The 56,167-nt window shown below is 30.2% G+C and carries 67 protein-coding genes, 4 tRNA genes and 1 pseudogene (1 of these 72 cut by a window edge); 11 read left to right on the top strand and 61 right to left on the bottom strand.

Annotated features, from left to right (window positions below):
* On the top strand, positions 1–285 hold the 3' portion of the coding sequence (locus tag ACTT9D_RS00960; RefSeq protein WP_440930019.1) for a RidA family protein. It extends 177 nt beyond the left edge of the window; the window shows 285 of its 462 coding nt (coding positions 178–462); its start codon lies off the left edge, out of view; its stop codon occupies positions 283–285.
* Here the strand turns inward: ACTT9D_RS00960 and ACTT9D_RS00955 are convergent.
* Together ACTT9D_RS00955 and ACTT9D_RS00950 are read right to left on the bottom strand one after the other, a co-directional pair.
* Positions 282–1,580 carry a UDP-glucose dehydrogenase family protein gene (locus ACTT9D_RS00955; RefSeq protein WP_440930018.1) on the bottom strand — a complete coding sequence of 433 codons (1,299 nt, stop codon included), beginning with the start codon at positions 1,578–1,580 and terminating at the stop codon, positions 282–284. The two genes, ACTT9D_RS00960 and ACTT9D_RS00955, sit on opposite strands and share 4 nt — an antisense overlap.
* Complete coding sequence (locus tag ACTT9D_RS00950) at positions 1,577–2,392, bottom strand: sugar phosphate nucleotidyltransferase (protein ID WP_440930017.1); 816 nt, start codon at positions 2,390–2,392, stop codon at positions 1,577–1,579. The genes ACTT9D_RS00955 and ACTT9D_RS00950 overlap by 4 nt, the downstream gene beginning before the upstream one ends.
* Before the next feature lie 34 nt (positions 2,393–2,426).
* Here ACTT9D_RS00950 and panC point away from each other — a divergent pair.
* Positions 2,427–3,239, top strand: a pseudogene (gene panC / locus ACTT9D_RS00945) (pantoate--beta-alanine ligase).
* 4 nt (positions 3,240–3,243) lie between these two features.
* Here the strand turns inward: panC and mgtE are convergent.
* The gene (gene mgtE, locus ACTT9D_RS00940; protein WP_014953333.1) at positions 3,244–4,617 is read right to left on the bottom strand and encodes a magnesium transporter; all 1,374 of its coding nucleotides are present in this window, start codon (positions 4,615–4,617) and stop codon (positions 3,244–3,246) included.
* Between the two features lie 61 nt (positions 4,618–4,678).
* Between mgtE and lipB the strand changes: the two genes are divergently transcribed.
* Positions 4,679–5,308, top strand: coding sequence for a lipoyl(octanoyl) transferase LipB (gene lipB / locus ACTT9D_RS00935; protein WP_440930016.1), 630 nt, complete (start codon positions 4,679–4,681; stop codon positions 5,306–5,308).
* Here lipB and ACTT9D_RS00930 read toward each other — a convergent pair.
* The 42 genes from ACTT9D_RS00930 to ACTT9D_RS00725 form a co-directional block, all read right to left on the bottom strand.
* Positions 5,283–6,194 (bottom strand): RluA family pseudouridine synthase, encoded by a 912-nt coding sequence (locus ACTT9D_RS00930; RefSeq protein ID WP_440930015.1) that lies wholly within the window; start codon positions 6,192–6,194, stop codon positions 5,283–5,285. The two genes, lipB and ACTT9D_RS00930, sit on opposite strands and share 26 nt — an antisense overlap.
* 21 nt (positions 6,195–6,215) lie before the next feature.
* A complete protein-coding gene (gene rplQ, locus ACTT9D_RS00925) occupies positions 6,216–6,659 on the bottom strand; it encodes a 50S ribosomal protein L17 (RefSeq protein WP_440930014.1) in 444 nt (147 codons plus the stop codon).
* Positions 6,660–6,661: 2 nt separating this feature from the next.
* Positions 6,662–7,690, bottom strand: a complete 1,029-nt coding sequence (locus ACTT9D_RS00920; RefSeq protein WP_440930013.1) for a DNA-directed RNA polymerase subunit alpha — start codon at positions 7,688–7,690, stop codon at positions 6,662–6,664.
* The gene (gene rpsK, locus ACTT9D_RS00915) at positions 7,690–8,139 is read right to left on the bottom strand and encodes a 30S ribosomal protein S11 (RefSeq protein WP_014953338.1); all 450 of its coding nucleotides are present in this window, start codon (positions 8,137–8,139) and stop codon (positions 7,690–7,692) included. Before rpsK ends, ACTT9D_RS00920 begins: the two co-directional genes overlap by 1 nt.
* A 2-nt stretch (positions 8,140–8,141) precedes the next feature.
* On the bottom strand, positions 8,142–8,525 hold the full coding sequence (gene rpsM / locus ACTT9D_RS00910) for a 30S ribosomal protein S13 (protein WP_440930012.1): 384 nt from the start codon (positions 8,523–8,525) through the stop codon (positions 8,142–8,144).
* 54 nt (positions 8,526–8,579) lie between these two features.
* Positions 8,580–9,221: an adenylate kinase gene (locus ACTT9D_RS00905; protein ID WP_440930011.1), complete on the bottom strand. Its 642-nt coding sequence runs from the start codon at positions 9,219–9,221 to the stop codon at positions 8,580–8,582.
* An 11-nt stretch (positions 9,222–9,232) separates the two neighbouring features.
* Positions 9,233–10,516, bottom strand: coding sequence for a preprotein translocase subunit SecY (secY, locus tag ACTT9D_RS00900; protein ID WP_440930010.1), 1,284 nt, complete (start codon positions 10,514–10,516; stop codon positions 9,233–9,235).
* 10 nt (positions 10,517–10,526) lie between these two features.
* Entirely contained in the window at positions 10,527–10,979 is a 453-nt protein-coding gene (gene rplO / locus ACTT9D_RS00895; protein WP_440930009.1) for a 50S ribosomal protein L15, read from the bottom strand.
* The gene (rpsE, locus tag ACTT9D_RS00890) at positions 10,979–11,494 is read right to left on the bottom strand and encodes a 30S ribosomal protein S5 (RefSeq protein ID WP_014953343.1); all 516 of its coding nucleotides are present in this window, start codon (positions 11,492–11,494) and stop codon (positions 10,979–10,981) included. The genes rplO and rpsE overlap by 1 nt, the downstream gene beginning before the upstream one ends.
* Positions 11,495–11,496: 2 nt before the next feature.
* Positions 11,497–11,853 (bottom strand): 50S ribosomal protein L18, encoded by a 357-nt coding sequence (rplR, locus tag ACTT9D_RS00885; protein WP_440930008.1) that lies wholly within the window; start codon positions 11,851–11,853, stop codon positions 11,497–11,499.
* On the bottom strand, positions 11,853–12,392 hold the full coding sequence (gene rplF / locus ACTT9D_RS00880; protein WP_014953345.1) for a 50S ribosomal protein L6: 540 nt from the start codon (positions 12,390–12,392) through the stop codon (positions 11,853–11,855). Before rplF ends, rplR begins: the two co-directional genes overlap by 1 nt.
* Positions 12,392–12,787, bottom strand: coding sequence for a 30S ribosomal protein S8 (rpsH, locus tag ACTT9D_RS00875; protein WP_014953346.1), 396 nt, complete (start codon positions 12,785–12,787; stop codon positions 12,392–12,394). Before rpsH ends, rplF begins: the two co-directional genes overlap by 1 nt.
* Before the next feature lie 10 nt (positions 12,788–12,797).
* Positions 12,798–13,103 (bottom strand): 30S ribosomal protein S14, encoded by a 306-nt coding sequence (rpsN, locus tag ACTT9D_RS00870; RefSeq protein WP_014953347.1) that lies wholly within the window; start codon positions 13,101–13,103, stop codon positions 12,798–12,800.
* 1 nt (position 13,104) lies between these two features.
* Positions 13,105–13,659 carry a 50S ribosomal protein L5 gene (gene rplE, locus ACTT9D_RS00865; RefSeq protein ID WP_440930007.1) on the bottom strand — a complete coding sequence of 185 codons (555 nt, stop codon included), beginning with the start codon at positions 13,657–13,659 and terminating at the stop codon, positions 13,105–13,107.
* Positions 13,660–13,661: 2 nt separating this feature from the next.
* Positions 13,662–13,910: a 50S ribosomal protein L24 gene (gene rplX / locus ACTT9D_RS00860; RefSeq protein WP_440930006.1), complete on the bottom strand. Its 249-nt coding sequence runs from the start codon at positions 13,908–13,910 to the stop codon at positions 13,662–13,664.
* Positions 13,911–13,912: 2 nt separating this feature from the next.
* Positions 13,913–14,281 carry a 50S ribosomal protein L14 gene (gene rplN / locus ACTT9D_RS00855; protein ID WP_014953350.1) on the bottom strand — a complete coding sequence of 123 codons (369 nt, stop codon included), beginning with the start codon at positions 14,279–14,281 and terminating at the stop codon, positions 13,913–13,915.
* Positions 14,281–14,517 (bottom strand): 30S ribosomal protein S17, encoded by a 237-nt coding sequence (gene rpsQ, locus ACTT9D_RS00850; RefSeq protein WP_014953351.1) that lies wholly within the window; start codon positions 14,515–14,517, stop codon positions 14,281–14,283. Before rpsQ ends, rplN begins: the two co-directional genes overlap by 1 nt.
* On the bottom strand, positions 14,510–14,701 hold the full coding sequence (rpmC, locus tag ACTT9D_RS00845) for a 50S ribosomal protein L29 (protein WP_014953352.1): 192 nt from the start codon (positions 14,699–14,701) through the stop codon (positions 14,510–14,512). Before rpmC ends, rpsQ begins: the two co-directional genes overlap by 8 nt.
* Entirely contained in the window at positions 14,702–15,112 is a 411-nt protein-coding gene (rplP, locus tag ACTT9D_RS00840) for a 50S ribosomal protein L16 (protein ID WP_440930005.1), read from the bottom strand. It lies immediately after the preceding gene.
* Entirely contained in the window at positions 15,112–15,792 is a 681-nt protein-coding gene (gene rpsC / locus ACTT9D_RS00835; RefSeq protein WP_440930004.1) for a 30S ribosomal protein S3, read from the bottom strand. The genes rplP and rpsC overlap by 1 nt, the downstream gene beginning before the upstream one ends.
* Positions 15,776–16,174 carry a 50S ribosomal protein L22 gene (gene rplV, locus ACTT9D_RS00830; RefSeq protein WP_440930003.1) on the bottom strand — a complete coding sequence of 133 codons (399 nt, stop codon included), beginning with the start codon at positions 16,172–16,174 and terminating at the stop codon, positions 15,776–15,778. Before rplV ends, rpsC begins: the two co-directional genes overlap by 17 nt.
* 2 nt (positions 16,175–16,176) lie before the next feature.
* Positions 16,177–16,470, bottom strand: a complete 294-nt coding sequence (gene rpsS / locus ACTT9D_RS00825) for a 30S ribosomal protein S19 (RefSeq protein ID WP_440909628.1) — start codon at positions 16,468–16,470, stop codon at positions 16,177–16,179.
* Positions 16,471–16,476: 6 nt separating this feature from the next.
* Positions 16,477–17,310 (bottom strand): 50S ribosomal protein L2, encoded by an 834-nt coding sequence (gene rplB / locus ACTT9D_RS00820; RefSeq protein WP_440930002.1) that lies wholly within the window; start codon positions 17,308–17,310, stop codon positions 16,477–16,479.
* A gap of 1 nt (position 17,311) precedes the next feature.
* Complete coding sequence (gene rplW / locus ACTT9D_RS00815; RefSeq protein ID WP_014953358.1) at positions 17,312–17,605, bottom strand: 50S ribosomal protein L23; 294 nt, start codon at positions 17,603–17,605, stop codon at positions 17,312–17,314.
* Complete coding sequence (gene rplD, locus ACTT9D_RS00810) at positions 17,605–18,228, bottom strand: 50S ribosomal protein L4 (protein WP_440930001.1); 624 nt, start codon at positions 18,226–18,228, stop codon at positions 17,605–17,607. Before rplD ends, rplW begins: the two co-directional genes overlap by 1 nt.
* Positions 18,228–18,938, bottom strand: coding sequence for a 50S ribosomal protein L3 (gene rplC / locus ACTT9D_RS00805; protein ID WP_440930000.1), 711 nt, complete (start codon positions 18,936–18,938; stop codon positions 18,228–18,230). Before rplC ends, rplD begins: the two co-directional genes overlap by 1 nt.
* Positions 18,938–19,246, bottom strand: a complete 309-nt coding sequence (rpsJ, locus tag ACTT9D_RS00800; RefSeq protein ID WP_008546080.1) for a 30S ribosomal protein S10 — start codon at positions 19,244–19,246, stop codon at positions 18,938–18,940. Before rpsJ ends, rplC begins: the two co-directional genes overlap by 1 nt.
* Before the next feature lies 1 nt (position 19,247).
* Positions 19,248–21,326, bottom strand: a complete 2,079-nt coding sequence (gene fusA, locus ACTT9D_RS00795; RefSeq protein ID WP_440929999.1) for an elongation factor G — start codon at positions 21,324–21,326, stop codon at positions 19,248–19,250.
* A gap of 4 nt (positions 21,327–21,330) precedes the next feature.
* The gene (gene rpsG, locus ACTT9D_RS00790) at positions 21,331–21,801 is read right to left on the bottom strand and encodes a 30S ribosomal protein S7 (protein WP_440929998.1); all 471 of its coding nucleotides are present in this window, start codon (positions 21,799–21,801) and stop codon (positions 21,331–21,333) included.
* A 2-nt stretch (positions 21,802–21,803) separates the two neighbouring features.
* Positions 21,804–22,175, bottom strand: a complete 372-nt coding sequence (rpsL, locus tag ACTT9D_RS00785) for a 30S ribosomal protein S12 (protein ID WP_014953363.1) — start codon at positions 22,173–22,175, stop codon at positions 21,804–21,806.
* Between the two features lie 158 nt (positions 22,176–22,333).
* Positions 22,334–26,506, bottom strand: a complete 4,173-nt coding sequence (rpoC, locus tag ACTT9D_RS00780) for a DNA-directed RNA polymerase subunit beta' (RefSeq protein WP_440929997.1) — start codon at positions 26,504–26,506, stop codon at positions 22,334–22,336.
* A complete protein-coding gene (gene rpoB / locus ACTT9D_RS00775; protein WP_440929996.1) occupies positions 26,507–30,595 on the bottom strand; it encodes a DNA-directed RNA polymerase subunit beta in 4,089 nt (1,362 codons plus the stop codon). It lies immediately after the preceding gene.
* A 56-nt stretch (positions 30,596–30,651) separates the two neighbouring features.
* A complete protein-coding gene (gene rplL / locus ACTT9D_RS00770; protein WP_014953366.1) occupies positions 30,652–31,017 on the bottom strand; it encodes a 50S ribosomal protein L7/L12 in 366 nt (121 codons plus the stop codon).
* 14 nt (positions 31,018–31,031) lie between these two features.
* On the bottom strand, positions 31,032–31,538 hold the full coding sequence (gene rplJ / locus ACTT9D_RS00765; protein ID WP_440929995.1) for a 50S ribosomal protein L10: 507 nt from the start codon (positions 31,536–31,538) through the stop codon (positions 31,032–31,034).
* 7 nt (positions 31,539–31,545) lie between these two features.
* A complete protein-coding gene (gene rplA / locus ACTT9D_RS00760; protein ID WP_440929994.1) occupies positions 31,546–32,235 on the bottom strand; it encodes a 50S ribosomal protein L1 in 690 nt (229 codons plus the stop codon).
* Positions 32,235–32,660 (bottom strand): 50S ribosomal protein L11, encoded by a 426-nt coding sequence (rplK, locus tag ACTT9D_RS00755; protein ID WP_440929993.1) that lies wholly within the window; start codon positions 32,658–32,660, stop codon positions 32,235–32,237. The genes rplA and rplK overlap by 1 nt, the downstream gene beginning before the upstream one ends.
* Positions 32,660–33,190 carry a transcription termination/antitermination protein NusG gene (gene nusG, locus ACTT9D_RS00750; protein ID WP_440929992.1) on the bottom strand — a complete coding sequence of 177 codons (531 nt, stop codon included), beginning with the start codon at positions 33,188–33,190 and terminating at the stop codon, positions 32,660–32,662. The genes rplK and nusG overlap by 1 nt, the downstream gene beginning before the upstream one ends.
* Positions 33,190–33,381: a preprotein translocase subunit SecE gene (secE, locus tag ACTT9D_RS00745; protein ID WP_440929991.1), complete on the bottom strand. Its 192-nt coding sequence runs from the start codon at positions 33,379–33,381 to the stop codon at positions 33,190–33,192. The genes nusG and secE overlap by 1 nt, the downstream gene beginning before the upstream one ends.
* An 18-nt stretch (positions 33,382–33,399) precedes the next feature.
* Positions 33,400–33,475, bottom strand: a tRNA-Trp gene (locus tag ACTT9D_RS00740).
* Positions 33,476–33,486: 11 nt separating this feature from the next.
* Positions 33,487–34,677, bottom strand: coding sequence for an elongation factor Tu (gene tuf / locus ACTT9D_RS00735; protein ID WP_014953371.1), 1,191 nt, complete (start codon positions 34,675–34,677; stop codon positions 33,487–33,489).
* A 45-nt stretch (positions 34,678–34,722) separates the two neighbouring features.
* Positions 34,723–34,796, bottom strand: a tRNA-Gly gene (locus ACTT9D_RS00730).
* Positions 34,797–34,841: 45 nt separating this feature from the next.
* Positions 34,842–34,927 (bottom strand) — tRNA-Tyr (locus tag ACTT9D_RS00725).
* 132 nt (positions 34,928–35,059) lie between these two features.
* Here ACTT9D_RS00725 and rlmB point away from each other — a divergent pair.
* On the top strand, positions 35,060–35,806 hold the full coding sequence (gene rlmB, locus ACTT9D_RS00720) for a 23S rRNA (guanosine(2251)-2'-O)-methyltransferase RlmB (RefSeq protein ID WP_440929990.1): 747 nt from the start codon (positions 35,060–35,062) through the stop codon (positions 35,804–35,806).
* A 28-nt stretch (positions 35,807–35,834) separates the two neighbouring features.
* Positions 35,835–35,910, top strand: a tRNA-Thr gene (locus ACTT9D_RS00715).
* A 19-nt stretch (positions 35,911–35,929) separates the two neighbouring features.
* Here the strand turns inward: ACTT9D_RS00715 and ACTT9D_RS00710 are convergent.
* Genes ACTT9D_RS00710 through xsc form a run of 3 tightly spaced genes read right to left on the bottom strand, consistent with a single transcriptional unit; the run spans position 35,930 to position 40,358 of the window.
* Positions 35,930–37,210 (bottom strand): tetratricopeptide repeat protein, encoded by a 1,281-nt coding sequence (locus tag ACTT9D_RS00710; RefSeq protein ID WP_440929989.1) that lies wholly within the window; start codon positions 37,208–37,210, stop codon positions 35,930–35,932.
* Between the two features lie 20 nt (positions 37,211–37,230).
* Positions 37,231–38,535 carry an NAD(P)/FAD-dependent oxidoreductase gene (locus tag ACTT9D_RS00705; protein WP_440929988.1) on the bottom strand — a complete coding sequence of 435 codons (1,305 nt, stop codon included), beginning with the start codon at positions 38,533–38,535 and terminating at the stop codon, positions 37,231–37,233.
* Positions 38,536–38,573: 38 nt separating this feature from the next.
* Positions 38,574–40,358, bottom strand: a complete 1,785-nt coding sequence (gene xsc, locus ACTT9D_RS00700) for a sulfoacetaldehyde acetyltransferase (RefSeq protein WP_440929987.1) — start codon at positions 40,356–40,358, stop codon at positions 38,574–38,576.
* Between the two features lie 116 nt (positions 40,359–40,474).
* On the opposite strand from xsc, the gene ACTT9D_RS00695 reads away from it, so the two are divergent.
* From ACTT9D_RS00695 to ACTT9D_RS00685, 3 genes are read left to right on the top strand one after another with little or no spacing between them, the layout of a single operon-like run.
* Positions 40,475–40,759, top strand: coding sequence for a UxaA family hydrolase (locus tag ACTT9D_RS00695; protein WP_440929986.1), 285 nt, complete (start codon positions 40,475–40,477; stop codon positions 40,757–40,759).
* Positions 40,760–40,763: 4 nt separating this feature from the next.
* Positions 40,764–41,930 (top strand): UxaA family hydrolase, encoded by a 1,167-nt coding sequence (locus ACTT9D_RS00690; RefSeq protein WP_014953103.1) that lies wholly within the window; start codon positions 40,764–40,766, stop codon positions 41,928–41,930.
* A gap of 16 nt (positions 41,931–41,946) precedes the next feature.
* Positions 41,947–43,023 carry a YeiH family protein gene (locus ACTT9D_RS00685; protein ID WP_440929985.1) on the top strand — a complete coding sequence of 359 codons (1,077 nt, stop codon included), beginning with the start codon at positions 41,947–41,949 and terminating at the stop codon, positions 43,021–43,023.
* On the opposite strand, the gene ACTT9D_RS00680 is transcribed toward ACTT9D_RS00685, so the two are convergent.
* The 12 genes from ACTT9D_RS00680 to ACTT9D_RS00625 form a co-directional block, all read right to left on the bottom strand.
* Entirely contained in the window at positions 43,013–44,098 is a 1,086-nt protein-coding gene (locus tag ACTT9D_RS00680; protein WP_440929984.1) for a sulfite exporter TauE/SafE family protein, read from the bottom strand. The two genes, ACTT9D_RS00685 and ACTT9D_RS00680, sit on opposite strands and share 11 nt — an antisense overlap.
* 222 nt (positions 44,099–44,320) lie before the next feature.
* Positions 44,321–44,674 carry a hypothetical protein gene (locus ACTT9D_RS00675; protein WP_440929983.1) on the bottom strand — a complete coding sequence of 118 codons (354 nt, stop codon included), beginning with the start codon at positions 44,672–44,674 and terminating at the stop codon, positions 44,321–44,323.
* A 22-nt stretch (positions 44,675–44,696) separates the two neighbouring features.
* Complete coding sequence (gene aprA, locus ACTT9D_RS00670) at positions 44,697–46,556, bottom strand: adenylyl-sulfate reductase subunit alpha (RefSeq protein WP_440929982.1); 1,860 nt, start codon at positions 46,554–46,556, stop codon at positions 44,697–44,699.
* The gene (gene aprB / locus ACTT9D_RS00665) at positions 46,556–47,026 is read right to left on the bottom strand and encodes an adenylyl-sulfate reductase subunit beta (protein ID WP_440929981.1); all 471 of its coding nucleotides are present in this window, start codon (positions 47,024–47,026) and stop codon (positions 46,556–46,558) included. The genes aprA and aprB overlap by 1 nt, the downstream gene beginning before the upstream one ends.
* Before the next feature lie 32 nt (positions 47,027–47,058).
* Entirely contained in the window at positions 47,059–47,850 is a 792-nt protein-coding gene (locus ACTT9D_RS00660; RefSeq protein ID WP_440929980.1) for an adenylyl-sulfate reductase, read from the bottom strand.
* A gap of 94 nt (positions 47,851–47,944) precedes the next feature.
* Positions 47,945–48,346, bottom strand: coding sequence for an HIT family protein (locus tag ACTT9D_RS00655; protein ID WP_440929979.1), 402 nt, complete (start codon positions 48,344–48,346; stop codon positions 47,945–47,947).
* Positions 48,346–48,504 carry a hypothetical protein gene (locus ACTT9D_RS00650; protein ID WP_440929978.1) on the bottom strand — a complete coding sequence of 53 codons (159 nt, stop codon included), beginning with the start codon at positions 48,502–48,504 and terminating at the stop codon, positions 48,346–48,348. Before ACTT9D_RS00650 ends, ACTT9D_RS00655 begins: the two co-directional genes overlap by 1 nt.
* 75 nt (positions 48,505–48,579) lie before the next feature.
* Positions 48,580–49,113, bottom strand: a complete 534-nt coding sequence (locus ACTT9D_RS00645; RefSeq protein WP_440929977.1) for an aminotransferase class IV — start codon at positions 49,111–49,113, stop codon at positions 48,580–48,582.
* Positions 49,076–49,633, bottom strand: coding sequence for an aminodeoxychorismate/anthranilate synthase component II (locus tag ACTT9D_RS00640; RefSeq protein ID WP_440929976.1), 558 nt, complete (start codon positions 49,631–49,633; stop codon positions 49,076–49,078). The genes ACTT9D_RS00645 and ACTT9D_RS00640 overlap by 38 nt, the downstream gene beginning before the upstream one ends.
* Entirely contained in the window at positions 49,630–50,781 is a 1,152-nt protein-coding gene (locus ACTT9D_RS00635; RefSeq protein ID WP_440929975.1) for a chorismate-binding protein, read from the bottom strand. The genes ACTT9D_RS00640 and ACTT9D_RS00635 overlap by 4 nt, the downstream gene beginning before the upstream one ends.
* A gap of 1 nt (position 50,782) precedes the next feature.
* Positions 50,783–52,003, bottom strand: a complete 1,221-nt coding sequence (locus ACTT9D_RS00630; RefSeq protein ID WP_440929974.1) for an MFS transporter — start codon at positions 52,001–52,003, stop codon at positions 50,783–50,785.
* Positions 52,000–53,175 carry a trans-sulfuration enzyme family protein gene (locus ACTT9D_RS00625; protein ID WP_440929973.1) on the bottom strand — a complete coding sequence of 392 codons (1,176 nt, stop codon included), beginning with the start codon at positions 53,173–53,175 and terminating at the stop codon, positions 52,000–52,002. The genes ACTT9D_RS00630 and ACTT9D_RS00625 overlap by 4 nt, the downstream gene beginning before the upstream one ends.
* Positions 53,176–53,346: 171 nt before the next feature.
* On the opposite strand from ACTT9D_RS00625, the gene ACTT9D_RS00620 reads away from it, so the two are divergent.
* On the top strand, positions 53,347–54,033 hold the full coding sequence (locus ACTT9D_RS00620; protein WP_440929972.1) for a hypothetical protein: 687 nt from the start codon (positions 53,347–53,349) through the stop codon (positions 54,031–54,033).
* Here ACTT9D_RS00620 and mnmA read toward each other — a convergent pair.
* A complete protein-coding gene (gene mnmA / locus ACTT9D_RS00615; protein ID WP_440929971.1) occupies positions 54,026–55,141 on the bottom strand; it encodes a tRNA 2-thiouridine(34) synthase MnmA in 1,116 nt (371 codons plus the stop codon). The genes ACTT9D_RS00620 and mnmA overlap by 8 nt on opposite strands.
* A gap of 43 nt (positions 55,142–55,184) precedes the next feature.
* Here mnmA and ACTT9D_RS00610 point away from each other — a divergent pair, with 43 nt between their 5' ends.
* Positions 55,185–55,355: a DUF3553 domain-containing protein gene (locus ACTT9D_RS00610; RefSeq protein ID WP_014953086.1), complete on the top strand. Its 171-nt coding sequence runs from the start codon at positions 55,185–55,187 to the stop codon at positions 55,353–55,355.
* The gene (locus tag ACTT9D_RS00605) at positions 55,352–56,128 is read left to right on the top strand and encodes a 3'(2'),5'-bisphosphate nucleotidase CysQ family protein (RefSeq protein WP_440929970.1); all 777 of its coding nucleotides are present in this window, start codon (positions 55,352–55,354) and stop codon (positions 56,126–56,128) included. The genes ACTT9D_RS00610 and ACTT9D_RS00605 overlap by 4 nt, the downstream gene beginning before the upstream one ends.
* Positions 56,129–56,167 lie beyond the last annotated feature (39 nt).

The raw sequence follows: 56,167 nt of genomic DNA, 5'->3' as shown, positions 1-56,167 counted from the left end.
GACGATGGTTATAAAGCTGCAGAGAGATGTGCTTTAAGTATAATCGCACAAGCCAAAAAAGCATGCAATGATGACTTATCTAAAATCAAATCTTGTGTAAAGCTCACAGGATTTGTTAATTCAACGGACGATTTTACTGATCAACCTAAGGTTATTAACGGTGCTTCTGATTTAATTGCTAAAGTTTTTGGTGAATCAAGTATGCATACTAGAGCTGCAGTTAGCACAAATAGTTTGCCTTTAGGTGTAGCTGTAGAAGTAGATGCTATATTTGAACTAAACTAACGACCGATACCATAGTATCTAATATTTATTTTTTTCATTAAACTTGGTGAATACAAATTTCTAAGATCAAATACTTTCAAATTTTTATTTTTATTTAATTTTCTAAAGTTGATTTGTTTAAATTCATTCCATTCTGTGTGAATAATTATTAAATCAGCTCCATTACATGCATCTTTAATATTTGGTGAAAACTTTACATTTTTATTAATAAAAAAATTAGTTTTTTCACCTGATGGATCATAATATTTTATTGTAGAACCTTTTTTTAATAAAAAAGGTATCATATCTAAACAAGGTGACTCTCTCATATCATCAGTACCTGCTTTAAACGTAACTCCTAAAAAAGTAATAATTTTATTATTTATTTTATTGTTTAATAATTTCAAAATTCTTTTGTTTAATAGATTATTTCTATTTTGATTTGAATTTATAACAGTTTTTACAATTGAAAGATCTGTATTAAAACTTTTGGCGGTTGTAACGAGAGCTCTAGTGTCTTTAGGAAAACATGATCCACCATAAGCTGGACCTGCTCTTAAAAACCTATCACCAATTCTTTCGTCTAAACCCATTCCAATAGAAATATCTTTAACATCTATATTAGATTTTTCACATAAATTTGCCATTTCATTTATAAAAGTAATTTTTGTTGCTAAAAATGCATTTGAAGCATATTTGATAAGTTCAGCTGCTCTTCTAGAGCAATTGAAATATCTACTTCTTTTTTTTAAAATTGGTAAATAAAGATTTTTCATAACTGAATTAGCTTTTTTACTATTAGAACCTATTACAACTCTATCAGGATACATAAAGTCCCTTATTGCTTCGCCTTCTCTTAAGAATTCCGGATTTGAAATAACATCAAATTTATTTTTATTTTTTTTGGTATTAAGAATTTTTTCTATTTTGTCCCCTGTTGTAACTGGAACTGTAGATTTGTTTACAATAATTTTATATTTGTTTAAATTATTCTTTATTAATTTAGCTACCTTAAATACTTGTTTTAAATCTGCTTGATTTGATTTTTTATTTGTAGGTGTTCCAACACAAATAAAAACTATATCAGAGCTTTTAATATTATCTTCAATTTTTGAGGAAAAGTTTAATCTTTTATGCTTAACGTTACGTTTTATGAGTTCTTCTAGACCTGGTTCAAATATTGGCACAAAACCATTATTTAATTTATCAATTTTTTTTTTATCTATGTCTACACAGGCAACATTATTTCCAATTTCTGAAAAACAAGTACCGCTAACTAAACCTACATATCCTGTTCCAATTACACAAATTTTCATAATTTCGAGATTTCTAATGTTGAATTTATATATCCATGCATTGTACCACAATCAAGATATTTGCCTTTGAAATTGTGCGCAATAAATAAATTTTTTTTATTAATTAAATTTTGTATTGCATCTGTAATATGTATCTCACCACCTTTTCCTGGTTTTAATTTTTTTATCTCACTGAAAATTTTTTTAGGAAGTATGTATCTACCTATAACTGCTTTGTTTGAAGGAGCATCATTTATTTTTGGTTTTTCTATAACATCATTAATAAAATAATTATTATTTGATATTTTTTTTGATAAACTAAAAATTCCCCATCTTGATACTGTTTTTTTGTTAACACGCATACTTGCCATCACTGAAGATTTGTATTTTCTATGAATATCAATCATTGATTTTGAACAATTATCTTGAATAATTAAATCATCAGGTAATAACATCAAAAAATAATTACTTTTAATATATTTTTTTGTTTTCATGACAGCATCACCTGTCCCAAGAGGTTTATTTTGATATACAAATTTAATCATTTTTTTATATCTTAAAATTTTTTGATATTCTCTTTTGATTCTTGGATCTTTCTTTTTCTTTAAGATTTTTTTATAAAAACTATCTTGAAAAAAATAATCTTTAATCATTTTTTTTTTATCTGATATAATTAAAATTATTTCTTTAATACCTGCCTCAATGCATTCATCTAAAATATACTCGACAGCCGGTCTGCCATTTATTGGTAAAAGTTCTTTAGCAAAGACACTTGTTAAAGGAAGAAGTCTAGTACCCAAACCAGCTAATGGAATAATTGCTTGTTTAATCATTTAAATGTTTTACTTATAAAATATTCTATTAAAAATGAAAGTTTTATTAAATAATACTCAACTTAAAAACAATCTTTTAAGATATAAAAACATAGGTTTTGTTCCTACCATGGGTAGTCTACACAAAGGTCATGAATCGTTGATTAGAGAGTGCAAGAAAAGATCAAATATAACTATAGTAAGTATTTTTGTAAATCCAAAACAATTTAATGATAAGAAGGATTTTAAAAACTATCCAAGAAATATTAAAAAAGACATCAATATATTAAAAAAACTAAAAGTTGATTTGCTCTATGTCCCAAGTGTCAAGGAAATTTTTCCTAAATCAATTAATCTTTTAAAAAAAATTAATATAAAAGATAAAATTTTATGTGCAAGATATAGAAAAGGTCATTTTGAAGGTGTACTAAATGTTATGAACAGATTAACCGACTTAATCAGACCAAAAAAAATATTTATGGGAGAAAAAGATTATCAACAATATCATTTGGTAAAAAAATTTTTAAAAAAAAAATTTAAAACAAATATTATTTTATGTAAAACAATTAGAAACACAAAAGGTTTTGCGTTATCAAGCAGAAATAAGCTCTTAAAAAATACTCAAATTAAAAAAGCAGAAATGATTACTAAAATTGTAAAGCAACTTAAAAAAGATATTAAAAAATTTCCTGAGATTAAAAAAATATTAGATATTTAAAAAAAAAAATTAGAAAAAGAATTTAAAATTAAAATTCAATATTTAGAACTAAGAAATAAAACAAATTTAAACTTAACAAACAAAATATATAATTCTAAATTATTTATTGCGTATCATCTTGGTAAAATTCGATTGATTGATAATTTCTAATAAATCACAAAAAATAAGCTCCAACACCCAAAAAGGAAACAAATCCAATTACATCTGTAATTGTTGTAACAAATACACTTGAAGCGATAGCTGGATCAATATTCATTCTTTTAAGAGTAACTGGAATTAAAATTCCGAATAAACCAGCTATTATCATTGTTAAAACCATAGATATAGAAATTATAAGAGATAATTGATTGTCCTGAAACCACAATTGAACAATTAATGAACTGATTATTGCAAAAATTATTCCATTTAACACACCAATATTAAATTCTTTAAGAATATTTTGAGTAAAATTATTTTTTGTAAGATCATTTGTTGCTAACGATCTGACAGTGACAGCTAGCGTTTGCATTCCAGCATTTCCACCCATAGAAGCAACTATGGGCATTAAAAAAGCTAAAACTACCATTTGTTCAATTGTTGCTCCAAAAAGACTTATGCACCAAGTAGCTAAAAAAGCAGTAAATAAATTTAACAACAGCCAATTAAATCTTCGTTTAGTTTTAGTTATTACTCCATCTGTTATTTCTTCATCACCAACACCAGCTAATCTTAATGCATCTTCCTCAGCTTCTTCTTTTAAAACTGTAAGCACGTCATCTGAAGTTATCATTCCAACAAGTTTATCTGTCTTATCAACTACGCATGCGGAATTTAAACTGTAGTTTTCAAATAAATTACCCACCTCTTCTCTATCCATATCAACTGGAACTAAAAAAGGAGAATCAATCATTATAGATGACATTTTAGTATCTCTAGGTGTTCTCAATACTTTTGAAGATGGAACTGTTCCAATTGGTTTAAAATTTTCGTCTACAATAAATATTTCTAAAAATTCTTCTGGTAAATCTTTATTTTCTCTTAAATAGTCAATAGTTTGTCCTACAGACCAATTACTTGGTATTGCAGTAAATTCTCTTTGCATTATTCTTGCAGCACTATCTTCTGGATAACTTAAGCCTTCTAGCAACGCAAAACGATCTTTAGGAGGTAGAGCAGATAAAATTGTGTTTTTATCTTTTTCATCAACATTCTCTAAAACCATGATTGCATCATCAGAATCAAGATTTTTTAAGATACTTACAATTGAGTCTGAAGATAAATATTTAATTATTTCAGATTGGACAGACTCATTTAGTTCAATAAATACATCAGGATCAATCTTGAAATTGTTGAGTTTAATTAAGCTTTCTCTATCATTAAGACTTAAATGTTCAATTATATCTGCAGCATCTGCAGGGTGCATTTCTTTGAATGAATTTGTAATAAATAAAGCATCATTATTAACAATTTTGTCAGTAACAACTTTTATATATTCTTTGTTAAACTCAAAATTGACTTTTTTATCTTTTATTTTCTTATTCAAAGTCATAATTAAACCTTTTATATTGCATCGATCTTTTAATATAAATTAGGAAGATTACAATTTATAAATGAAAATTGAGATTAAAAAGTCAATAAAACCAATAGATTACAATTTTGCTTTGTCAGAATTGGAGAAAAGATTAAGCAATGTGATTAATAATAAATCTAATGAATTGATTTGGATATTAGAGCATAATGAAGTTTATACTGCGGGAACTAGCTCTAAAAATGAAGAAATACTAAACAAAGACATAAAAATTATTAATACAAATCGAGGTGGAAAAATTACATATCATGGCCCAGGTCAGTTAATGTTTTATTTTGTGATAAATTTAAATAGAAGAAAAAAAGATATTAGAAAATTTATTTCTATAATTGAAAATACAATTATAGAAACTTTAAACGAATATGAAATCAATGTTTTTGCTGATAAAGAGAATATTGGCATTTGGTTTAATCAAAATAATGAAATAACTAAAATAGCTGCAATCGGAGTAAGAGTTAGTAAATGGATTGCATATCATGGTTTTTCACTGAATATTAATTGCGATTTAAAAAATTATAATAATATTATTCCATGTGGAATTTCTGATCGAGGTGTTACAAATTTAGTTAAAATTAAAGATATTAATTATAAAGGTATTGAAGAAAAATTAATAAAGAATTTTATTACTAATTTAGAAATTTTAAGCGCTTAACTTTTAGTAATTCATTGAAATAATTTGGTAAAGAAGCTCTATAAGTATATTTTTTATTATTAATCATAAATTTTATTTGATAAGAATGTAACATCAAATTTTTATTTTTAGATTGTTTAAAAAGTTTATTTGAATATTTACTGTCCCCATAAATAGAATTACCAATTGCATAAAGTTGTTTTCTAAGCTGATGCTTTCTTCCAGTTATTGGTTTAAGCTCAACTAAAGAGCAAATTGAATTTTTATCAAGAACTTTATATGTTGTTTTTGCTTCCTCTATAATTTTTTTTCCATTGTCGTATCGAATAAGTTGATCATTAAATTGGCCAGAGTTTTTTTCTATTTCACCATGACATATAGCTAAATAAGTTTTGTGAACTTTACGCATTCTAAATAATGATGTTAAGAGTTGTGCTGTTTCTCTATTTTTAGCAATTATAAATACTCCTGAAGTTTCTTTATCTAATCTATGAACTGAAAATGGTTTTGTGTCTTGAAAAATTTCACTTTTAGAAAATATATCTATTAAATTTTTTTTAGATTTTGTTCCACCTTGTACAGAAATACCTGCACTTTTATTCATAACTACAAAGTTTTCGTTATTATCTATAATTAAATTTTCATTTTCTTTAATTACCTTGTTTGATGGTTTAAATTTAATTTTTTTTTCTAAAAGATTTTCTTTAAATTCAAAATTGTGCAAATCGATCTTGTCACCTAGGTTTAATTTAAAATTACTTTTAACTTTTTTATTATTGACTTTAACTTTTCCATTTCTTAAAGATTTCTCAATTAATGATTGGGGAAACTTGCCAATATTAAATCTCAAATATTTATCAATACGCATACTAGCATACGTTTTATCAACGATAAAAGATTTGATCATTAAGTGTATTTTATATTAAAATTAGCTTGTAGCTAATTTCTTTTCTTCTGTTTTCTCAGCTTCTTTTGAAGATTCTTTTTTCTTTTTATCTACTCTTTTCGCCTCAACGTCTCTGTCAATAAATTCAATTATTGCCATAGGAGCATTATCACCATATCTGAAACCTGCTTTGATTATTCTAGTGTAACCACCACTTCTTTTTTCATATCTTTTTGATAAAGTTTTTTTTACTTTATTTGCAGATTTCATATCTTGTAGCTGTGAAACTAACATCTTAGTGTTATGTAAGGTATCTTTTTTTCCTAATGTAATTATTTTATCAGCTTGAGGCTTAAGAAATTTTGCTTTTGGTAACGTAGTTTTAATCTGTTCATATTTTATCAGAGAATTAAGCATGTTTTTTAACAAAGCTTTCCTATGTTCAGATGTTCTATTTAATTTCTTATTAGCTAAGCCGTGTCTCATTTTTAAATTGCTTCCTCAAGTTTTTTTGACATTTCAGCTATATTATCTGGTGGCCAATTTGGAATTTCCATACCTAAATACAAAGACATACCAGTTAAGACTTCTTTAATTTCATTTAAAGATTTTCTACCGAAATTTGGTGTTCTAAGCATCTCACCTTCGGATTTTTGAACCAAATCCCCAATGTAAATAATGTTATCATTTTTTAAACAATTCATTGATCTTACTGAAAGTTCTAATTCATCTACTTTTCTTAATAAGTTTTTATTAAATTCAGGTTCTGTAGAAACTTCTTTTACTGGTGCCTCAACAGGTTCGTCAAAATTAATAAACATTTTAAGTTGATCTTGGAAAATTCTTGCTGAATAAGCTACAGCATCTTCTGCTGATATTGATCCGTTAGTTTCAACTTGCATAGTAAGTTTATCATAATCAAGTGCTTTTCCTTCTCTTGCAGTACTTACAGAATATGAAACTTTCTTTACTGGACTATATAATGAATCAATTGCAATTAATCCTAATGGTGGTTCTTCTGGTTTATTTAATTCTGCAGGTACATAACCTTTTCCTGTATTTACATTCATTTCCATATGAAAATTAGTATTTTCATCTAAATTACATATGACTAAGTCAGGATTTAAAATTTCAACATCTGCAATTGGAGCAATATCAGATGCTTTAATTTCTCCTGGACCCTTAGCATCTAAAATTAACTTTTTTGTTCCTTCAGAAGCACTTTTTAGTGCTAATGATTTAACATTTAAAACAATATCAGTTACATCTTCTCTAACCCCTTTAATAGATGTAAATTCATGTAACACCCCATCAATCTGGATTGATGTTACAGCAGTACCTCTTATTGAAGATAAAAGTATTCTTCTTAAAGAGTTGCCTAAAGTTAATCCATAACCTTTTTCAAGTGGTTCTGCGACTATTGTTGCTTGTGTTAAATCTTCACTCATTTTAACGTCAAGCTTTGTAGGCTTAATTAATGATTTCCAATTTTTAATGTTTACATTTTCAGTTTCCATTAAACTCTCCTTTTCTTAGGTGGTCTTGTTCCGTTATGTGGCATTGGCGTTGTATCCTTGATAGATAAAATTTTAAAACCTCTTGCCTGTAATGCTCTAAGAGCTGTTTCTCTACCTGAACCTGGTCCTTTAACTTCTACAGACAAAGTTTTCATTCCATATTCAAGAGCTTTAGAAGCTGCTGTATCGGCTGCTATTTGAGCTGCATACGGAGTCGATTTTCTTGAACCTTTAAAGCCTTTAGAGCCTGCAGACGACCAAGAAATAACATTTCCATTCGTATCAGCAATTGAAACTATTGTATTATTAAATGTAGATTGAACATACGCAATTCCATTAAGTATGTTTTTTTTTGATTTTTTCTTTTTTGAGTACGAACTTTTGTTAGACTTTTTTGAAGATTTTTCTACCTTCTGATCTTTGTTATCAGTTTTTTCTGTTTTAGCCATTTTTATTTTTTAGTTGGTGTTAATTTTTTTCCAGCAATAGCTATAGCTTTACCTTTTCTTGTTCTTGCATTACATCTAGTTCTTTGACCTCTAACAGGTAGTTTTTTTCTATGTCTTGAGCCTCTATAACAAGCTAGATCAATTAAACGTTTAATGCTTAAAGAATAATCTCTTCTTAAATCACCTTCGACTTTGAAATTTTGATCTATGTATTCTCTTATTTTTAAAATCTCTTCGTCAGTTAATTCGTTAACTCTTTTTTCTCTTGGAATTTCCAGAGAAGAACAAATCTGATTTGAGAACTTGTCACCTATTCCGTAAATATATGTTAGTCCAATGTGGACAAGCTTATTTTGTGGAATGTTAATACCTGCAATACGTGCCATAAATCTGTGATAAATTGTAGCCTTTATATAAGAAGATCTTCTAAAGTCAACTTCTTATCCCTTAATAATATGCTCAATTTTATCAGTAATTTCCTCTATTTTTAGGGTTCCATCAACTTCATGTATGGTTGTTTTTTTGGATAGAAAATCTAATACTGGTTTAGTAGTTTCAATATATTTGTCATACCTGTTTAAGATAGTTTCTAGGTTATCATCTTTTCTTTTTACCAAATGTTTTCCACTACAACTTAGTTTTTTTATTCTTTCTTGATCAAAATATTCATTTAATGTGATATTACATTTTTCACAAGTAACTCTACCCATTATTCTTTTTTGAATTATATCTCTAGAAACATTTAGAGAGATTACAAAATCTATCTTTCGTCTAAAATTATTTAAAATTTGTTCTAAATTTGATGCTTGAGATATTGATCTTGGGTATCCATCAAAAATTATTGGATCATGAGAATTTAATTTAGAAAGCGTTTGTTTTAATAAATCGTTAACAATTTCATCAGAAACAAACTCACCTTTTGATATTAATTTCTCAATTTCAACTCCAATATTAGACTTTTTATTTGCTTCGTTTCTTAAAAGATCACCAGTCGAAATTTGATAATAATTATGATTTTCAACTAACTTTTGTGCTTGAGTGCCTTTACCTGCTCCAGGAGGACCAAATAAAATGATATTCACTTAACTAATCCTTATCTATTTCCAAATTTTGTTTTTTTGATTAATTGCTCATATTGTGAACTCATTAATCTAGTTTGAATTTGAGTTACAGTATCAATGGCTACAACCACAACAATTAAAACTGATGTGCCTCCAAGATAAAAAGGGATTGGATAATTTGCAATTAAAAATTCAGGCATCAGACAAACTAGAGTTAAATAAAGTGCCCCAATTGTTGTCAACTTAGTTAAAATATTTTCAATGTAAATTGCAGTACTTTCACCTGGTCTAATTCCTGGAACAAAGCCACCATATTTTCTTAAGTTCTCTGCAGTTTCAACTGGATTGAATGTAATTGATGTGTAAAAAAAAGTAAAAAAGATAATTCCAGATGCATAAAGTAGCATGTACAAAGGTTGACCTTGAGTAAAGAAAGAACTTATATTTAAAAAGGTTTCATTTTCTGAAAAATTAAAATTTGAAAACGTTACTGGTAATAATAACAGTGCGGAAGCGAAAATTGCAGGTATCACTCCTGCTTGATTAATCTTTAACGGTAAATGTGATGACTCGCCACCATATAATTTATTACCCATTTGTCTTTTTGGGTAATTAATTAAGATTTTTCTTAAAGCTCTCTCCATAAACACAATAAAAAGAATTGTTAATATTAATAAAATAAATATTGCCAAAATCATAAAAGTAGAGACAGCACCAGTTCGACCTAATTCAAAAGTTGTTACTAATGCCCTAGGTATTTCAGCAACAATACCAGCAAAAATAATTAAAGAAATACCGTTCCCAATACCTCTCTGTGTTATCTGCTCACCTAACCACATTAAGAAAATTGTTCCAGCAACAATTGTTGTGACTGTTGAAATTTTAAAGAATATACCAGGGTTTATTACTAAATTTGCTGAAGACTCCAATCCAACAGCTAAACCATATCCTTGAACTGTGGCTAACAATACAGTTCCGTATCTTGTTATTTGAGTAATTTTAGCTCTACCCATTTCTCCTTGGGATTTTAAATTTTTAAAGTAATCTGAAACTCCTGTCAAAAGTTGAACTATAATCGAAGATGAAATATATGGCATTATACCTAAAGCAAATATTGCCATTCTACTTACAGCACCACCTGCAAAAACATTAAACATTCCAAGCAAACCTTTTTGATTACCATCCATCATAATTTTAAGTTGCTCTGGATCAATACCAGGTAATGGAACAAATGTTCCAAATCTATAAACAGTTAAAATGAAAATAGTAAATATAATTCTATTCTTAAGATCTGTTGTTGAAGAAGTTGAGCTCATTGATCCCTAACTATTTTTTTAATTGGATTGAACCGCCAATTTTTTCTAATTTAGATAGAGCTGATTTTGAAGCAAGGTCTGCTTCGATATTTATTTTGTCTTTAATATCGCCTGTACCCAAAATTTTTAGTTTTTTTGAATTTTTGTTAATTAATTTTAATTTTTTTAATGTGTCAGCATTTAAAACATCTGTAGTTTTAATACTCTTCTTATCAATATAGGATTGAATTTTTTCCAAATTTAAAATTGCAACATCTTCTTTTGAAATTGGATTAAATCCTCTCTTAGGTAATCTTCTGTATAATGGCATCTGACCGCCCTCAAAACTTTTTATAGCAACACCTGATCTTGATTTTTGACCTTTAATGCCTCTTCCTGAAGTTTTTCCCTTACCAGAGCCAATTCCCCTTCCAACTCTGATTTTACTTTTATTAATTTTAACCTTTGTATTTAATGTAGTCATTATCCTCTTTTTTCAATTATTTCTGAAATTTTTTTATTTCTGATTGCTGAAATTTGTTTAGGTGAATTTTGTTTCATTAGCGCTTTCATTGTTGCTCTTATTACATTGTGTGCATTTGAAGTTCCCATCGATTTCGCAACTATATCTTTAACTCCTAAAACTTCACATACTGCTCTAACTGGTCCGCCAGCAATAATTCCAGTTCCTTTAGATGCAGCTCTTAATACTATTCTACCAGAGCCATCTTTAGCTTTAACATCATGATGAATTGTTCTACCTTCTCTTAGTGGAATTTGAATTAGTTTTCTTCTTGCCATCTCATTCGCTTTTTTTATAGCATCAGGTACTTGTTTAGCTTTAGCGTGGGCAATTCCAATTCTGCCAGCTTGATTGCCAACTACAACTAATGCTGAAAATCCAAACCTTCTACCACCTTTAACAACTTTAGTGATTCTGTTGATATGGACTAGTTTTTCTAAAATATCGTCAGTTTTTTTATCTTTATTATTTTCCATTATTAAAATTCCATTCCATTTTTTCGTAAAGTTTCAGCAAAAATTTTTACTCTTCCATGATATTTGTAAACTCCTCTATCGAAAAATATTTTTGTTATTTTCTTTTCTTGAGCTTTTTTTGCTAATCTTTCTGCAACAAATTCTGATAATTTAGATTTATTCATTTTTTCACCAGCTTTAATATCTTTTTCAACTGAAGAGGCAGATAACAAAGTTATATTTTTGGAATCATCAATAATTTGTGCCGAAATATTTCTTGCAGATCTTGATATACTTAATCTGAATCTATCTTTTGAAGCAACTTTTTTAACCTTATTGCTTACTCTGAATTTTTTTCTAACACTTGTGTTTATTTTCATTATTTTTTCTTTCCTTCTTTTTTCAACACATACTGCCCTTTTTCTCTTATTCCTTTGCCTTTATAAGGTTCAATTTTTCTTAGTGTCTTTATTTTAGAGGCAACTAGTCCAACTTGTTGTTTATCAGATCCAGTTATTTTTAATGTAGTTTGTTTTTCAACAGCTATCTTTATTCCTTCAGGAATATCAAAGTTTATATCGTGACTATAACCTAATTGAAGGTTTAATTGATTGCCTTTTAATGCTGCCCTATAACCTACACCAACAAGCTCAAGAGTTTTTTCATAACCTGTACTTGATCCTATTACTGCATTATTGATTAAACTTCTATTCATTCCCCAAAGTCTTTTTGTATTCTGATCAATTTTTTTTGGTTTTATTGAAATTTCTTTCCCATCTTTAATGTCCAAATTAAAAATATCTAAATCAATATCAATTGATTTTTTTCCTAAAGGGCCTTCAATATTTAAATTATTGCCCGCCAAAGCTACTTTGACTTTTTCTGGTACTGCTATATTAATTTTTCCTATTTTAGACATTAAAATACCTTACAAATTATTTCTCCACCGACACGTTGTTTTCTTGCGTCTAAATCTGTCATCACACCTTTGGGTGTTGATACTATAGCTATACCTAAGCCATTATTGATTTTTGGTAAGCCTTCAGCGCTAGAAAAAATTCTTCTTCCTGGTTTTGATACTCTTTCAAAAGTACTAATAACTGGGTTTCCAGAGTGATATTTAAGCTCTAACGATAAAACTGCTTTATTATTATCGTTGTTAACTTTAAAATCTTTGATGAAACCCTCATTTTTTAAAATATCTGCTATTTTACTTTTAAAGTTTGAAGAAGGTAATTCTACCTTTTTATGATTTCTTGCTTGAGCATTTTTTACTCTGGCTATCATATCTCCAATTGGGTCACTTAAACTCATAATTTCCTTTCTACCAACTTGATTTCACTAATCCAGGAATTTTGCCTTGTAATCCTAACTGTCTTAAAGCAATCCTAGAAATCTTTAATTTTCTATAAACACCATGAGGTCTGCCAGTTATTTGACATCTATTCATAACTCTAATCTTTGCAGAATTTCTTGGTAATTTTGATAATTTTTGTTGTGCCTTAAATCTTTCTTCAAAAGGCAATTTTTTATCCATTATTATTTTTTTAAGTTTTTCTCTTTTTTTATAAAACTTATCGGAAAGTTTAATTCTCTTATTGTTTTTATTAATTGAGCTCAATTTAGCCATATTAATTGTCTCCTTTTTTAATAAATGGAAAGTTAAGTTTTTCTAGTAATGCATAACTATGTTCTTGACTCTTTGAAGAAATAGCTATTGTAATATCCAATCCTCTTACTTTATCAGCACGATCAAAGCTTACTTCAGTAAAAATTATGTGTTCTTTAATTCCAAAAGTGTAATTACCAAACTTATCAAAACCTTTTGGAGATAACCCTCTGAAATCTTTAATTCTTGGCAAAGCAATATTTACTAATCTGTCTAAAAATTCATACATTTTGTTCTTTCTTAGAGTGACTTTCAAACCTGCATTAGAACCTTTTCTTGTTTTAAAATTTGCTACGGATTTTTTGAATTTTGTTATTACAGGTTTTTGTCCAGTAATTTTACCCATATCTTCTTCACATGATTTTAAAATTTTACTATCATTTCCATCTAAACCAAGACCCATATTCAAGACAATCTTCTCAATTTTTGGACCCATATAAATGTTTTTCAAACCAAATTGCTCTTTAAGTGCTGGTTGAATTTCTTTTAAATATATTTCTTTTAATCTTGGTGACATAATTATTTTTTAGCCTCTTTTTTTGATATTTTAGCTTTCTCATCAATTAATTTTAAATTTGAGATATGGATAAAACTTTCTTTAGATACAATTCCACCTTTTTTTTCTTTTGTAGTTTTAACGTGTTTCTTAACCATATTAATATCTTTAACTTTTGCTCTATTCATTGATCTATCAATCTCAATAACTTCACCTTCTTTTTTTTTGTCTTTTCCAGCTAATACTAAAACTTTTAAACCTTTTTTTATCATTTTTATAAAACCTCTGGTGCCAAAGAAATAATTTTCATTTGCCCTCTTGTTCTCAACTCTCTCGTTACTGGACCAAATATTCTAGTTCCAACTGGTTCTCCTTTATCATCAACCAGCACCGCAGCATTATTGTCAAATCTAACTTTAGATCCATCATCTCTATGAATACCCTTTTTTACTCTTACAACCACAGCCTTATGAACAGATCCTTTTTTAACTTTACCTTTAGGAATTGCTTCTTTTACAGCAATTACAATCGTGTCACCTATGCTAGCATATCGTCTTTTTGAACCTCCCAAAACTTTAATACACTCAATTCTTTTAGCACCTGTGTTATCAGCAACTTGTAATTCTGTTTGTACTTGTATCATTACTTAGTATTCTCCATTACTTGAAATTTTTTATTTTTTGAAAATGGTTTACTTTCAATAATTGAAACTTTATCTCCATTTTTAAATTTATTATTTTCGTCATGAGCGTTGTATTTTTTTCTTACTTTAACAACCTTTTTGAGAACTGGATGTGAGTATTTTCTCTCTACCATTACAGTTACAGTTTTGTTAGGTTTATCGCTGACAACTATTCCTGTTAATATTTTTTTAGGCATTTGTTTTTCCTTTTAAAAATGTTTTTAATCTTGCTATAGTTTTTTTTGTTTCTCCAATTTTTGCTGGATTTGTTACTTGTGAATTCATTTTTTGAAATCTAAAATTGAAAAGATCTTTTTTAAATTTGTCAATATTCTTAACAATTTCATCTTTTGACATTTTTTTTATTTCAGTTCTTTTCATTTACGCAAACCTTTTAATTGTTTTAGTTTTTATAGGTAATTTCGCTGAGGCCTTATATAAAGCTTCTTTAGCAATTTGTTCGGATACACCATCTATCTCAAATAAAATTCTACCTGGTTTTACACGACATGCATAATACTCTGGTGAACCTTTACCTTTACCCATTCTAACTTCTATGGGTTTCTTTGAAACAGGTATATTAGGGAAAACTCTAGTCCAAACTCTTCCTTGTCTTTTCATATGTCTTGTAAGTGCTACTCTAGCAGCTTCAATTTGCTTACCTGTAATTCTTTCAGGCGACAAAGCTTTAAGAGCAAAAGCACCATAATTAATAAAATTTGCTCTAGAGGCATTTCCATGGATTCTACCTTTGTGTGCTTTTCTCCATTTAGTTCTTACTGGTTGTAACATTATTTGTTTGCCTCTTTTGGTGTTTCTTTGTTTGTTTCTTGACTAAATTCTTTCGCAAAAACTTCACCTTTGTATATCCATACTTTAATACCGATTATTCCATAAGTAGTTAAAGCTTCTGCTTCCGCATAATCAATTTCTGCTCTTAATGTGTGTGAAGGTATACTTCCATCTCTCAACCATTCAGTTCTTGCAATTTCATTTCCTCCTAGCCTTCCACTGATTGAAACTTTAATACCTTTAGCTCCTAATCTTAGACACGATTGCATAGCTCTCTTCATTGCTCTTCTGTAAGAAATTCTTTTTACAAGCTGTTGTGCAATATTTTCTGCTACAAGATATGCATTTGTTTCAGGTTTTTTTACTTCTTTTATGTTTAATGCTACTTCGTTTGAAGTTATTTTTGCTAAATTGTTTTTAATCTTATCAATGTCACTACCTTTTTTACCAATGACAAATCCTGGTCTTGAAGTGTAAATAGTTACATAACATTTGTTAGATGTTCTTTCTATCATTACCTTTGAAACACCTGAATTAATAACATTTTTTTTAATGTATTCTCTGATCTTAAAATCTTCGATAAGATAATTTCCAAAGTCTTTTTTCTTAGCATACCAAACAGAGTCCCAACCTCTGTTTACCCCAAGTCTAAAACCTACTGGATTAACCTTTTGACCCATGACTCTCCATTTGTTTAGCTTCAGTTAATATTATTGTGACACTAGAATAAGGTTTTAAAATTGGCGCAGCTCTTCCTTTCGCTCTAGGTCTAAATCTTTTCATTGTAATTTTTTTTCCACAATAAGCTTCTTTGACAATTAGATTATCAATATCATATTGAAAATTATTTTCAGCATTTGCAACTGCTGAGCTAATAGTTTTTCTAATATCTCTAGTAATTCTTTTTTCAGAAAATTCTAAATCTCTGATAGCAACATCAACTTTTTTTCCAACAATACCTTTAAGTATTGGATTCAGCTTTCTTACACTTGATCTAATATTGTTGTTAATTGATTTAACAAGTTTATCAGTTTTATTTTGTATTTTCTTTTTTTTGCTCATCTTTATTTTTTAGCCTCTGCTGGTTTTGCTTTTTTATCTGCAGGTGTATGACCAAAGAAGGTTCTAGTTGGCGCAAACTCACCAAGTTTATGTCCAACCATATCCTCAGAAACTGTAATTGGGATAAATTTTTTACCATTATAAATTAAAAAACTAACTCCAACAAAATCAGGAATAATAGTTGATTTTCTTGACCATGTCTTAATAGGAATTTTTTTAGGATCAGCCTTATACTTATCAACCTTTTTCATGAGACTTTCTTCAACAAATGGACCTTTCCAAACTGCTCTTGCCATAAAATGTTAATCCTTTCTTTTCTTCCTTCTTCTGACTATAAATTTATCAGTTCTTTTATTATCTCTAGTTTTTAATCCTTTGGCTGACTGTCCAGTTGGTGAAACTGGGTGTCTTCCTCCAGCAGTCTTACCTTCTCCACCTCCATGTGGGTGATCAACAGGGTTTTTAACAACACCTCTTGTGTGTGGTCTTCTACCTAACCATCTTGATCTTCCTGCTTTTCCAATTTTAATATTCTTTTGATCTGGGTTGCTTAAAATTCCTATTGTAGCAAGAGATCTTGAATCTATCTTTCTGACTTCACCAGAAGCAAGTTTAATCAAGCTATAATTTCCATCTATACCACTAATAGTCACCGATGTTCCAGCTGATCTTGCTAATTTACCTCCGGCACCTGGTTGGATTTCAACATTATGGATATTTATTCCAACTGGTATATCTTGAAGAGGCATACAGTTTCCAACTTTAATCTCTTTTTTCGAACCATTTTCAATTACATCACCAGCTTTAATTTTTTGCGGAGCCAAATAATAAGCATGAGTATTATCTTGGAATTTTACAAGCATTATGTAGCAAGACCTATTTGGATCATATTCAATTCTCTCAACTGTAGCAGGCATATCAAATTTTTTTCTGTAAAAATCTACATGTCTGTACATTTTTTTATGTCCACCAGCTCTATTTATAGAAGTAATTCTCCCATTATTGTTTCTACCTTTCATAGCATTTTTAGGTGAAACTAATGATTTGAATGGTTTTCCTTTCCATAATTCTGATCTATCAACTAGGATTGTTCCTCTTGTAGATTTTGTATATGGTTTAAATGTTTTTAATGCCATTTTAAATTCCTGTTGTTAGATCTATGCTCTGACCTTTTTTAAGAGTTATGATAGCTTTTTTAAAACCAGAGACTTTTACTTTTCTACCTCTTGTAAGTTTAGTTCTATTTTGTTTATTTATAATGTTAATTTTAGTTACATTAACTTTAAATATTTTTTCTATATTCTTTTTTAAACTAACCTTGTTGGCACTAGAAGGCACTTTGAATACAATTTTATTATGTTCAGATAAATTAGTAGATTTTTCTGTGACAACTGGAGATAAAATTTTATCGTATAAATGTAATCTACTCATTAGCTATATCTCTTTTCTAATTCTTTTACAGAACTTTCTGTAAAAACAATCTTTTTAAATTTAACAACATCAAATGCACTAAAGTGATTTACATCTGTTACCTTGATATTTGGAATATTTCTAACTGATCTTTCAATTTTATCTTTTGAAGATTTATCTAAAATTATCAAAGAATTTGTAATATCAAACTTTTTAACAATTTGACTCATTTCTTTTGTTTTTTTTATTTCAGAACTAAAATCATTAAAAATCATTAAATTTTTATCTTTATTTTTTTCACTCAATAAAGAAGCGATGCTAAGTTTCTTCTCACTTTTATTTAGTTTTCTTTTTTTATAAGCTAGCTCACCTTTTGGCCCATGAGCTACACCTCCACCAACAAATATTGGTGCTTTTCTAGAGGCATGTCTTGCATTACCAGTGCCTTTTTGTGCATAAATTTTTGATGTTGGACCAGAAACTTCATTTTGCTGTTTTGTTTTTGCATGACGTCCCTTATAGTTTGCATTAGTTTTGTATAAAACAGCACTCACTAATCTTTTGTTAATTTTTGCAGAAAAAACTTTATCTAAAACTTCTATAGAGTCTTTTTTTCCATCTAAACTATGTTTATCTATTTTCATTATTTTTTCTTTTTATCCGGTGTTTTTTTTGCTTCTTCTGCAGCAGCTATTTTTTCTGTAACAGTTAATTTTTTAATATTTTTAACTGATTTTTTTACAAGAACTTCTGTATTTTTTGATCCAGGAATAGAACCTTTTAAATAAAGTAACTCATTTTCTAAATCAGTCTTTATTATTTCGATGTTTTGCATAGTTCTTAATTTATCACCCATGTGACCAGCCATTTTTTTTCCTTTAAATACTTTACCCGGATCTTGTCTTTGACCTGTAGATCCATGAGATCTATGTGAAATTGAAACACCGTGAGTAGCTCTCAAACCACCAAAATTATGTCTTTTCATTGCACCTGCAAAACCTTTACCGATAGTTTTTGATTTTGTATCAACAAACTTAATGTCTTTAAAAATTTCTAAGCCAAATTCATTTCCTTCTTTGTAATCTTCAGTTTTAGCGACTCTATATTCTTTTAACTTTTTCTTAGCTTCTGTATTTTTTTTTGCAAAAAAACCTTTCATTGCTTTTGTTAATTTTGAATTTTTAATTTTTCCATAACCAAGTTGTATGGCTTTGTAACCTCTTTTTTCTTCCTCTATTACTTGTATCACTCTAGCTTTTTCCATTTTTAAAACTGTAACAGGAACTAGTTGACCCGTTTTGTAAAATTCTCGAGTCATCCCAATTTTTTTTCCTATCAAAGCTATTTCTGACATTATATTTTTATCTCCACATCAACACCAGAAGCTAAATCTAATTTCATCAAAGCTTCAACAGTTTGTGGCGTTGGTTCAATTATATCGATTAATCTTTTATGTGTTCTGCTCTCAAATTGTTCTCTACTTTTTTTGTCTATATGGGGTGATCTTAAAACTGTGTATCTTTCTATTCTTGTTGGTAACGGAATAGGACCTTTAATTGTAGCTCCAGTTCTTTTTACTGTGTTAACAATTTCTTCTGTAGAAGCATCTAAAATTTTATTATCATACGCTCTAAGTTTAATTCTGATGTTTTGTTTTTCCATATTAACCAGCCACCTTTTTAGTTACCTCGTCCTGAACGTTCTGAGGAACTTTTGAATAATGATCGAAGAACATAGAATATTGAGCTCTTCCTTGAGACATAGATCTTAAATTATTAATATAACCAAACATATTAGCTAACGGCACCATAGCTGTTATGACAGTTGCATTTCCTCTTTGCTCTTGAGTACTAATTTGGCCTCTTCTACTATTTAAATCACCTATTACATCACCCATATAATCTTCAGGGGTAACAACCTCAACTCTCATTATTGGTTCCAACAATTTTAATCCACCTTGAGTACAAGCTTCCTTGAAACATGACCTACTTGCTAGTTCAAAAGCTAAAACACTTGAGTCAACATCATGATGCAACCCGTCAACAATAGTTACTTTGTAATCAATCATTGGAAAACCAGCTAATATCCCTGAGTCAGAAACTGTTTCTATACCTTTTTCTACACCAGGAATAAATTCTTTTGGAATTGCTCCACCTTTAATTGCACTTTCTACCAATCTTCCTTTGCCTGGTTCTTGAGGTTCAACTAAAAGCTTAACTTTTGCAAACTGACCTGCACCACCACTTTGTTTTTTATGAATGTATTCAAATTCTGCTGAACTCTCAATTGTTTCTCTATAAGCAACCTGTGGAGCACCAACATTAGCTTCAACTTTAAATTCTCTTTTCATTCGATCAACAATGATATCTAAATGAAGTTCACCCATACCTTTAATAATTGTTTGCCCAGACTCATCATCTGATGAAACTCTAAACGATGGGTCTTCCTTAGCTAATCTCGCTAAAGCCTCACCCATTTTTTCTTGGTCTCCTTTAGTCTTTGGCTCAACAGCGATTTCAATGACTGGCTCAGGGAACTCCATTGGCTCAAGTAAAACTTGGTTATCTTTGTTGCATAAAGTGTGTCCTGTCATTGTATTTTTAAGACCTGCAAGTGAAACTATATCACCTGCATTTGCTTCCTTTATATCTTCTCTAGAATTTGCGTGCATTAAAAGCATTCTTCCAACTCTTTCTTCCTTTTCAGAAGATGAGTTATAAACTGCTGTTCCTGATTTAATTGTACCAGAGTAAATTCTGATAAATGTTAATGATCCAACAAAAGGATCGTTTGCAACTTTAAATGCTAAAGCAGAAAATGGCGCATTATCATCAAATTTCATTTCAACTTCTTCGTCTGAACCTACTTTAGTTCCTTTTATTGATCCAATATCTACTGGGCTTGGCAGATAATTTATTACAGCATCTAATAAAGGTTGAACTCCTTTATTTTTAAAAGCAGATCCGGTTAAAACTGGTACAAAACTAAAGTTTAAGGTGCCTTTTCTAATACATTTAACTAAATCTTCTTCTTTAATTTCATCACCATTTAGATAGCTTTCCATTAATTTTTCATCTTGCTCCACAGCCATTTCAACTAATTCAGTTCTGTATTTATTTGAAATTTCTTTCAAATCATCTGGAATTTCTTTGTATTCCCATTCTGCACCTAGGGCTTCGTTTTTCCAAACCTGAGCTTTCATTTTAACTAAATCAACAACACCTGTTAAAGAAGCTTCAATTCCAATTGGTACTTGCAGAACTAATGGTTTGGCACCTAATCTATCTTTAATCATATCAACACATCTAAAGAAATCTGCACCTGTTCTATCTAATTTATTTACAAAACATATTCTTGGAACTTTATATTTGTCTGCTTGTCTCCAAACAGTCTCTGATTGTGGTTCAACGCCGGCAACACCGTCAAAAACAGCTACTGCTCCATCAAGTACCTTTAATGATCTTTCAACTTCAATTGTAAAATCAACGTGGCCTGGAGTATCGATAATATTAATTCTGTGGTCTTGCCAAAAACAAGTAGTAGCTGCTGAAGTAATTGTAATTCCTCTCTCTTGCTCTTGTTCCATCCAGTCCATTGTTGCAGCACCGTCATGAACTTCACCAATCTTATGACTTTTTCCTGTGTAATATAAAATTCTTTCTGTAGTAGTTGTCTTACCAGCATCAATGTGAGCCATGATACCAATGTTTCTATATTTATCTAATGTATGAGTTCTAGCCATTTAATTACCATCTAAAATGAGCAAAAGCTTTATTTGACTCTGCCATTTTGTGAACATCCTCTCTTTTTTTAACTGCTGCACCTTTTTTTTCGTATGCATCAAATAACTCATTAAAAATTTTATCAGACATATGTTTGTCTTTTCTTTTTCTTGCTGAATCTACTAACCATCTTATAGCCAAAGCTTGTGCTCTTTTACTTTTTACTTCTACTGGCACTTGGTAAGTTGCACCCCCAACTCTCCTAGATCTTACTTCTACAGTTGGTTTTATGTTATTTATAGCTTCATTAAAGACGTTGATGGGTTCGTCTTTTGATTTAGTTTTAATTTTATCAATTGCATCGTAAACAATTTTTTCTGCAACACCTCTTTTGCCATCATACATAATATTATTGATTAATTTTGGAATTACAGTTGAATTAAATTTAGGGTCTGGAACAATATTTTTTTTAGGTTGTGTTTTTTTTCTAGACATTTTTATTTACCTTTTTTTGTTCCGTACAATGATCTTCTTTGTTTTCTGTTTGCAACACCCTGTGTATCTAGGTTACCTCTTAAAATATGATATCTAACTCCAGGTAGATCTTTAACTCTACCACCTCTAATTAATACAACTGAGTGTTCTTGAAGATTATGACCTTCTCCAGGAATATAAGCTGTTACTTCAAAACCATTTGAAAGTCTTACTCTTGCAACTTTTCTTAAAGCAGAATTTGGTTTTTTTGGAGTAGTTGTGTAAACTTTCACACAAACACCTCTCTTTAAAGGTTGTTTTTGTAATGCAGGAACTTTATTCCTGTTTACTTGTTTAATTCTTTTTTTTCTTAACAATTGGTTAATTGTTGGCATAATTTTCTATATAAATTTATTTTTGATGAAATAACTGACAGGTTATTTGTGGCAGCGTTTAGTACCTAAGTTAGTACTACATTCCAACCAAAAACATCGCCAAAATACTTATTAATTGTATTTTGTCAAACTAAAACTAGTTAAATACTGAGTTTTTTTTATTGATTTGCTTGGGTTTCTGAAGCTTCAGATGGTTCTAGTTTTTCTTGTTCAGATAAAAACTTATTATCGTCATTTAAGGCCTTATTATTCCATCTATTTTTGATATTTCCGGTTCCAGCAGGCACTAATCTTCCTACAATTACGTTTTCTTTTAATCCATTGAGTGGATCAATTTTGCCCTTAATAGCTGCATCAGTTAAAACTCTAGTTGTTTCTTGAAATGAAGCAGCTGATATAAATGACTCAGTTTGCAGTGAAGCTTTAGTAATTCCCATCAAAACTCTTTCGCCAACAGCAGGTGTTTTACCTTCGGAAACTAATTTTTCGTTTACATTATCAAATTTAATTCTATCAACAACTTCGCCCGGTAGATAAGATGAATCTCCAGAAGATTTGACTTCAACTTTTTTCAACATTTGTCTTAAAATTGTTTCGATGTGTTTGTCATTAATTACAACACCTTGCAACCTATAAACTTCTTGCACTTGGTTTACAAAATACTCAGTTAGATCTTTAATTCCTTTAATTCTTAAAATATCATGCGGTAATGGTACACCATCTAATAAATGTTCACCTTTTTGTATTTTTTCACCTTGGTTGAAATTAATATGCTTTCCTTTAGGAATTAAATAATTTGATGGTTCTGAACCATCTTCAGGAACAATAGAAACTCTTTGTTTACCTCTTACTTCTTTACCAAAAACAACCTGTCCATCGTTTTCTGCTATAATAGCGCTATCTTTTGCTTTTCTAGCTTCAAATAATTCCGCTACTCTTGGCAAACCTCCTGTAATGTCTTTTGTTTTTGTTGTCTCTTTTGGTAACCTAGCAATTACATCACCTGCAGAAACTTTTTGACCATCTTTCACAGATAAAATTGAGTCTGGTACTAAATAATATCTAGCTTCATTATCGTCAGCTTTTTTAATTATATTTCCTTTTTCATCTCTTAAAGTAATTCTAGGTTTAAGATCTGTACTTTTAGATTGTGATCTCCAATCAATTACAGATTTAGATGAAATTCCAGTTGCATCATCAGTCGTCTCCTGAATTGAAACACCATCAATTAAATCAACAAATGTTGCGTTACCACTTTTCTCAGCAATTACCGGAGTAGTATATGGATCCCATTCACAAATTTTTGTATTTGCTTTTATTTTGTCACCATTTTTAAAGAATAATTTTGAACCATACGCAACTTTATAAACCGCAATTTGAACACCATTATCATCTTCGATAGAAAGTTGTGTATTTCTTCCCATAACAATTAAATTCTTTTTAGAATCTTCTAAAATATTTGAATTAATTATTTTTAAAGTTCCTTCATTTTTAGAAATTATTTGGGAATCTTGTTTTACTGATGCAGTCCCACCAACGTGGAAAGTTCTCATAGTTAACTGAGTTCCAGGTTCACCAATTGATTGAGCTGAAATCATACCAATAGCCTCTCCAACATGAACAATTTTACCTCTAGATAGATCTCTACCATAACATGTTGCACAAACTCCTTCTTTAGAGCTACATGTCATTACAGAATAAACTTTTATTGCTTTTATACCAGCCGCATCAATTTGATCACAAGCTGCTTCATCAATCATAGAAGATTTCTTGAATAGTATATCTCCTGTTAATGGATGTTTTACCTCTTGAGCAGTTACTCTTCCAAGAGCTCTTTCAGATAAGCTCACAACAACATTACCACCTTCTAATATTTCAGAAATCTCTATAAAACCTGGGTTGTCACATTTAACTTTTGTAATTGTTAGGTCTTGGGCAACATCACAAAGTCTTCTAGTTAAATAACCAGAACTAGCTGTTTTTAAAGCAGTATCTGCTAATCCTTTTCTAGCACCGTGAGTAGAATTAAAATATTCTAGAGCTGTTAGACCTTCTTTAAAATTTGAGGTAATTGGACTTTCAATAATTTCACCAGATGGTTTAGCAATTAGTCCTCTCATTCCGGCTAATTGTTTCATTTGTGCAGCTGAACCTCTTGCTCCACTATCAGCCATCATAAATACTGAGTTAATTTTTAACCCTTCATCAGTTTTCTCTGTTGCTGAAATACCCTTCATCATTTCCGCTGCAACACTGTCAGTACATTTAGACCATGCATCAACAACTTTATTATATTTTTCACCTCTAGTAATTAATCCTTCAGAATACTGTGTTTCATATTCTGCAATTAATTTCTTTGTATCATCAATTAATTTTGTTTTACTTTCTGGTATTACTAAGTCGTCTTTACCAAAAGATATTCCAGCCTTAAATGCATGCTTAAATCCTAAATCTTTTAGCTTATCACAGAAGATAACAGTTGTCTTTTGACCACAAAATCTAAATACAACATCAATAATCTCTGATACGACCTTTTTTGGTAAAAGTCTATCAACCAAAGAAAATTTGATGTTATGATTTTTTGGTAATAAGTTTGCTAATAAAAATCTGCCCGCTGTTGACGTGTATTTTTCATATTTCTTGTTACCCTTTTCATCAACAGTCTCAAATCTTGATATAATTGTGCTGTGAACTTTAATTTGTCCAGATGATAAAGCAAACTCAATTTGATCAGAGTCAGTAAAGTATCCAGTTGGTTTTTCAGAAATTGGTTCTTGAGACAAATAGTAAATTCCCAAAATCATGTCCTGACTTGGAACAATAATTGGTTTACCATTTGAAGGGGATAAAATGTTATTTGTTGATAACATTAGAATTCTAGCTTCTAATTGTGCCTCTAAACTTAAAGGTACATGTACTGCCATTTGGTCACCATCAAAATCAGCATTGAATGCTGCGCAAGTTAAGGGGTGTAGTTCTATAGCATCACCTTCTATTAATTTTGGTTCAAAAGCTTGAACCCCAAGTCTATGAAGTGTTGGCGCTCTATTTAATAATACAGGATGCTCTCTTACAATTAATTCTAAAGCGTCCCAAACTGCATTAGTTTCTTTTTCTACAATTTTTTTTGCTTGTTTAATTGTTGAAGCTAAACCTAATTTATTTAATCTAGCATACAAAAATGGCTTAAATAATTCTAAAGCCATTTTTTTCGGTAAACCACACTCGTGTAATTTTAAATCTGGTCCAACGACGATTACAGATCTACCTGAGTAATCAACTCTTTTGCCTAATAAGTTCTGTCTGAATCTTCCTTGTTTACCTTTAAGCATTTCAGCAAGAGATTTGAGTGGTCTTTTGCCGGTTCCAGTAATAACTCTTCCTCTTCTTCCATTGTCAAACAATGCATCAACAGACTCTTGAAGCATTCTCTTTTCATTTCTTACAATAATATCTGGTGCTTTAAGATCCATTAATCTTTTCAAACGATTGTTTCTATTTATAACTCTTCTATAAAGATCATTAAGATCAGATGTAGCAAATCTTCCTCCATCTAATGGAACTAAAGGTCTTAGTTCAGGTGGAATAACCGGAACTACAGTCATAATCATCCATTCAGGTTTTTGACCAGTTTCAATAAATGACTCGATTAACTTTAATCTTTTGATTGCTCTTTCTTCGTTAACTTTTGATTTTGTTTCCTTGATATAGCTAACTAAATTTTTTCTCTCCAATTCTAAATCTAAATTTTTTAGCATCTCTAAAACAGCCTCTGCACCAATACCAGCAGTAAATGCTTCCTCACCAAATTCATCTTGGTACTTAGCTAATTCTTCCTCATTAAGTAATTGATTTTTCTGCAATCCTGTTAAACCTGGTTCAATAACAATAAAATTTTCAAAATATAAAACTCTTTCTATTTCTTTAAGTTTCATATCAACTGCTAATGCAATTCTGCTAGGTAAAGATTTTAAGAACCAGATATGAGCTACAGGAGTTGCTAAATTGATGTGACCCATTCTTTCTCTTCTTACATTAGATTTAGTTACCTCAACTCCACACTTTTCACATATAATTCCTCTAAATTTCATTCTTTTGTATTTTCCACACAAACACTCATAGTCTTTGATAGGTCCAAAAATACGTGCACAAAATAGACCATCTTTTTCTGGTCTAAATGTTCTATAATTTATCGTTTCAGGTTTTTTAATTTCTCCATAAGTCCAAGATTTTATTTTCTCTGGGCTGGCTAATGAAATTTTTATGCTATTAAAGTTTTGAGCTTCTGAAATTTCTGAGTTTTTAAATAAATCTGTTAATTCTTTTTTCATCTAATTTAACTCCACATTTAATGCTAAAGATTTTATTTCTTTCACTAATACATTGAATGACTCTGGGATACCTGATTCAAAATTCTCTTCACCTTTAACAATAGTTTCATAAACTTTCACCCTCCCTGCTACATCGTCAGATTTAACAGTTAGTATTTCTTGCAAAGTATATGAGGCTCCATAAGCCTCTAAAGCCCAAACCTCCATTTCACCAAATCTTTGACCACCTAATTGTGCCTTTCCTCCAAGAGGTTGTTGTGTGACTAAACTATAAGGACCTGTCGATCTAGCATGAATCTTATCTTCAACTAAATGATGTAGTTTTAGCATATAAATTATTCCAACCGTTACAGGTCTATCAAATTTTTCACCTGTTCTTCCATCCCACAAATAAGTTTGACCTGATCCTGGTAGGTTAGCAAGTTCTAACATCTCAGTAACGTTTTTTTCTTTTGCGCCATCAAAAACTGGTGTTGATATAGCTATACCATCTTGAAGATTTTCACAAAGATCTTTGAATTCTGTTTTGCTCAATTTATCAACTTTTTCCGAGTATGCTTCATCACCATATACAGATTTTAAAAATTTAGAAATTTTTTCAGTTTTCTCAATTTTCTTTTGATTTTCATTAATTAATTTTTTAATTTCTTCACCGAATTCTTTACACGCCCATCCTAAGTGGGTTTCTAAAATTTGGCCGACATTCATTCTACTTGGTACACCAAGAGGATTTAAAACTATATCAACTGGTCTACCATCTTCTCTATATGGCATATCCTCAACAGGAACAATTTTACTAACTACTCCTTTGTTCCCGTGTCTTCCTGACATTTTGTCTCCTGGTCTTAATCTTCTCTTGATAGCCACAAATACTTTAACCATTTTCATTACACTAGGAAGTAAATCGTCACCACTTCTAATCTTTAAAACTTTATCTTCAAATCTTTCTGTAATATCTTGTTTAGCAGAAGTGTATTGATCTTTTAGCTGAAAAAGTGTTGCTTCATCTTGAATATTACCAACACTAATTTTAAAAATATCATTTATACTTAAACCATTTATTAATTCTGCATTTAGTTCAGTACCTTCTGTAATATCTTTAACTTTCTTATTTAATTTTGAACCAGATAAAATCTGTGTTGCTCTTTGCTTAATACTTCTTTCTAAAATCTCTTCCTCAACAATTTTATCTTGTTGCACTTGTTCGATTTCTGCTCTTTCAATAGTTATAGATCTCTCATCTTTTTCAATACCATGTCTATTGAATACTCTTACATCAACAACTGTACCACTGCTTCCTCTAGACATTCTTAAAGAAGTGTCAGTTACATCGATTGCTTTTTCACCAAAAATTGATCTTAGTAATTTCTCCTCAGGACCAGATGCTGAATCTCCTTTAGGAGTAACTTTTCCAACTAAAATATCTCCAGCATTAACTTCAGCACCAATATAAACTATTCCTGATTCATCTAAATTTTTAAGCGCATCTTCATTTACATTTGGAATATCTCTTGTGATTTCTTCTTCACCAAGCTTTGTGTCTCTTGCCATGATTTCATATTCAACAATATGAACTGAAGTGAATACGTCGTCTGTTACACATCTTTCTGAAATTAAAATAGAGTCTTCAAAATTGTAACCTTGCCATGGCATGAAAGCTACTGTTACATTCTTACCAAGAGCTAGTTCACCTAATCTAGTTGATGGACCGTCTGCAATAATATCTCCTGATTTAACTTTATCTCCAACTCTAACTAATGGTCTCTGATTAATACATGTGTTTTGATTTGATCTTTTAAATTTTTGAAGATTATAAATATCTACACCAGATTTACTAAAATCAGTTTCCTCTGTTGCTTTAATTACAATTCTTTTACCATCAATTTTGTCTACAATTCCGTCTCTTTTAGCCACAATAGTTACACCTGAATCTAATGCAACATCACTTTCAATACCTGTCCCAACTAAAGGTGACTCTGGTTTTAATAAAGGCACTGCTTGTCTCATCATGTTAGAACCCATAAGAGCTCTGTTAGCATCATCATTTTCTAAAAATGGAATTAATGAAGCTGCAACTGAAACTAGTTGCTTAGGTGAGACGTCGATGTAATCTATAGTGTCTGGTTTAGCTAACAGAAAGTTTAAGTTTTGTCTGCAAGACACAAGTTCTTCAACGATTTTTCCATTTTTATCTAATTTTGTGTTTGCTTGAGCGATTGTATATTTAGTTTCTTCCATTGCAGACAAGTATTCCACTTTATCTTGCACCACACCATCTTTTACTCTTTTGTAAGGACTTTCAATGAAACCATACTTATTAATCTTAGCATAAGTAGATAAACTGTTAATCAAACCAATGTTTGGTCCCTCTGGTGTTTCGATTGGACAAATTCTTCCATAGTGAGTTGGGTGAACGTCTCTAACTTCAAAACCAGCTCTTTCTCTTGTAAGACCACCTGGTCCTAAAGCAGAAACTCTTCTTTTATGAGTAATCTCTGACAATGGATTGGTTTGATCCATGAACTGAGATAATTGAGAACTTGCAAAGAAATCTTTTAATGAAACAGTTAACGGCTTAGCGTTTATCAAGTCCTGAGGCATTGCAGACTCGACATCGAGAGTAGTCATTTTTTCTTTAATAGCCCTCTCCATTCTGTAAACACCAATCCTAGCTTGATTTTCAACTAATTCACCTACAGATCTGACTCTTCTATTACCTAAATGATCAATATCATCAACATCATCTTTGCCATCTCTTAAATCTAGCATTTTATGAATTATCGAAATGATATCGTCGTTTCTTAAAATAGTTATTTTATCAGAACAATCTAAGTTTAGTCTTGAATTCATCTTCACTCTTCCAACATCAGATAAATCATATCTATCTGAACTAAAGAATAGATTGTTAAAAATTTGAGTAGCTATTTCTATTGTAGGTGGTTCACCTGGTCTTAACATTTTGTAGATTTCAGTAATAGCTTCATCTTTAGTATTATTTTTATCATTTAAGATTGTTGTTAATAAATAAGGACCTTTATTGATCGCATTAGTTGTGGATATTTTGATTGTATGAATATTGGCTTCTAAAATTTTTTCGATAATAGTATCGTTAAGTTCAGTACCAATTTTAAAAGTACCCTCTTCTTCATCACTAACTTTGATATCAGTATGTAAGAATTTTCCATACAAAGATTCTTTAGATACTAATATGTCTTTTAAACCTTCGTTCGCTAATTTTTTTGCATTTAAAAAATTAATTTTATCACCAGGTTTAATAACCACCTTGCCAGTTTTTGCATCGATTACCTCTTCAGAAAAGTTTTTAGCTTTATAATTTTCTGGATTAAACTTAGTTTTCCATTTAGATGATTTTGAGTCATAAACATAATTTTCACTTTCATAAAACTCATTTGCAATTTCTGATTTTGTATAACCAAGAGCTAGTAATAATGTTGAAGCTAAAATTTTCTTTTTTCTGTCTATCTTAAAGTATAAGAAATCTTTTACATCAAACTCAAAGTCTAACCATGAACCTCTATTCGGAATAACTCTACAGTTAAATAGTAATTTACCACTTGCATGAGTTTTTCCTTTGTCATGATCAAAAAATACACCAGGACTTCTATGCATTTGGTTAACTACAACTCTTTGAACTCCATTTGTAATAAATGTTCCGCTATTAGTCATCATTGGAACATCACCCATATAAACTTCTTGTTCTTTTGCTGATAATATGTCTTTAGTATTATTTTCTTGGTCTATCTCATAAACCACAAGTCTAAGAGTACATTTTAAAGCTGATGAATATGTTAGACCTCTAGCTATACATTCTTCAACATCAAATTTTGGTTTCTCTAATCTATATGAAACATATTCTAAAGTTGCTTTGTCGTTTAAATCTTCAATTGGAAATATACTTTTGAATACTCTATCAAAACCTTTTGTTAAATCACCTACATCTTCTTTAAAGTCAGTTAGTTCTTTGTAAGAGTTCTTTTGGACCTCGATTAGATTGGGAATTGATAAACCCTCTTTTAATTTTCCAAAACTTTTTCTAATATTTTTTTTTTCAGTAAAAGATAATTGCATTTATATCCAATGATGCTGATTATAAATAAACAGCACCTAAATAATTCCTTGTTAATTTACTTAAGTTCTACTTTAGCGCCTGCTGCTTCTAACTTAGCTTTAATTTCTTCAGCTTCTTTTTTTGGAACACCAGACTTAACTTCTTTTGGTGCACCTTCAACTAAGTCTTTAGCTTCTTTTAATCCTAGAGAAGTTGCTGCTCTAACTTCTTTAATAACATTAATTTTCTTATCACCTGCTGAAACTAACATGATTGTAAAATCATCTTTATCCTCAGCTGGAGCTGCTCCTCCGGCTGCTGCTGGTGCAGCTGCTGCCATAGGTGTTACGCCCCATTTTTCCTCAAGTTGTTTTGATAACTCAGCTGCCTCAGCAACAGTCAAGTTTGATAGATCTTCAATAATTTTGTTCAGGTCTGGCATAGTTTACTCTTTGGTTATTTTTCAGAATTTTCTGCGGACAAACTACTCATTTTTTCTGATCTTGCAAGTAAAATACTCACTAATTTTGATGCCGGAGCATTCAAAATACCCACAATATTTGCTCTTGCTTCGTCTAAAGTAGGTAAAGTAGCAACGTTTTGGACGCCCGCTTGATCCAAAAACTCATTTTCCATTATTCCACCTATTAACTTCAGATTCTCATTATCTTTTGCAAATTTTGATAAAATTCTTGCTGAAATTATTGCATCCTCACCAAATGCAACTGCTGTTGGGCCAGTAAATAAACCAGCTAAATCTTTACATCTTGTTTTTTCAAGCGCTAATTTTGTGATTCTATTTTTTGTAATTTTAAAAATTATTCCATGTTCTCTCATCTTAGATCTTAGTTCATCTATTTGGGGCATTGTTAATCCTTGATAATGAGTAACCATCACAGCTTTACTATTTTCAAACTGTTTCGACATTTCATCGATATAAACTTTCTTTTGTTCTTTGGTCATCATAGTCTTATATTACCTTATTTAATTTTAATTTGTAAGAAACACCCATTGAAGATGTTATAAAAGCTGATTTTATTAAATCACCTTTTAAAGTGTTATTAGATTTTTCTTTTTCTAAAGCTTCTAAAATAGCATTATAATTTTTGATTAATTTGTCGTCTTCAAATGATCTTTTTCCAATGCTAACTCCTATGTTACCATCTTTGTCATTTCTTATTTCAACTTGACCAGATTTTGCATCTTTAATGGCAGTTTTTAAATCTTCAGTTACTGAACCTAACTTAGGATTAGGCATCAAACCTTTTGGTCCTAAAACTTTTCCAAGTTTTGATAATTTTATCATCATTGCTGGAGTGCAAATTAATTTTTCAAAATTTATTTCACCAGCCTTAATCTTGTCTATAAATTCATCACCACCAACGATATCAGCACCAGCTTCTTTTGCATCTTTCGATTTCGCATCTTCACAAACGACTGCGACTTTTACATCTTTACCTGTTCCACCTGGTAAATTTACTACTGTTCTAATATTTACTTCACTTTTTTTCTGTTTATTGTTTATTTGAAAACTTAGATCAACTGACTCATCAAATTTTGTAGTACAATTTTTTTTAACCTCAGGTAACAACTTCTCTATTAAGTCTGCGTTTAGCTCATAAGTATTGTCTGGTAATTTTTTATATCTTTTAGATGGCATTACTCTTTAACCTCAATTCCCATTGATCTTGCTGAACCAGCAATAATTTTAACAGCTTCTTCCAAATCAATTGCGTTTAAATCATTCATTTTCTGTTTAGCAATATCTTCGGCTTGTTTTTTTGTTATGGAAGCAACTATGTTTCTACCTGGTTCTTTAGAACCACCCTTAAGCTTAGCAGCTTCTTTTATAAAAAAGGAAGCAGGAGGTGATTTAATTTTAAAATCAAATTTTTTATCTTTATAAACTGTAATCTCAACAGGAATAGGTTTACCTGCCATAGATTTTGTTTTGTCATTGAATGCTTTGCAAAACTCCATAATGTTAACACCACGCTGACCTAACGCTGGACCAACAGGAGGAGCTGGATTTGCTTGACCACCTTTAATTTGTAATTTTATAAATCCACTAATTTCTTTTGCCATTAACTTACCTTTTCCACTTGGTTATATTCTAAATCAACCGGTGTAGGACGACCAAATATAGAAACAGAGACCTTAAGTCTAGACTTTTCTTCATCAATTTCTTCAACCATTCCACTAAATGAAGCAAATGGTCCATCCACTACCTGAACTTTTTCACCAACACTGTACTCTATACCAGATTTTGGCTGTGCTACACCATCTTTTATTTGACCTAAAATCTTCTCAATTTCTTTGTCAGAAACTGGCACTGGCATCCCTTTTGAGCCTAAAAAACCACTTACTCTCTTTATATTTTTTATCATATGATAAATACTGTTATCCATCTCACTCTTTATTAGAACATAACCAGGAAAATACTTCTTTTTCCTTTGTATTCTTTTTCCTCTTTTAACTTCTGTTACATCATGAGTAGGAACAACAATTTCATCAAACTTATCAGAGATTTTAGCTTTTTCAGCTTCCTCTTTAATTAAACCTGCAACTTTATTTTCGAAACTAGAGTGTGATTGAACAATGTACCAATTTTTCATTAAATGCTCACTTTCAGTAACAATTCTAGGAAAAATTTAAGAACTTGATCAATTAGTAAAAAAAACAAAGACATTATAACAGCCATTGCAAACACCATGAGTGCACCTTGAACTGTTTCTTTTCCAGTAGGCCAAGATACTTTGAACGCTTCCTGTTTGACTTCCTGTAAAAATTTAATTGGGTTCTTCATTTTTTAATCTGCTCTAATTGGCAGGAGCGGAGGGACTCGAACCCTCAGCCTCCGGTTTTGGAGACCGGCGCTCTACCAATTGAGCTACACTCCTATTTATAGAGCTTACTCTATAATTTTTGTTACTACACCAGCTCCAACAGTTCTTCCACCTTCTCTAATTGCAAAGTTTAGTTTTTCAGCCATAGCAATTGGTGTAATCAATTTAACTGTGAACTTAGCATCGTCACCAGGCATAACCATTTCTGTACCAGCTGGTAATTCTACTTCACCTGTTACGTCAGTAGTTCTAAAATAAAACTGTGGTCTGTACTTAGTGAAGAAAGGAGTGTGTCTTCCACCCTCCTCTTTTTTAAGTACATAAGCCTGAGCTTCAAATTTAGTATGTGGAGTAATTGATCCTGGTTTACAAAGTACTTGACCTCTTTCAACGTCTGTTCTTTCAACACCTCTTAATAATACTCCAATGTTATCTCCAGCTTCACCTGAGTCTAAAAGTTTTCTAAACATTTCTACTCCAGTACAAACTGATTTTCTAGTATCTCTTATTCCAACTATCTCAATTTCTTCACCAGTTTTAATTACACCAGACTCAACTCTTCCTGTTACAACTGTTCCTCTTCCTGAAATTGAGAATACATCTTCAACCGGCATCAAAAAGTCTTTATCTTTTGGTCTGTCAGGTTGTGGAATAAATTCATCAACATTTTTCATCAATTCTAAAATTGAATTTTTTCCAATTTCATCGTCTCTTCCTTCAACTGCTGCAAGCGCTGAACCTTTAGCAATTGGAGTTTTGTCACCTGGAAATTTGTATGATGTTAATAATTCTTTAATTTCTTCCTCAACAAGTTCAATCATTTCTTTATCATCAACTTGATCAACTTTATTTAGGTAAACACAAATTGCAGGTACACCAACTTGTCTTGCTAATAGAATGTGCTCTCTAGTTTGAGGCATTGGTCCATCTGCAGCGTTAACTACTAAAATTGCTCCATCCATTTGCGCAGCACCAGTAATCATGTTCTTTACATAATCGGCGTGACCTGGACAGTCTACGTGTGCATAGTGTCTTTTTTCTGTTTCATATTCAACGTGAGCAGTTGAAATTGTAATTCCTCTTTCTTTTTCCTCAGGTGCTTTATCGATTTCATCATAAGCAACTGATTTTGCTCCACCCTGTTCTGCTAAAACTTTTGTGATCGCAGCTGTTAAAGTTGTTTTACCATGGTCGACATGTCCAATAGTACCAATATTACAGTGGGGTTTATTTCTTACAAACTTTTCCTTTGACATTACTTTATTACCTCAGTTTATTTTTTTTTTATAATTTTCATTTCTTGGAGCGGGTAAAGGGAATCGAACCCTTACATCCAGCTTGGAAGGCTAGCGTTCTACCATTGAACTACACCCGCACAACCCCAAGAGTAACACTCCATGTTATTTAAAAAATGATTGAATGGTGGAGGGGGAAAGATTCGAACTTTCGAAGACCGAAGTCAACGGGTTTACAGCCCGCCCCATTTGACCGCTCTGGAACCCCTCCTTTAATTTGGGGAAGTGTCCCCTTGTTCAACAAGCTTCAAATAACAGGCGTTTTATATATTTTATTTGTATAATTGCAACACGAGATTTGATATTTAATATAATCAAAAAACGCTAAAAAACCTTATAAAATATGAATAAATCAACTTTTTTTATTGTTGGACAGCACGCGGTTATTGAAGCTTTAAAAAATCCAAAAAGAAAGGTGTTAAAACTGTTTTTAACAGAAGAAAGTAAGAAAAACATACACAGAAAAAGTCCAAGAAAAAACCTGTTAGAAGATGTTAAGGTTTATTTTAAAACTAAAAAAGAACTAGACAAATATTCAACAAAAGAAAACATTCAGCATCAAGGTTATGTAGCTGAAATTGAAAAATTAGAACAGCCTATTTTAAAAGAATATATTAAAAACAAACAAAATATTACGCTAGCTTGTTTGGACGGAGTAACTGATCCAAGAAATATTGGATCAATTATAAGAAGTGCTGCTGCATTTAAAATAGATGGACTTATAGTTAAAGAAAGACATTTTCCAGGTGAAAGTAAACTAATGTTTAAAGCAGCAAGTGGTTGTATTGAATATCTAAACATTTTTGAGGTATCCAACATAAATTCAACTTTAAAAAATTTAAAAGATAAAAATTTTTGGATTTTTGGATTTGATAGTGAAGCTAAGAAAAATTTTTCAGAAGTGAGATGGGAAGGAAATAATATTTTAGTTTTTGGTTCTGAGGGTGAAGGAATGCATAAACATACATCTAAATATGCTGATTTTCATGTAAAGATTAAGATGAGTGAACAAATTGAAAGCTTAAATATATCAAATAGTGCAGCAATAGTCTTTCATCATTTAAGTTATTTGAAAAAAAATCTTGATTAATTTAGAAAATAGTTAATATTGCGCCTATGCCCTTGTAGCTCAGTTGGTAGAGCAATTGATTTGTAATCAATAGGTCCGCGGTTCGAATCCGTGCGGGGGCACCACATAAAAGTTAAATTTACGTTAATATATATAAAAGTTAACACCAATCATTATTCTATCAGTTTTTCCGCTATAAACTGCTGAGTGTTTTCTTGCTGATGGTATGATCATAATCATACCTTCTGAAGGTAATACTTCTTCTTTTGGTTCATGCATTTTGAAAATTCCAGGTTCTTCACAATTTTGATCACCTACTGAGAGATAGTATGTAAGACTATATTTTTGATTTTCTAAATTAAAAGTTTTATCAAATCCATTTAGATGATGGTGTGCAACTGAACCACCACCAGCACCCAAAATATTAAAAAAAGAGTCGATAAAAAAAACCCTTGATTGAGTTAAATTTTTGACGATGTCAATTAATTCAATTTTTAATTCATCTAAAAGTTTATTATTATTATTTTCAAACAAATTATAATCAGATGTAGTGCCATTTCCAAACAAAGGTCCCCCTTTAGTTTTGTTTAAGTCAATTGAATTAATTTTATATAATAAATCAATAATTTCTTTATTTGGTTTTTTGTAGGTAATTATTGGAAATTCTTTAAAAGTTTTTAAGAAGTTAGAAATATTTCTATTTTTTACCTCTAACTCTTTAATTAGTTTTATTTGATTTAGTACAATATTTAAATTTTGATTTGCATAAATAGAATTAGGATCTAATTCTAGCGCTTTTTTAAAACTATCTTTTGCACTATTAAGATCACCTAATTCTTGTTGAACTAATCCTAAATTTTGATGTGCAAAACTGTAATGAGAATTTAATTTTATAGATTTTAATAACAACTTTTTAGCTTCATTTAATTTATCTATATCTTGAAATTTCAAATCATCTGTAAACCTTCCTCTATCAAATAAAATTAAACCTAATAAAACATTCACTTCAACAAAATCTGGATTTAATTTATAAGCAATTCTAAGATTATTTTCAGCATCTTTAAAATTTCGTAATTCTCTTTGTGTTCTAGCTAAATTTATATATGCTTCTAAAAATTTAGGGTTTAGTGAAATTGCTTTTTGATAGCACAGTTCGCATTCATTAAACTTTTTTAATTTATATTTAGTATTACCTAGTTGATAATGAGCAATAATAAAATTAGGCTTTATAAGAATTGATTTTGAAATATGATTTTCAGCTTTTTCTAGATCGTTTTGAGTTTTATAAATTAATCCTAAATTATAATGAATTTCAGCATTATCATTATCTTTTTCTAAAATATTTTCATATATAAGTTTGGCACTATCTAAATCATTTTTTTGTAAAAAATTAGCAGCCGCAGTAATTTGTTTTTTAATATCCATAAAATAAAATTAACTATAAATCATATTTCAGATCTAGCTCGCAATCTTTCATAGAATAATCTTGATCTTATTCCTATGCTTAAAAAAGGTTCAGGTGGTAACCATGTTGGTTTATTTCTTAATTCAATACATTGAATTTCTTTAGTATTTTGCCCTATTGCTTTAAATGCGATCTGCTCTCCAAATAATGTGCCAACCCCTATTCCAGAGCCATTATAACAACCACCCACAAAAATATTATCATCTATTTTTTCAAATATCTGCGAACTATTTCTTGTTCTTGAAACTATACCTGACCAAGAAGATTGAATAATATCATCAGGAAGTTGAGGAAATCTTTTTTTTATCCCTAGTTTTTGTTTTAAATATCTTTGATTTAAAATTGATTGAAGCATTTTCATTGGATTGTGTATCTCTGCTGTATTTCTAATTAAAATTCGTCTATCTTTTGTCATTCTAATTGTGGCACCCATGGGTCTAACAGGAAGAACACCCCATTCTTTTGGCTTTCCTATACTTTCATGTTCATTATCAGTTAATGGTCTTGTCATGCTTGCTGTAAGGGTAATTGGAAAATTATAGTTTTTTTTAATACCTAATGATCTTAAAAAACCATTGGTCGCAAAAATTATTTTTTTTGTTTTAATTGTACTATTTTTAAATTTGCAATTAATAAAATCTTTTTCTTTAAACCATTCTAACAATGAGGAGTTTTCATATAATTCTACATTTTTGGGCAATGTATCAACCATTGCTCTTACAAGCTTTCCAGGATGTAATAATATACCACCCTTGGTATGCAAACCTACATTATAAAAATTTGTCCCTAATCTATTAGTTAATTGTTCGTTGTTTAGAATATCATGTTCATATCCTAGTTTTTCTAAAGTATTTGAAAAATTATTTAATATTGTTTGATCTTCTTTTCTTGAAGAGGCAAAAAATTTTCCACACTCATTCCAATCACAATCAACTTGATATTCTTTGATAAAATTTTTGACAGCTTTAATTCCTAAATCATATATGTCTGCTTTTTTTTTATAACTTTCTAACTCTTTATTAGACGTGAAACCGTCATTTAAAGTTGTATCAACTAGATAACCTGAGTTTCTCCCACTTGCTCCTTCTCCTGCTAATTGAGCATCAACAATAACAATTTTTTCCTTTGGAAATATTTCACCCAACTTTCTAGCAGCAGATAAACCTGTGAAACCAGCTCCTACGATAAGCCAATTAGTTGATAAATTATCACTTAAAATTTTAATATTTTGTCTAGGAATAAGATCTTTAATCCAGCTACAAGCATTATCGTTAGTCACTTCCATAAAGTGACTTTACGATAATTGATAAATTTTTTAAAGAATTAAGAATTCAATGAAGGTTGTTTCTTCATGTCTGCTTTGTTGATACCAGCAACTCTTACTGGTTTCTTCATCGCATCTCTTCTAAATGGTTCACCTAACTCTTGATTTAAAACTACTTCAATAAAAGTAGTTATTCCTTTTTTCTGATCTTCACATGATTGTTTGATCGCGTTAGTAGTTTCTTCCATAGTTCTTACAGTTACACCTTTAAGACCACAAGCATCTGCTACTTTTGCATAACTTAATTCAGGATCTAACTCTGTTCCAACAAAATTGTTATCAAACCAAAGAGTTGTATTTCTTTTTTCTGCACCCCATTGATAATTTCTAAAAATAACCATTGTTATCGCTGGCCATTCTTCTCTTGCACATGAACTCATCTCATTCATACTAATTCCAAATGCTCCATCTCCTGCAAAACCAATTACAGGTGTATCAGGACAACCAATTTTTGCTCCTAAGATTGATGGGAACCCATAACCACAAGGACCAAATAAACCTGGTGCTAAATACTTTCTACCTTTTTCAAAAGTTGGATAAGCATTTCCAATTGCACAATTGTTTCCAATGTCACTTGAGATAATAACATCATCAGGCATACCAGCTTGAATTGCTCTCCAAGCTTGTCTTGGTGACATTCTATCAGCATCTCTTTCTCTTGCTTCTTTATTCCAAACTGTACCTTCATCATCATCTTCATGGTCTAAACTTGAAAGTTTTTGTAACCACGCAGATTTTGTTTGATGAATTAAATCTTTTCTTGTTTGTCTGTCAGTGTCACCAGCACTTGATGAAAGTTTAGCTAAGATTTGTTCTGCAACTAATTTTGCATCACCACTGATACCAACAGTCACCTTTTTAGTTAAACCAATTCTATCTGGATTAATATCTACCTGAATAATGCTTGCATTTTTCGGCCAATAATCAATTCCATAACCTGGTAAAGTTGAAAAAGGATTTAGTCTTGTTCCTAAAGCTAACACAACATCAGCTTTTGAAATTAATTCCATAGCAGCTTTTGAACCATTATATCCTAATGGACCTACTGCTAATGGATGACTTCCTGGAAAACTGTCATTATGTTGATAACCAGAGCAAACTGGTGCATCTAATTTTTCAGCTAGGTTTTTAGTAGCTTCGATTGCTCCTCCAATTACAACACCAGCCCCAGAAAGTATAACTGGAAATTTTGCGTTTGATAATAAGTTAGCAGCTTTATCTATAGCTTCAGATCCACCACCTTGTCTTTCTAATCTTACGATTGGTGGAAGATCAATATCAATAACTTGTGTCCAATAATCTCTTGGAACATTTATCTGAGCAGGTGCAGATCCCCTAATGGCTTTTTCAATTACTCTGTTTAAAACCTCTGCCATTCTAGATGGGTCTCTTACCTCTTCTTGATAACAAACCATATCTTTAAATAAATTCATTTGCTCAACTTCTTGGAAACCACCTTGGCCCATAGTTTTGTTTGCAGCTTGAGGAGTAACTAACAAAAGAGGTGTATGGTTCCAGTAAGCAGTTTTTATTGGTGTTACTAAACCAGTAATCCCAGGACCATTCTGTGCAATGACCATTGACATTTTTCCTGTAGCTCTTGTGTAGCCGTCAGCAATTAATCCACCATTAGTTTCGTGAGCAACGTCCCAAAATGTTATACCTGCATCAGGAAATATATCTGAAATTGGCATGAATGCTGATCCAATAATACCAAAAGCATGTTCAATACCATGCATTTGTAGAACTTTTACAAAAGCTTCTTCAGTTGTCATTTTAGTCATAATTTAGTGTAACCTCTCTTTAAATTAAGTCTCTTTTTTTAAAAACTGTTTGTTAATTTTTGCGATTAATATATAAGAATTTTGAAAATTCAAACAAACAATTCGACACAATATATATGGCTACAGATATCATAATTCACGATGAAAAAGACAACGTAGGAGTAGTTGTTATTGAAAAAATAACTCCAAAACAAGATTGTTCTTGCTGGGTAATGGAAAATGACAGCACAGTAAATATACAATCAGTAGATGAAATACCTTTAGGGCACAAAATTGCAATGACTGACCTAAATGAAGGTGATACGATTCTTAAATACGGTCATGATATTGGTAAAGTAGTTAAATCAATCAAAAAAGGTGAGCACGTTCATGTTCACAATGTCAAAACGAAGAAATGGTAGTAATATGGAAATTCCAAAGAGTTTTTTAGGTTATAAAAGAGAAAATGGCAGAGCCGGAACAAGAAATCACGTAATTATCTTGCCAGTAGACGATATTTCAAATGCATGTGCGGAAGCTGTTGCAAATAACATTAAAGGAACAATTGCATTGCCACACTCTTACGGGAGATTACAATTTGGCGCTGATTTAGAACTACATTTTAGAACAATGATAGGAACTGGAAGTAACCCAAATGTTGCTGCGGTGATTGTAATAGGTATCGAGCCTAAATGGACAAAAAAAATTGTTGATGGAATTGCAAAGACTGGGAAGCCAGTTGAAGGTTTTCATATAGAGCGTACAGGTGACATTGGAACTGTAATGAAAGCTTCAAAAAAAGCTCAGGAATTTGTTATGTGGGCATCTGAAAAACAAAGAGAAGAATGTCCAATAAGTGATTTATGGATTTCCGTTAAATGTGGAGAGTCTGATACAACATCTGGATTAGCAGCTAATCCTACAGTTGGAAACTTGATGGATAAACTAGAGCCTCTAGGAGTTCATTTATGTTTTGGTGAAACTTCTGAGTTAACTGGAGCAGAAAAAGTTTGTGCTACAAGAGGTGCAACAAAAGAGGCTTCAGATAAGTTTATGAAAACTTGGAGTGCGTACAACGATTTCATTTTAAAAGAAGCAACAGATGATCTTTCTGAAAGTCAACCTACAGCTGGAAATATTGCTGGTGGCTTAACTACAATTGAAGAAAAAGCTTTTGGAAATTTCCAAAAAATTGGATCAAGAAAATTTGTTGATGTTTTAGAACCAGCAGAAGAACCAAAAAAAGGTAAAGGCTTATATTTTATGGATACTTCATCAGCAGCAGCTGAATGTGTAACACTTCAAGCTGCAGCAGGATTTAATATTCATTTATTTCCAACTGGACAAGGTAATATTGTTGGAAATCCAATTGAACCAGTTGTGAAATTAACAGCTAATCCATTAACTGTAAAAGGTATGGGTGAACATATTGATTGTGATGTTTCAAAAATCCTATCAAGAGAAATGAATATGTCAGAAGCAGGAGATAAGTTAATAGAAACAACTTTAAGAGTTGCAAATGGAAGATTAACTTGTGCTGAAGCTTTAGGTCATAGAGAGTTTGTTATGACTAAACTTTACAGAAGTGCTTAATTATCAATAAGGTATAATGTCTATAAAGAAAAAATTGGTAGTAATACCAGGCATTATACTTGCATTCATTTTATACTCTCTTTCTCAAGGAATAAATAATGTAATTGGAATTGAGTTATTAGGTTACGACAAAAGTCCAATATCCACTGCAATGTTTGCTATTCTAATTGGAATGATACTTGGAAATATTTTCAAAATCAGAAAATTGTTTTTAATTGGTTTAGATTTTACTCAGAAAAATATTTTAAAACTTGGGATTATCTGCTTAGGAATACAATTGAAGCCTTTTGAATTCTTAAAGTTTGGAACTATTGCAATTCCTCTTATTATTATCTGCATTATAAGTGTTTTAGTGGTCATAAAACTTGTAATTAAAAAATTAAAGATCCCTACTAGAATGGCTTATCTTATTTCAATTGGGTCAACTGTATGTGGTACTACTGCAATTATGGCAACTGCTCCTGTAATAAAAGCTAATAAAAGTGAAGTATCTTATGCAATCGCAAACATGACTTTGTTTGGTATTTTTTCAATGCTTGTTTATCCTTATTTTGCAAATTTTTACTTTGATGCGGAGTCTCTTTTAGTTGGACTTTTCCTTGGTACTTCAATTCATGAAACATCTCAAGTGGCAGCTGCAGGATTAATTTATGAACAGCAATTTAACAGTCCAGAAACACTAAATATAGCAACTGTAACAAAATTAATAAGAAATACATTTTTAGTAATTATGATACCTCTATTTGCGTTCCTATATAACAGAGGAAATGTTGTTAAGAAAAATTATTCATTAGTAAGTATTTTCCCATACTTTGTTTTAGGATTTATAGGAATGATAATAGTTAGAAATTTAGGTGATTATTATTTTATAGAAAGCAATAATCAAGTTTGGACTGATACTATTTCATTAATAAAAACCTCCTCAAAAGTATTTCTTACAATGGCAATGGCTGCAATTGGATTGTCTACCAATTTTAGGGATATAAAGTCTATGGGTTATAAACCTTTTGTTGTAGGTTTAATTGGAATGACAACAGTTGGTGTAGTAAGTATTTTTTGTATAGAAATATTTACAGATATATTTACTTATTAGCAGGAACTGCTAATTTTTTTCTAAGGTTAGAAAAAAATCTTCTAATAAATGCTGCCGCCACACCTAAAAAAATAGCAAACATAATTGTAAACAAACTATAAAATAAAGGCATCTCTTGTGAAAATTTTTGAATAAACACTGAAAAGAAATTTAAATCATTATCTAAAACTTTAACTATTTCTGTTTCAACCTTCTCGGCAAAAAAAGTATCGTATGCCATTGCAATTCCAACTAACAATAATAAAATCGCTAACAAAGCTCTTAATCCACTACTATTAATTTTTTCTCCAAGTTTTTGACCTACTTGCACACCAATGATTGATCCTGTAACAAGCATTAAAACTAAAAGTAAATCAATTGAGCCATAATTAAAAGCGTGTAAGAAAGTAACAATCACGCTCACAAAAATTGTAACAAATAAAGAAGTCCCAGGAACTAACTTGGTTGGCATACCAATGATATAAATCATTGCGGGAACTAAAATAAAAGCACCTCCAATTCCCATTATCGCAGCAATAAATCCAACAAACAATCCAATAATAATTGGTGTAAAAGCACTTTCATATAATTTTGATTTTGGAAATCTCAATCTGAAAGGAAGACCATGTATCCAATAATGAACATGTAATTTTTTTTTAACTAAAACATTTCTTCTCTGTTTATCTATCTCACCAAGGCTCTCGACCAACATTAAAGAACCAATTATTGCTAAAATGTACATGTAAGCTAAAGCAATAACTACATCAATTTTTCCCATATCTTGAAAGTATGAAAAAGTATAAATTCCTAACAAAGTACCAATAGCACCACCTGTAACTATCATTAAACCCATCTTATAATCTAAAGTATTTTTTAAATAATGTGTTGTTGAGCCAGAGACTGAAGTGGCTAAAATATTATTTGCTTCATTTGCAACTGCATAGGCAGGAGGCACACCTAAAAAAATTAAAAAAGGTGTCATTAAAAATCCACCACCAACCCCGAATAAACCAGATAGAACACCTACAATTGCACTGAGAAGAAGTATTTCAATAGCATTAATATTAACTTCCGCTATTGGTAAATAAACTTCCATAGATGTTAATTATTTAATATTTTACTTAATTAAAAGCAAGGAAAGTTCCAACTAAAATAACACTCCAATAAGCAGTTAAACTAACAACTATTCCAAATTTCACTAGGCTCAGTTTTAAAAGCTTAATTTTGTTTGATATTTTTAAGTAATGGAAATTCATTTCTCGCTCAATAACATTAGCGAGAAAATTGTCAATTTATTTGTTTAATAGACTAAATTTTTTTAATATATGGTAGCGCCAAAGATTTTAACTTCATCATCCTCAACGCCTAAAACTAATCTTCCTAAAAACTCACCTGGGAGTTCTTTATTTGTCTGTTTAATCAACACTGTAATATGATCTCCTCTTCTAAGAGTTCCAAAAGGATTGTAGGTTTCATGAAGGTTGGTTATTACTTTATTATTAGCCCATTGCTTTCCTAGCTCAACTTCATTTGCTCCAAATAACATTTGAGTGGAAAAATCTCTTGTAAAACCACCATAATCCTTAAGATTTGAGGATTTAATTAGATTTTCCCAATAAGGTTTTGCGATTGCAAAGATTTCTTCATCAGATTTATTGAGTAAATCTTTCAATTTATTTCCTTCGAATATTTATTTAAGAAGCTTTCTTTTCCTCTTTTTCGTCTACAATGTGGTAAACAGGTACTTTTTCCATCGTAAACTTACCAGTTTTTGGATCTCTTCTTGAAACTGTTAGGCAATGCCAGTTTTCATCATCAAGTTTCATGTGATCGCCTCTGTAATAATAACCTGGCCAACGAGTTTCTTCTCTAAACAAAGTATGTTCTGTAACACACTGAGAAGTTAAAGCTCTATGTTTAAGCTCCCATGCTCTCATTAACTGGTGATAATCCTCAGCACCAACGTTTTCTAGATCTTCTTGAAGCCATTCTAGTAATTCAAGTCCCCTTTTTAGCATATTTCCATTAGTCATGTAGTTTGAAGTTATTCCTCCAACATACTCATCCATTATCTTTTGGAGTCTTTGTAAACCTTGAATTGGCGAAATATAACTTGGAGAAACAGTTCCTCCTGTAATTTCGTTTCTTCCAATTGTGTAATTATCTAATGGTTTATAAACTTTAGTTTTAAACTCTTCACATTGTTTGTCTGAAACTTTGATGCCATCAGCTTTCTTATCTTCAATGTATTTCACAGCTGCTTTTGCTGCTAACCTACCTTCAGTAAATGATCCTGATGAGAATTTGTGCGCACTTCCACCAACAGTATCACCAGCACCAAATAAACCGTCAATTGTTAACATTCTGTTGTATCCCCAGAAATATTCTGGTGGAGACAAATCTTCGGGTCCACTTACCCAAGCTCCAGAACATGTTGCATGTGAACCCATTACATATGGCTCAGATGTCGTTAATTCTGGATTAGTATATTTTGGATCAATATTTTGTGAAGCCCATACAACCGCTTGACCAACTGTCATACCTAAGAAGTTTTCCCATCCAACAGTTTCTAAATGTGGATCTTGGAAAGCTTCTTTTGTTACCATGTGAATTGGTCCACCGCCAGCTGCAACTTCTTGAATAAATGCATGATTTCTCAAACAAGTAGGAGTTGGATGGTGATCAATATATTCTCCAACTAGCTCTTTAGTTTGATCATACCATTTCTTCTCATAATTCTCACCATTAGCGTTTTGTGTATATGTTTTTAGATGTAAGAAATAAGCACCAACTGGTCCATAACCATCTTTAAATCTACAAAGAACAATTCTATTTTCCATTTGAGTCATTTTTGCACCAGCTGCAATTGGTAATGCATATGCAGAACCATTACTCCAAGGTGCGTACCAAGTTCTACCCATTCCTTCACCAACAGCTCTAGGTTTAAAGATATGTGAAGCTCCACCTGCTGCAACAATTACAGCTTTAGCTCTAAATACATGAAAATCACCTGTTCTCATGTTAAAGCCAACTGCTCCACCAATTCTATTTTGTTGAGACTCATCCATTAATAAATGAGTGATCATTATTCTGTTATAAATTTTATCTGCAGATTTCTTTGCGGCTTCAGCTACAATTGGTTTATAACTCTCACCGTGAATCATTATTTGCCATTTACCTTCTCTTAAATATCTACCTGTCTTTTCATTTTTCATCATAGGTAAACCCCATTCATCAAACATATGAACTGTTGAGTCTACGTGACGAGCCATGTCATAACCTAAATCTTCTCTTACCATTCCCATCAAATCATTTCTTGCGTATCTAACATGATCTTCAGGTTGGTTTTCACCCCACTGCATTCCCATATAGCAATTAATAGCGTAAAGACCTTGCGCTACAGCTCCACTTCTATCAATGTTTGCTTTTTCAACACAAACAATTTTCATATCTCTTCCCCAGTGTCTTGCTTCAAAAGTAGCACCTGTTCCGGCCATACCTCCACCGACAACTAAAATATCACATTCTTCGTAATGAGTTTTATGTTTAGCCATTAGTAATAAACTCCTTTTTTAAAAGATTCTTTTGGAACTGATGGAAGTTCACCGCCAGTATTTAATCCTTCCGGTTCTCTATAAAGTCTTTGTGAATTTATTTCTCCTTGATTTGGCTTGTCACCATCAGCAAGTTTTGGAATAAACTCACCCCAAGGTTTTGTTGTAATTGGAGATACAAAGTTTTTCTCTGTACCATTTCTAAATTTTATTTTCCAAGAGATAGTTCCTTTTTCTTCTTCTCTTCGTACTCTCACACTGTGACCCATTGGAGCAAAATCAGCATAACCTCTTACATCAATTGCATGGTTTGGGCATGCTTTAACACATGAATAACATTCCCAGCAGAAATTTGGTTCAATGTTTTTTGCTCTTCTTATAGTTTCATCAATGTGCATTATATCTGAAGGACAGATATCTACGCAATGACCGCAGCCATCACATCTAGTCATATATACGAAAGTTGACATTTATTTTTTCTCCTTTTTAAATAATCTCATGGTTAATAATGTTTTGGTTCTTCTCTTTTTATTCCTAAACCAAACTGTTCAGGTGCATCAGCTGGAGGAGGAAGATTGTCTCTTGATCCATCTGCTTCAGCAAGATTTTTTTGAATAGCTGCTCCAGGTTTATAAAACATGTGAGCAAACTTAGACCAGTATACTCCACCAAACAAAACAATGTTAGCAACTACAAATAAGGCTAAGAACAAATAACTTAAACCCATTTGATTTGAAAATTGAAAATATGACCAAGCTAAACCAAATGTTGAACAAGCTAAAAGAGCTAATACAAATAAGTCCGCTTTTATAATTCTATACCAAGGAAAAGCTTCTGCAGATACATCTACTCTCAAAAAAAACCAAAACCAAAATCCACCTAGGCAAGTAAGTATAGCTCCAACATGCCATAAAGTTGACCAAACAGTAGTTGACGATCCCTCACTAGTATAACAAAAAACTAAGACAGCAGATGAAACCCAAAACAAAATAGTTCCATACATACCTAATACATGCGCTAATCTTCTTTTACCCATTCCTAATTCAGATGTTGTACCAATATCTACAACTGTAGTTTTTGCAATAATTGTGGCTTTCTCTCCTGCACTTAATGCTTTCGTAGCAGATAATTTTGCTTTTTTTGCATTGTTTAAAAAATAAGTAACATTTTTATGATGAATCATTTGAATTATAGTTCCAGCAGCTATCAAAACTACCATGGCAATAATAAATGATTGCATAGCGTAAGGTGAAACAAATTCAGCTAAATTTAGAAAAGGATTATTTTGTAACATAAGTTTAAAATTTTGATTAGTTTTAAGCTTTTCTAGAGTAGTTTGAATAGGACTTCAATATGTAAGTATTGGTCAATTTGTCTTTATTAATAGTCTAATTTTCTCTTTTATAGTGCTGTTTTTTAGGAATAACCGACCTTACTCCACCTTGAGGATTTTCGACATCCCCCTCTCTTCTTGGAATCAGATGGATATGACAATGCATGATTGATTGACCAGACATTTTTCCTGCATTAGTTCCAATATTAAAAGCTTTAACAGTTTTATCTTTAGCTAAAATTTCATTTTTAATTTTAATAATCAAATCATTACAAGCCAACAATTCCTCGTCACTCATTTCAAAATAATCTTTTACATGTCTTTTTGGAATAATAAGACAATGAAAATCTGAAACTGGATAAGAGTCATAACTTGCGTATGCAAATTCATTTTCTACGGCAATACCACTTTCTTTAGCATTACAAAATAGGCAAGGATTATTGGGATCTCTTATCATTAATATTTTTTACATTGTTTAATAGCTTTTAAATACGTGGATAAAAATAATTTGTAAAATTTCATACTTTTTCTAGACCAGGAATAATCTTTAATTCTTTTAACTGAGGCAACTCCTTTTCCTGATCCAATTAATAATATTTCATCGAATTCAGACAATTTATTTATTTTAATGTCTTTATAATAAAATTTTTTAAATTTATTTTTAAAAAATTTAAATGTAATTCCTTTATACTAATTATTTTTTGGGAGAAAAATCTTATTATTTTTTATAAACACTAAGTTTGAAGTTCCAGTTTCAAAAACTTTATTGTTTACACTTAAGCCTATATCATTTTTTGAATTATCTAATTTTGAAAGATGTTTTAAGATTTGTTTATATTTTAAATTTTTATATTCAGGTTTAACTCTTTTAAGATTTACCAAATTTAAAGTAAAATCTAATTTTGGTTTTATTCTTTTTCTTATTGATACAGATAATGTCTTTTTGTTTATTGCTACTCTTAACAAATGATTGTACTTAATTTTAGGATTAATTATTTTCTTTAAAATTTTTAAAATATTTAATTTTAAATCTGTTTTATATACTTTAAAAACTTTTGTGGATTTTATCAGATTGCTTATATGTTGGTTAAAAAATAAAATTTTTTGTGGTTTATCAAATAACCACATCGTTGTGAAAACACCATGGTCACCCCAAAGATCATTAAATTCAATTTCTTTATAATCTTTAAGCCGATAAGATTTTTTTAATAAGTAAGTTACCATTTATTGTTAAAAAAGATTCTGGATGAAATTGAAAACCATAGATTTTCTCTTTGTTATTTTCAATTGCCATCGCAACGTTTGAATTAGCACATCTCATAGTGATGTCAAAATTTTTTGCTCTAAAAGGTTCTTTTAATTTTAATGAATGATACCTGCCAACCACAAAATTAGTATTTTTCTTGAATAAAGAATTTTTAGATACAACTTTAATTTTTGATTGATAACCATGATATATCTTATTTTGTTCAATAATTTTTCCACCTTCACAATAAAGTATCTGCTGAAAACCTAAGCAAATTCCAATAATTTTTTTTTTATTTTTAAATCTTTTGTAAATTTTTGAGGTAGTTTTATAATCTTTTGGAGAGCCTGGACCTGGAGAAAAAATAATAGTGGAAGCTTTATTTAACTTGTCTTCTCTAATTTCTGAATAATCATCACATTCTACGTTATCAAATAAAGAAAATTGATGAACAACATTGAATGTAAAAGAATCTTTATGATCAATTATATAAATCATTTGAATAAATCTAATAGAGCTTTAGCTTTAATAAAATTTTCATTAAATTCATTTTTAGCTTTGCTATCTACAACAACTCCAGATGCAACTGAAATTTCTGATATATTTTTATAATACAATAATGATCTGATTATTATATTAAATCTCATATCACCATTAAACTTTATAAAACCAAAACTGCCAGTGTAAATATTTCTATTTTCTCTTTCTTGATTGTTTAATAAATTTAAGGTGCTAATTTTTGGGCAACCAATTACTGATCCACCTGGCATCATTGATTTAATTATTTCAATAATTTTTATATTTTTCCTTAATCTTCCAGCAATCAAAGTTACGTAATGAAATAGATCTTTATATTCTTCAATTTTTTTTTCTTTTTTAATTCTGACTGTCCCGGGCACACAAATTCTTGATAAATCATTTCTTTCCATATCAACAATCATATTGTGCTCTTTAGATTCTTTAATATTTTTTCTAAAATATTTGAGTGCTTTTAATTTATTTAATTTCTTGTTCTTTTTCAGTGTTCCAGCTATAGGTTTAGTCGAAATAAAATCTCCTTTTCTGTCTATCAAGTTTTCAGGAGAACAGCTTATTATTGAATAATCTTTATCTTTAATAAAAAAAGATTCTGGTGCTAGATTAGTTTTACATAATTTAGAAAACAAATCTAATGTATCAATAATTGATTTATTTTTATACTTTGTGCAAATTTTAATTTGATAAGTATCACCACTTTTGATTTTCTTCTTAAATTTTTCAAATATTTTTGTGTAATGATTAAGTGATAAATTTATTCTAAATTTAGAATAAATTTTTTTTTTCCTTTCATTTTTATAATCAATATTTTTAAAATTTTGTACTTTTTCTGGTTTATAAAAAATTCCTTTTGGAAAATTAATACTTTTTTGTTTTGGAAGTTTAATGCCGATTAAATTATTTAATATTTCATAACCAAAAAAACCTACAAACAAATCTGTTTCTTTGAAATTTGATTTCTTTTTTTTTATATTATTTAAAAAACCTTTAATATTTTTATTATTTAAAATAATTTTTTTTGAAAATTGAGTGTATAATTTAAAACCTGCATTGGTCTTATAAAGTATAAACGGTTGTTCAGATTTGATTAAATTTTCAAGTGTTTTCAATTTATTCTGTTCTTAATCTTAAAACTGCTTGTTCTTTAATTGGTAAATGAATTATTGCAGCAAAAACAGACAATGCAATTGCTAAATACCACGCATAATCATAGGAACCATAAGTATCATAAAATAATCCACCTAGGTATGCTCCAAAAAAAGATCCAATTTGATGACTTAAAAATACTAAACCATAAAGCAAACCTAAATATCTAGTTCCAAAAATATGGGCAACAATTCCACTAGTTGCTGGCACAGTCGAAAGCCATAGAAATCCAAAGCTAGCTCCAAATATAAAAGCATTTAGGTTGCTAGGTGGTAAAAATATAAAGAAAATTATTGAAATTCCTCTCAAGAAGTAAATTGCACTTAGAATAATTTTTTTACTCATTTTTGTTGATAAGTATCCACTTAATAATGAACCAAAGATATTAAATAAACCGATAAGAGATAAAATTGCTGCCGCTGTCCAATCTTCCAACCCTCTATCAATCACATATTTTGGAACATGGGTTCCAACTAAAGTTATATGAAAACCACAAACAAAAAATCCTGAAACTAATAAAATATAACTTCTAGTACCAAAAGCTTCTTTTAAAGCTTCAATAACTGTTTGATCACTTGTTTTCTCAGGTGTCTCATTTAAAGATGGAGACCTTACAAAATAAGACACAATCAATCCAAAAATTAAAAAAAACATAAAAACGCTCAAGGTTTGCTCCCATCCATTAGCGTTTAAGGAATAGTTTGTATATAAAGGTGAAGCAAAATAACCTAAAGAACCAACGGCTGTTACAAAACTCATTGCAATAGTTCTATTTGATAAAGGAAAATGTTTTCCAACTATTGCCATTGGAATACTAATTGCTGTTCCCCCAAGACCAATTCCAACTAATAATCCTAAATCTAATTGAAAAAATAATCCTGTATTAGGACCATTATATAAAAAATAAATTCCTAAAATATAAAAAATAAAAGCTAGGCTAATTGCTTTATGGCCACCATACTTATCAGCAATCGCTCCAAAGATAGGACCTGTTAAACCCCACATTAACATTTGTATTCCTACAGCTAATCCAGAATTAGTAATTGAAATTCCTAGATCTTTCTTGAAATCCATAAAAAACAATCCAAACGTTTGTCTAACTCCAAGTGAAATGAAAACAACTGCGCAAGCAGCAATTAAAGTGATTATTGCTGTACGTGATTGAAAAAATTTATTTTGTGTCATTTTAAATGCTTGAGTGCTTGTTTTAAATCTGCAATCAAGTCATTTGGATCCTCTAAACCGATATGTAATCTTACAAGATGTTCGTTTTTAGTTAACTTAAGAAAATTTCTTTTGCCCTGCTCTCTTACATCTTGATATAAAGCTAAACTTTCAAAACCACCCCAGCTGTATCCGTAACCAAATAATTTTAATGAGTTTACAAATTTGACCACTGAGTTTTTACTCTTAGCTTTTATACGAAGTCCCATTAAACCAGATGCTCCCGAATAATATTTCTTCCACATCCTAAAATTTACAGAGTCTTTTTTATATGGATAAAGTAATTTAAAGTTTTTATGATTTGATAAAAACTCAGAAACTTTTTTTGCATTTTCTCTATGTCTATCCAACCTTATATCTAAAGTTCTAAGTCCTCTTGTTATTAAATAAGCATCGTCAGGACTCATTCTCATTCCGCAAACTTTATCTGCTTTTTGAATTTGTTTAAAAACTTTTTTATTTACTGCTAATGATCCTCCCATAACGTCTGAGTGACCTGAATAATATTTAGTTGCTGAAACAATTGCCATATCAAAACCAAGTTTAATTGGTTTTAAAAAATATGGAGTACCCCATGTATTATCAATTGCTGTTAAAATTTTATTTTTCTTTGCAATTGAAATTATTTTTCCAAGATCTTGAAAATCAAAAGTATTACTTCCAGGATTTTCAACAAAAATTAATTTTGTTTTTTTTGTTATATTTTTTTCTAAAGTTTTTAAATCACTAGGATTATAAAATGTTGATTTAATATTAAACTCTTTCAAAAAATCTTGCGTTAAAATTCTAGTAGGACTATAAACTGGATCAGCAACTAAAATTTCATCTCCAGGTCTTACGACGCTAAATATTGATAGGAATACTGCACCAAATCCTGTTGGAGTTAAAAAAACATGATAGCTTTCTTCAAGTTTTGATAAAATTTTTTGCAAAATATGTGTAGTAGATGTCCCTTGTCTTCCATAATCAAAATGTCCTCCGGTTGGATTTTTATTAGCTTTTGACTGAGTTTTTCTAATATCTTGCATAGATTTAAAGATAATAGTTGAGGCTCTTACTACAGGTGGATTAACAGACTGATTATGAAAATCTTTGGCTGTATGTTTTAAAAATGTTTTAAAAGAACTGCTCATAAAAAAATTGATAAGTTAAATTGACAATGCTATATCCCGCGAATAATTTCAATTAAATTATATATAAAAGGATAAAATGGGATACCCGAAAAAACATAGAGGCCGTAGAAAAATGGGCTCTAAAAAAAGAAGAGCTAGAAAAAAAAATAAGAAGAAATAAACTTTTTTTTCATGGAAAATGTAAAGGTTATTAGATCCATATCGTTGTGGATATTTATAATTCCATTTATAGCGGTAAATTCCTGCCTATTAATTATTACACAATTTCATCAAGTGTTACAGCCAGGAGTGCCAATATCTCCCACATTTCCATATATAGATGGTGGTGTTTCAATAAGTAGAACTGTTAGAAATTTCCCTATGTACTTAATTTTTAAACCTGCAATGTTTTTAACCGCTTTTCTATTAATCAAATATTGGTTGAATACAAAAAAAATCATTTATCATTTTAATATAGAAACAAAATATTTAAAAAAAATAATTTTTTTTGGAATAGGCTCAGCTGTAATGTTGGTAATTCATTCTATATTTTTAGGAGTAAAATTTGAATATGATCTATATAAACTCTTTAGAAGAGTAGTAATGTTGTCTTTCATAATTTTCGAGCTTATCGCACAATATTATTTAATTAAAACTCTCTTTGAAGTTAAAGATAAAATCAAAGATAAAATTAATCAAAAATATTTAAAAATGAAAAAATTTCTAATAAATACCTTGATTACTGTGTCTATAATTGTTTTACCCTTTTTACCTTTTGATAACTTTAAATTTTTAAAACATGCTCTTGAATGGAATGTATTTTTGGGGGTAATATTTTTTTATTTACTTACTAATTTGATGTGGAAAAAAACTAATTAGTAATCCATCCACCACCTAAAATTTTATCTCCAAAATTATCTTTTGCGTAAAAAACACATGCTTGACCAGGAGCTATACCGTATTCATCCTCTAATAAATTAACTTTGGCTTCACTATTATTTATATTTACTTTTGCTTTAAGCAATTTCCCAGTTGATCTTACTTTTACAAATACTTCCTTATCAAAGTCTTTATTATTACTCGTTAATAAATTTACTTCTTTTAAATTAATTTCTTTTTTAATAAGATTTTTTTTTGTGCCTACAATAATTTCATTATTATTTGCATCAATTTTAATTACATATAATGGATCTTTATCAGCAATTTTAATTCCTTTACGCTGACCAATAGTATAATTGATAATTCCATCATGAACTCCAATTACTTCACCATTTAAATTTTTAATATTTCCTTTTTTAAATGAGTCTGGTTTAAATTTTTGTATTACAGATGCATAATCTCCATTGGGTACAAAGCATATATCTTGGCTGTCCGGTTTATCAGCTACATTTAAATCTAAATCTTTTGCAATTTTTCTTGTTTCATCTTTTAACATTCCACCTAAAGGAAATCTTAAATAATCAAGTTGTTCTCTTGTTGTATTAAATAAAAAATAACTCTGATCTCGATTGCTATCTTTACCCCTATACATTTGATTAATGCCATTCTCTGTGATGCTTTTGACATAATGACCAGTTATTAAAGCGTCTGCATTTAAATTTTTAGACTCTTCAAATAAGTCGGTAAATTTTACTGTTTGATTACATTGAACACACGGTATTGGAGTTTCTCCGTTTAGATAACTCTCTACAAAATTATCTATAACGCCTTCTTTAAATTTATTTTGATAATATAAAATTTTATGTTCTATGTTTAGTTTGTCAGCAACTCTTTTTGCATCCATTATATCTTGACCAGCACAACATTGTTTTGATTGAGTAGTTTGTTGAGTATCATTATATAATTTTAAAGTGATACCAATAACTTTATAACCTTCATTTTTCATCATAGCTGCAACCGTTGAAGAATCTACTCCACCAGACATTGCAACAACAACAAGTGTATCCTCTGGTTTTTTATTGAAACCTAATGAGTTTAATTTGGTCATAATTTAATGTTATTTATTTACATATTGAATATAAGTAAATCAAATGATTTTAGATTATGAGCCTGGAGATAGAGTAATAAATCCCAATAAAAAAGACTGGGGTATAGGTCAAGTGCAATCAATTATTGATTTTAAAGTTACAATAAATTTTGAAAACGCTGGGAAAAAAGTAATTAATGCAAAAGAGATTAAAATTGAAAAACTAAAAAAATGAATACTGAAGAAGCAAAAAAAATTACAAAGTCATTAATTGATACTTTTTATGCTGCAGGTGATCTTGCATTATCAATAAGGGAAAAAGGTCTTAAAAAAGAAATTAAATCTGACAACACACCTGTTACTAATGGCGATATTGAGGTAAATAAAGTTTTAACTAAAAAGATTAAAGAAACTACACCAAACATCCCTGTTGTATCCGAAGAAAATTCTGAAAATAAAGAAAATCAAAGTTTAAAAGATTTTTGGTTAATTGATCCAATTGATGGAACTAGAGATTATCTAAACAATAAAGATGAGTTTACTTTAAATGCAAGTTTAATAATTAATAAAAAGCCTTTAATTGGTTTAATCAATGCTCCTGCAAAAAAAAGAATGTTTTATGCATACGCAGAATCTCATTCTTACGAATTAGTCAATGGACAAGAAATTTCATTATCTTCAAAATTAAAATCTAATAACGAAATTACTGCTGTAAGTTATTCCAACGAATTAAAACCAGAAATTTTAGAAATTCATAAAAGGTATAAAGTTTCTTCACATCAAAAAATGAAAAGTTCTCTAAAATTTTGTGTAGTTGCAGCTGGTGAGTTTGATTTATATGTAGCTGAACCAAGAGCTTGTGAATGGGATATTGCAGCAGGTCATGCTTTGATAATTCATTCTGGAGGATCAATTACTGAATTTGCTAACAATGAAATAATTTATGGTAAAAAAGATTTCAAAAATACAAGTATAATTGTAAAAAATAAAAACTTAAAAAATGGATGAGCAATTAAGAATTATATTAATTATTATTGTTTCAGTATC

Source organism: Candidatus Pelagibacter sp. (genome assembly GCF_052049815.1).
Lineage (GTDB): Bacteria > Pseudomonadota > Alphaproteobacteria > Pelagibacterales > Pelagibacteraceae > Pelagibacter.
Note: the sequence above shows the minus strand (reverse complement) of the source record. Positions and strands in the feature narration are given on the sequence as shown.

Coding starts and splice junctions, on each gene's coding strand:
- ACTT9D_RS00640 (WP_440929976.1), bottom strand. CDS start 49,633: ATGATTTATATAATTGATCATAAAGATTCTTTTACATTCAATGTTGTT.
- ACTT9D_RS00610 (WP_014953086.1), top strand. CDS start 55,185: ATGATTTTAGATTATGAGCCTGGAGATAGAGTAATAAATCCCAATAAA.
- rplP (WP_440930005.1), bottom strand. CDS start 15,112: ATGTTACAACCAGTAAGAACTAAATGGAGAAAAGCACACAAAGGTAGA.
- secY (WP_440930010.1), bottom strand. CDS start 10,516: ATGAGCTCAACTTCTTCAACAACAGATCTTAAGAATAGAATTATATTT.
- ACTT9D_RS00920 (WP_440930013.1), bottom strand. CDS start 7,690: ATGGAAACTGAAAATGTAAACATTAAAAATTGGAAATCATTAATTAAG.
- rplE (WP_440930007.1), bottom strand. CDS start 13,659: ATGTCACCAAGATTAAAAGAAATATATTTAAAAGAAATTCAACCAGCA.
- rplK (WP_440929993.1), bottom strand. CDS start 32,660: ATGGCAAAAGAAATTAGTGGATTTATAAAATTACAAATTAAAGGTGGT.
- ACTT9D_RS00680 (WP_440929984.1), bottom strand. CDS start 44,098: ATGGAAGTTTATTTACCAATAGCGGAAGTTAATATTAATGCTATTGAA.
- rplN (WP_014953350.1), bottom strand. CDS start 14,281: ATGATACAAGTACAAACAGAATTACAAGTTGCTGATAACACAGGTGCT.
- ACTT9D_RS00705 (WP_440929988.1), bottom strand. CDS start 38,535: ATGGAAGTGACTAACGATAATGCTTGTAGCTGGATTAAAGATCTTATT.
- rplW (WP_014953358.1), bottom strand. CDS start 17,605: ATGAGTAGATTACATTTATACGATAAAATTTTATCTCCAGTTGTCACA.
- rpsJ (WP_008546080.1), bottom strand. CDS start 19,246: ATGGAAAAACAAAACATCAGAATTAAACTTAGAGCGTATGATAATAAA.
- rpsG (WP_440929998.1), bottom strand. CDS start 21,801: ATGTCTAGAAAAAAAACACAACCTAAAAAAAATATTGTTCCAGACCCT.
- rplV (WP_440930003.1), bottom strand. CDS start 16,174: ATGAGCAAAAAAAAGAAAATACAAAATAAAACTGATAAACTTGTTAAA.
- ACTT9D_RS00620 (WP_440929972.1), top strand. CDS start 53,347: ATGGAAAATGTAAAGGTTATTAGATCCATATCGTTGTGGATATTTATA.
- rpsN (WP_014953347.1), bottom strand. CDS start 13,103: ATGGCTAAATTGAGCTCAATTAATAAAAACAATAAGAGAATTAAACTT.
- rplR (WP_440930008.1), bottom strand. CDS start 11,853: ATGAAAATAAACACAAGTGTTAGAAAAAAATTCAGAGTAAGCAATAAG.
- rpsK (WP_014953338.1), bottom strand. CDS start 8,139: ATGGCTAAAACAGAAAAAACTGATAACAAAGATCAGAAGGTAGAAAAA.
- ACTT9D_RS00660 (WP_440929980.1), bottom strand. CDS start 47,850: ATGTTACAAAATAATCCTTTTCTAAATTTAGCTGAATTTGTTTCACCT.
- rpsL (WP_014953363.1), bottom strand. CDS start 22,175: ATGCCAACAATTAACCAATTGTTAAGAAAAAAAAGAATTAAACAAGTA.
- rplF (WP_014953345.1), bottom strand. CDS start 12,392: ATGTCTAAAATAGGAAAAATTAATATAGCAGTACCAGAAAAAGTCAAA.
- rpsE (WP_014953343.1), bottom strand. CDS start 11,494: ATGGAAAATAATAAAGATAAAAAAACTGACGATATTTTAGAAAAACTA.
- nusG (WP_440929992.1), bottom strand. CDS start 33,190: ATGAAAAATTGGTACATTGTTCAATCACACTCTAGTTTCGAAAATAAA.
- aprB (WP_440929981.1), bottom strand. CDS start 47,026: ATGTCAACTTTCGTATATATGACTAGATGTGATGGCTGCGGTCATTGC.
- fusA (WP_440929999.1), bottom strand. CDS start 21,326: ATGGCTAGAACTCATACATTAGATAAATATAGAAACATTGGTATCATG.
- ACTT9D_RS00605 (WP_440929970.1), top strand. CDS start 55,352: ATGAATACTGAAGAAGCAAAAAAAATTACAAAGTCATTAATTGATACT.
- mgtE (WP_014953333.1), bottom strand. CDS start 4,617: ATGACTTTGAATAAGAAAATAAAAGATAAAAAAGTCAATTTTGAGTTT.
- ACTT9D_RS00625 (WP_440929973.1), bottom strand. CDS start 53,175: ATGAGCAGTTCTTTTAAAACATTTTTAAAACATACAGCCAAAGATTTT.
- ACTT9D_RS00645 (WP_440929977.1), bottom strand. CDS start 49,113: ATGGTAACTTACTTATTAAAAAAATCTTATCGGCTTAAAGATTATAAA.
- rpsC (WP_440930004.1), bottom strand. CDS start 15,792: ATGGGTCAAAAGGTTAATCCAGTAGGTTTTAGACTTGGGGTAAACAGA.
- rplD (WP_440930001.1), bottom strand. CDS start 18,228: ATGAAAATAGATAAACATAGTTTAGATGGAAAAAAAGACTCTATAGAA.
- rpmC (WP_014953352.1), bottom strand. CDS start 14,701: ATGAAAAGAACTGAAATAAAAAAAATGTCAAAAGATGAAATTGTTAAG.
- rpoC (WP_440929997.1), bottom strand. CDS start 26,506: ATGAAAAAAGAATTAACAGATTTATTTAAAAACTCAGAAATTTCAGAA.
- rpsS (WP_440909628.1), bottom strand. CDS start 16,470: ATGGCAAGAGCAGTTTGGAAAGGTCCATTTGTTGAAGAAAGTCTCATG.
- ACTT9D_RS00930 (WP_440930015.1), bottom strand. CDS start 6,194: ATGATCAAATCTTTTATCGTTGATAAAACGTATGCTAGTATGCGTATT.
- rpsQ (WP_014953351.1), bottom strand. CDS start 14,517: ATGCCTAAAAAAATATTAACAGGAATAGTTGTCAGCGATAAACCTAAC.
- tuf (WP_014953371.1), bottom strand. CDS start 34,677: ATGTCAAAGGAAAAGTTTGTAAGAAATAAACCCCACTGTAATATTGGT.
- rplA (WP_440929994.1), bottom strand. CDS start 32,235: ATGCCATCTAAAAGATATAAAAAATTACCAGACAATACTTATGAGCTA.
- rpsM (WP_440930012.1), bottom strand. CDS start 8,525: ATGGCACGTATTGCAGGTATTAACATTCCACAAAATAAGCTTGTCCAC.
- ACTT9D_RS00950 (WP_440930017.1), bottom strand. CDS start 2,392: ATGATTAAACAAGCAATTATTCCATTAGCTGGTTTGGGTACTAGACTT.
- rplX (WP_440930006.1), bottom strand. CDS start 13,910: ATGATAAAAAAAGGTTTAAAAGTTTTAGTATTAGCTGGAAAAGACAAA.
- ACTT9D_RS00955 (WP_440930018.1), bottom strand. CDS start 1,580: ATGAAAATTTGTGTAATTGGAACAGGATATGTAGGTTTAGTTAGCGGT.
- rpoB (WP_440929996.1), bottom strand. CDS start 30,595: ATGCAATTATCTTTTACTGAAAAAAAAAATATTAGAAAAAGTTTTGGA.
- rplO (WP_440930009.1), bottom strand. CDS start 10,979: ATGACTACATTAAATACAAAGGTTAAAATTAATAAAAGTAAAATCAGA.
- rplJ (WP_440929995.1), bottom strand. CDS start 31,538: ATGACCAAAGAACAAAAGAAAGTTTATATCGATGAAATGTCGAAACAG.
- mnmA (WP_440929971.1), bottom strand. CDS start 55,141: ATGACCAAATTAAACTCATTAGGTTTCAATAAAAAACCAGAGGATACA.
- ACTT9D_RS00710 (WP_440929989.1), bottom strand. CDS start 37,210: ATGGATATTAAAAAACAAATTACTGCGGCTGCTAATTTTTTACAAAAA.
- ACTT9D_RS00655 (WP_440929979.1), bottom strand. CDS start 48,346: ATGATAAGAGATCCCAATAATCCTTGCCTATTTTGTAATGCTAAAGAA.
- ACTT9D_RS00685 (WP_440929985.1), top strand. CDS start 41,947: ATGTCTATAAAGAAAAAATTGGTAGTAATACCAGGCATTATACTTGCA.
- ACTT9D_RS00695 (WP_440929986.1), top strand. CDS start 40,475: ATGGCTACAGATATCATAATTCACGATGAAAAAGACAACGTAGGAGTA.
- rplC (WP_440930000.1), bottom strand. CDS start 18,938: ATGTCAGAAATAGCTTTGATAGGAAAAAAAATTGGGATGACTCGAGAA.
- aprA (WP_440929982.1), bottom strand. CDS start 46,556: ATGGCTAAACATAAAACTCATTACGAAGAATGTGATATTTTAGTTGTC.
- ACTT9D_RS00690 (WP_014953103.1), top strand. CDS start 40,764: ATGGAAATTCCAAAGAGTTTTTTAGGTTATAAAAGAGAAAATGGCAGA.
- rplQ (WP_440930014.1), bottom strand. CDS start 6,659: ATGAGACACGGCTTAGCTAATAAGAAATTAAATAGAACATCTGAACAT.
- rplL (WP_014953366.1), bottom strand. CDS start 31,017: ATGCCAGACCTGAACAAAATTATTGAAGATCTATCAAACTTGACTGTT.
- rpsH (WP_014953346.1), bottom strand. CDS start 12,787: ATGAGTTTAAGTGACCCAATTGGAGATATGATAGCCAGAGTAAAAAAT.
- rlmB (WP_440929990.1), top strand. CDS start 35,060: ATGAATAAATCAACTTTTTTTATTGTTGGACAGCACGCGGTTATTGAA.
- rplB (WP_440930002.1), bottom strand. CDS start 17,310: ATGGCATTAAAAACATTTAAACCATATACAAAATCTACAAGAGGAACA.
- lipB (WP_440930016.1), top strand. CDS start 4,679: ATGAAAATTGAGATTAAAAAGTCAATAAAACCAATAGATTACAATTTT.
- ACTT9D_RS00630 (WP_440929974.1), bottom strand. CDS start 52,003: ATGACACAAAATAAATTTTTTCAATCACGTACAGCAATAATCACTTTA.
- xsc (WP_440929987.1), bottom strand. CDS start 40,358: ATGACTAAAATGACAACTGAAGAAGCTTTTGTAAAAGTTCTACAAATG.
- secE (WP_440929991.1), bottom strand. CDS start 33,381: ATGAAGAACCCAATTAAATTTTTACAGGAAGTCAAACAGGAAGCGTTC.